Here is a 55,883-nt window from a genome sequence, read left to right as displayed (position 1 = left end):
CGTCCACTACGTCAAGGTCGAGCCGTTCTACCTGGCCCGGTTCACGGGCCGGCCCGAGGTCACGCCGAGCGCACTGACCGAGGAGGAGTCGGGCGCCTACCAGGGCTTCGGCTGGTTCTCCCCCGCTGAGCTGGCGACGCTGCCCGACCTGCTGGAGCCGCCTCACCTTCCGGACGTTCTGGAGCGGTTGACCGCCGGAGCCTGACCGCCCACCGCCTCCGGCTGGGCGGTCCGCGTCCTGCGGGAGCGGTAGTTGGCCACTTTCACGCGGTTGCCGCATTCCTCCATGCCGCACCACTGGCGGTTGCCGCCCCGGGAGCGGTCGACGAAGACACGCGTGCACTCCTCCCGCCCGCATTCCCGTACGCGCGACCCGCCGATCTCACCGATCTCGCCGAGCAGCTCGGCGGCGGAGCGCGCCACGGCGGCGGCGAGGGCGCCCGCGTCGCCCGAGCGGACGAGCCCCGCCGGGGTCAGGCGCATCAGGGGCGGCGCCCCTTCCGCCTCCGCGTTGACGAGGCGCAGGTCGTCGTCCGGCCAGGGACGGCCGTCCATGGCGGAGCTCACGAGCCGGTAGACGGCCTCCCGCAGCGCGCGCAGCCGCCGCAGATCGCCGGCGCCCACGGACGGCCGCTGCGTCGTCACCCCGGCCTCGACCGCCCATCGCCCCAGGTCGGCGGGGGTGACGAGGAGCTCTTCCGGCTCGCCGCGCCGCCATTTGAGCGTGCCCGCGAAATCGAGGGCGAGGTTCCCGCTGACGAAGACGAAGCTCACGACACCATCTTGACCGGTTACAGGAGAATGCCGCAAGCTTGGTGACACCTGCTGAGACGGTTACACGCCGAGGAGCCCCATGTGATCACCGACGACGACTACCTCTACTTCACCGGCCGCGCCCTCGACGGGATGGCAGGCATCGTGGCGGGCCTCGGCGACGACCTGGCCAACGTCCGGCCGCTGCCCGGCGCCAACTCGCCGTACGCGCTGCTCACGCACTGCCTGGGCGTGGTGTCGTACTGGGCGGGGGCGCTCGTGGCGGGGCGGGCGGTCGAGCGTGACCGCGACGCCGAGTTCACCAGCTCCGGCCCTGTCGGCCCGCTGCTGGAGCAGGTGGCGGCCGCACGCGCCCGGCTCGCCGAGGACGTGCGCGCGGCCGTTCCCGCCGGACCGCTGCGGGGGACGCCGGCGGCGGCGTTCGTCGGCCCCGATCGCGAGCTGACCCAGGGGGCGGCGCTGCTGCACGTCTACGAGGAGCTCGCCCAGCACCACGGCCAGATGGAGATCCTGCGCGACGCCATCCTCGCCGGGAAGGACGCGGCCAGGTGAACGCCTTCGAGACCGTCGACGAGGCACGACTGCGCTCCGGCCACGGCGTCAAGTGGGGTTCCCTGCCGCCGGACACCATCGGGGCCTGGGTCGCCGACATGGACTTCGGCGTTCCGCCCGCCGTGCAGGAGGCCGTCATCGGCGTCACCCGGCGCGCGGACTTCGGCTACCCGTACTGGCCGGGCGAGGACCCGGTGGTCGCGGCGTTCGAGGAGCGCATGGCCACGCGCCATGCGTGGCGTCCCGCGCCGGGGCGCACGCGGGTGTTCACCGACCTGTTGCAGATCCTCCAGGTCCTGATCGAGTACGCCACGGAGCCGGGAGACGGCGTGGCGATCCACGTCCCCGCTTATCCGCCGTTCCTGGCCAGCATCGCCCGCGCGGGGCGGCGGATCGTGCCGCTGCCGATGACGTGGGCGCCGGACGGGTGGCGTCCGCCGTCGGAGGACCTGGCCGCCCGGCTGCGGGAGGAGGGTTGCCGCCTGCTCGTCGTCGTCAACCCGCACAATCCGACGGGCCGTGTCCTGACCCGCGGCGAGCTGTCCGCGCTCGCGGCGGCGGCCGAGGAGCTCGACCTGGTGGTGCTGTCCGACGAGATCCACGCCGACCTGGTGTACGCGCCGCACCGGCACGTGCCGTTCGCCTCGCTCGGCGAGGCCGCCGCGGCGCGCACGGTCACGGCGACCTCGGCGACGAAGGCGTTCAACATCGCGGGGCTGCGCTGCGCCGTCGCGCACGTGGGCCACGACCGGGTGCGCGCCTCGCTGGAGAAGGCCCCGCTCGACTTCTTCGGCACGCCGAGCGTGCTCAGCCGGGTCGCCACCGTGGCGGCCTGGCGGGAGGCCGACGACTGGCTGGCCGGTCTGATGCGCACGCTGGAGCACAACCGCGGCCTGGTCGCCGAGTGGGCGGCGGGCCTGCCGTGGGACGCCCGCCATCACGCGCCGCAGGGCACGTACCTGAGCTGGCTGGACTTCTCCGGCGGGCCACTCGCCGACGAGCCCGCGCCCCGCCTGGAACGCCTGGCGAGGGTCAGGCTCAGCGAAGGCGCGGAGTTCACGCAGCACACCGCGGTCGGCTCCGCGTCCTTCGCCCGGCTCAACTTCGCGACCAGCGCCACCACCCTCACCGAGATCCTCGGCCGCCTGTCCACGGCCGTCCGCGCCTGATCAGAGCAACGGGAGGCGGCGCACGCCGGTCATGGTCGGGGTGGGGATGAACTGGACGGGGTCGTCCGGATCGGTGCGCAGCTCCTCGCGCCGGTCGAGCAGGATGTCGAGGGCGACCCGCCCCTCCAGCCGGGCCAGCGGGGCGCCCAGGCAGAAGTGGATGCCGCGGCCGAAGGCCAGGTGCGGGTTGGGGTCGCGGCCGGGGTCGAAGACGGCCGGGTCGGCGAACTGCCGCGGATCGCGGTTGGCCCACGCGAGCCAGACCATGACCATCTGGTCGGCGGGGATCGTCACGCCGCCGAGCTCGACCTCGCGCATGGTGGAGCGGCCGACCGCGGCGAACGGGGTGAAGTAGCGCAGCGACTCCTCGATCACGTCCGGGATCGCGGACCGGTCGGCCCGGACCCGTTCCTGCTGCTCGGGAAAGGCGTCGAGGCAGAGCACCGTGTTGCCGAGCAACATCGTCGTGGTGATGTGACCGGCCAGCAGGAGGATGATCCCGAAGTTGACCACCTGCTCGTCGGGCAGGCGCTCGCCGTCCACCTCGGCCTGCACGAGCAGGCTGAGCAGGTCGGCGGCGGGAGCGCGGCGGCGCTCGGTGACGTGGGCCTGGAGATAGCCGGACATCTCCCGCCACGGCTTCATCGCGGCCTGTACCTCGGCCTCGGCGGCGGCGTCCGGCTCGTTGAGCGAGACCTTGGCCTCGCGCTGGAAGAGCGCGTCGGCCCACCCCTTGAACAGCGCGCGGTCACTGGCCGGGACGCCGAGCAGCTCGGCGATGACGATGACGGGGAGCGGATAGGCCAGGTCGGTCACCAGCTCGAAGCGGCCGCGTTCCCTGGCGGCGTCGAGCAGCTCGCGGGTGATCTCGGCGATCCGCGGTTCGAGGTCGGCGACGACCTTACGGGTGAAGGCGCTGCTGACGAGCTTGCGCAGCTTGCCGTGCTCGGGCGGGTCGATCTGGGTGAGGAAGCCTTCCAGGGAGAAGTCCTCGAAGGAGGCCAGCATCTCCTTGGGGATGACGCGCATGGTGTCGGAGGAGAACGCCCCGGGGTCGCCGAGCACCTCCTGCGCCTCGTGGAAGCCGTACACGTTCCACATGCCGGCGCCGGCGTCGAACTCGACCGGCTTCCCCGTGTGCGGCCCGTGCAGCCAGGTGTGCTGCTTCGGGATGTCGTACCGCTGGACGATGTCAGCCATCGCCCCTCCTTAGTCGTAGATCCACTTGCGGTAGGGCAGGATCAGTTCCTGGAAGATCGAGATGTACTCCTCCGCCGCCGCGGCGAGCACCTCGTCGGGTGGCTCGGCGGCCGGCTCGAAGGCCTGCCGCACGGTGAAGGCGAGCGCCTCGGCCCTGGCCTCGACGTCGAGCTCCGTCTCACCGCTCTCGAGGCCGTCGAAGACGTAGAAGCCGGTCTGCGCGGCGGTCATCGCGTACGAACGGTGGGGGACGTCCGTCCTGAGCAGCCCGAACCGATCGGACACTTCGTAGACGCGCTCGGCGGCCAGCAGGTCGTGGCTGCGCAGCCGGTGGCCGGCCAGCTTGCCGAGCAGGTCGAGGTCGGTGGTGAACATCGCCTTGAGCAGCGGCTTGCGGCTCATGGCGATCAGGGACTCGCGGGCGAAACGGTGCGGCCGCACCAGCGACGGGTCGCGGCGCATCATCTCGATGAACTCCTCCACCAGTTCGATGGACTCCCGCAGCAGGAGCGCCTCGAACACCTCGTCCTTGGTGCGCCAGTGCAGATAGACCGTGCCCTTGCCCACGCCGGCCCGGGCCGCGATGTCCTCGACCGTGACCTTCCGGTAGCCGTGCCGGAGGATCAGCTCTTCGGCGGCGTCGAGGATCCGGTCCGCCCGCTCCACCACTCGTCCCACCTTTTGACTGGATAAGAAATCTGGTCAAAAGTCACAATACGCCGCGGGGCAGCCGCTTTCAAGCGGGGCGGGCGACGCCGAGGACGTGCCCGACGTGGCGGAAGGCGAAGCGGTCGACGCTCTCCACGGCGAACCCGGTGCGCCCCAGCTCGGCGACGACGTCCCTGGCCGGGCGGCAGCCGCCGAAGACGCGGGCCCACAGCGGGGTCAGCAGGCGCTGCGCCAGCGCCACCGGCGGGATGCCGGAGCGCTGGTGCTCGTAGAAACGCAGCTCGCCACCCGGCCGCAGGACGCGGCGCACCTCCGCGAGCGTCGCGCGCGCGTCCGGGGCGTGGCACAGGGTCAGCGAGCAGACGACGGCGTCGTAGGAGGCGTCGGGGACGGGCAGCCGCGCCAGATCGCCGTGGAGGACGCGCACCGCGACCGGCACGTCGGCGGCGACCGCCTTGGCCGCCGCGCGCAGGAACGGGTCGGGATCGACGAGCACGACCTCGTCCACGGCGGGCGGGTAGCAGGCGAGCTTGACGCCGTCGCCCGCGCCGAGCTCCAGCACCCGCCCGGTCAGCCCGGCCATGAGCCGCCCGCGCTGCGGGGTCGGGCACGGCCGCCTCCGATCACCCAGGCAGACGGGACGGGGATGGTGGAACTGCTCCATGCCGAGGCCGCACCGGTTGCCGGTGTCGGGCGGCTCGACGAGGTCTGCGCCGATGGTCATGGTCTCCTCCAGAGCGTGTGTTCTCCACTCTCCGCCGGAGCCACCCCGTGGCAGCGCCTTCTCTACGGAATCCTGACGCGCCGGGCCCCGATCGATACGTCTTCTTGAGAGTTCAGGGCCGGCCGTACGACAGGCGGCGCAGCAGGACCTCCGCCGGCCCGCGGTGGCCGGCCAGGCGCATGAGCTCCGCCAGCAGGATCGACAGCAGCCACACCCCGGCGGCGACGGCGAAGGTGGCGGCGAAGCTCACGTCGTCGCTCAGCCCCAGCGTGAACGGATAGAACAGGACCATCCAGACCACCGCCTGGAAGAGGTAGAACGTCAGCGACCGCTGGCCGAGCGCGGCGAGCGCCGTGGTGAGTCGGCCGCCCCTGGCCCTGGTGGCGGCGAGCCCGACAGCGGCGGCCAGGCCGACGGCGCCGGCCCACCCGGTCAGGTCGTGGGCGATCGCGACCGCCCAGGCGACGCCAGCCGACGGGGGCGTCCACGCGCCGGCCGCGAGCAGGGCCGCCGGGAGCCGCCCGGCCACGGACAGGCCGATCCCGGCCACGGTGACCCGGGCGAGCAGCCTGCCGTGCCGCTCCGGCTCGTCGAGGATCCTGCGTCTGGCGGCCCAGACGCCCACCAGCATGCCGGGTACGACCATGATCGTGGACAGGGCGGCTTCCACCGGCCAGGAGGGAATGTTCGCGACCAAGTGGGCGGCGTACGTCGGCTCCATGTAGGCCGCCATGGTGACCGGCCCGGCCTGGGCGGTCACGCTCTGCCAGGCCATCAGCAGGGTCGCGGGGACGAGTGTCAGGAGTGCCGTCCGCCAGAGGACGGCGTCGCGGGCGCGGACGAGGGGGGCGAGCAGCAGCAGGGTCAGCCCGTAGACGGCGATGACGTCGATCGGCACGAGCAGGACCGTGTTCGCGAAGCCGATGGCGATCAGCCACCATGCCCGGCGGCGTAACAGCTTCCTGGTGGAGACCCAGTCGCCGCCCCTGGCCTGCTGCCGGTGGGCCAGCTGGCCGAGGCCGTAACCGAACAGGAGGACGAACATGTCGCGGGCCTGGTTGTCGGCCAGCAGGGACTTGAGGAACTTCGCGGCGGCGACGAGGGCGGCGGGGCCGGCGTTCCAGTCGGCGGCGAAGGCGGGCGCGTGGGCGACGGCGATCAGCAGCAGCATGCAGCCCCGCGCCAGGTCGGGCGCGAGCGACCGTGCTGTGACGCTGGTGGGCGCCGCTGAAGAGTCACGATAGTACGTGTTCATCACGCCGGAAAAGCTACTTTGCTTTCACAAAATCGTCAACGAAATGCCTGGTTATTTGCAATGAGATGCGCACGAATGCAAGACCGCATGTTGCAATGGGTTGGAGTCGAAAGCAATACTGGTCTCCCCTACGCACCACCGAGGAGACGAACGCCCATGCCGGGAGGCAGGCTCACCCACGAGGACCGCACGCGCATCGCCGAAGGCCTCGCCGAAGGGCTCTCCTACACCGAGATCGCCGCCCGCCTGGACCGGCCGGTCTCCACCGTCACCCGTGAGGTGGCCCGCAACGGCGGCCCTACGGGCTACCTCGCCGACGCGGCCGAGCACGCGACCCGGGGCCGCGCCCGCCGCCGCAGGGCCCGTGGGGACGCCACCGTCGGCGCCGACGGCCGCGATTCCGAAGCCGTACGCGAGCTGGCGGAGCAGTTCACCGAGTCGCTGACGCAGACCGGGCTGTCACGCATGACCGCGCGGGTGCTCACCAGCCTGTTCCTCGCCGACGGCGACGGGCTCACCGCCGCCGAGCTCGTCCGGCGCCTGGGAGTCAGCCCCGCGTCCGTCTCCAAGGCCATCGGGGAGCTCGAACAGCAGGAGCTGGTGCGCCGCGAGCGCGATCCCCGCCGTCGGCGCGACCGCTACGTCATCGACGCCGACGTCTGGTTCCGCGCCTGGCTGGAGAGCGCCCGGCAGAACGCCATGCTGGCCGGCCTCGCCCGCCGGGGAGCCGCGGTGCTCGGCGCCGGCACACCCGCCGGCGCCCGGCTGGAGGACGCCGGCCGGTTCTTCGACCACACCTTCCGCACCATGATCGATGCGGCCGAGCAGTGGCGCGCGACCCAGACCCCACAAGCGGCGAAGCCGGGCTAATGTACACGGATGGATTGGACTCCCCAGATCACCACCCTCTGCTCGCAGCTCCAGGAGCACTACGTCTTCCCCGACGTGGCCGAGCAGATCGCGGACGTCCTCCGCGAGCGGCTGGCCGGCGGCGCGTACGCGGAGATCGAGAACGACGAGGGCTTCGCCGCCGCGGTCACCGCCGACCTGCAGACCGTCAACGGCGACAAGCATCTGCGGCTGCTGCACAGCGTGGACGAGGTGATCGAGCACGACGCCTTCGACCTGGAGGCGTACCGGCAGGAGATGGCGCTGTCCGGCTACGGCGTCGCCCGCGTCGAACGCCTGCCGGGCAACGTCGGCTATCTCGACACGAGGTTGTTCCACGCTCCGGAGATGGCGGGCGAGCGTGCCGCGGCCGCCATGACCCTGGTCGCCGACACCGACGTGCTGCTCTTCGACGTCCGCCGCAACAGGGGCGGCGCGCCCGGCATGGTGAGCCTGATCTGCTCGTACCTGTTCCCCACCGGCTGGCCGCAGACGCATCTCAACTCGATCTACGACCGTCCGAGCGGCGAGACCATGCAGTTCTGGACGCTGCCGTACGTGCCCGGCCCGCGCTTCGGCCCTGACAAGCCGATCTACGTGCTGACCGGCCCGGAGACGTTCTCCGGCGCGGAGGAGCTGGCCTACGACCTGCAGACGCGCGGCCGGGCCACGGTGGTGGGCGAGCGCACCAGGGGCGGCGCCCATCCGGGCGGGCGCCACCGGGTCGGCCCGCACCTGAAGTCGGCGATCCCGACCGGCCGCGCGATCAATCCGGTGACGGGCACCAACTGGGAGGGCGTGGGCGTGCTGCCCGACATCGAGGTGCCGGCCGACAAGGCGTTCGACCACGCGTACACGCTGGCGCTGGAGCATGTGCTGGGGCTCGGCGAGGAGGGCTACCGGCGGGTCGTGGCGGGCGAGGCCCGCCGTGCGCTCGGCGAGCAGGAGCTCAGCCGATGATGACCCGCTCCTCCGGGAGCTGGTAGCGGCGGGTCCGGTCCTTCAGCGCGAGGGCCGAGCCCAGGGTGAGCGGCCCCGTCCGGCCGATGAACATGAGCAGCACGAGCAGGAGGTGACCGGCCACCCCGGTGTCGGCGGTGATGCCGGTGGACAGGCCGACCGTGCCGAAGGCCGACACCACCTCGAAGAGCACCCGGTCCAGGCTGTGGGGGGTGAGCGCCAGCAGCAGATACGTCGAGACCGCCACCAGCGCCACGCTGACGAGGGTGAGCGAGATCGCCTGCCGCTGGGCCGCCTCGGGCAGCCGGCGGTGACCCACGTTCACCTGCGGCTCGCCGCGCATCTCGGCCCAGACCACGAACGCCAGCAGCCCGAACGTGGTGACCTTGATGCCGCCGGCCGTGCCGGCGCTGCCGCCGCCGATGAACATCAGCAGGTCGGTGGCCAGCCAGCTCGTCGGGTACATCTGGGAGACGTCCAGGCTGTTGAAGCCCGCGGTACGCGGCATCACGGCGGCGAAGAAGGCGGCCAGGAACTTGCCGGGGTCGTCGAGCGGGCCGAGGGTCCTGGGGTTGTGCCACTCCGTGCCGAGGAGGACGAAGGTGCCGCCGACCAGCAGCACCGCCGTGACCGCCACGGTGACCTTGGTGAGCACCGACCAGCGGCGCGGGTGGCGCCAGTGCTTGACCAGCTCGAACACGACCGGGAAGCCGAGCCCGCCGACGATCACCGCCGCCGCGATGGTCAGGGAGATCCACGGGTCGACCACGAACCGCATCAGGTTGTCCGGCCACAGCGCGAACCCGGCGTTGTTGAACGACGAGACCGCGTGGAAGAAGCCGAGGTAGAGGGCGCGGCCGAAGGACTCGTCGTACCCGAGCCAGAAACGCCCGGCGAGCACCGTCGCGATGACCGCCTCGCAGCCGAGACTGAACAGCACGACCTTCCTGACGACCACCCGGATGTCGCTCATGCTGGGCGTCTTGGTCTCCGCCTGCGCGAACGTCTTGGCGCGTAATCCGATCCGGCCGGAGATGATCACCGTGAACACGGTGGCCAGCGTCATGATGCCGAGCCCGCCCACCTGGATGAGCCCGGCGATCACCACCTCGCCGAAGGCGGACCAGTGGGACTCGGTGTCGACGACGGCCAGCCCGGTGACGCAGGCGGCCGAGGTGGCGGTGAACAGCGCCACCAGCCAGCCCGCCGACTCCCCCGACGTGGTGGCCGCCGGCAGCGCGAGCAGGACCGTGCCGACCGTCACGGCCACGCCGAACCCGAGCACCACGACTTGTGAGGGATGCCAGAACAGGAATGCGCGCCCCATAACCCCTCCCGGCCGCCCGGACCGGCCCCCATCAGGCCGGCACACCACGGACAGGGGCACACCCTAACAGCGGCCCCTGACGCGGTTCTTACGGGAGGTTCACCACACCGATGACATCGGAGACGGCGATCGTGCCGTCACCGCCGTCGCCCTGGTGGACGCGGGAATCAAGGGCGACGTGCCGGTTGTCGCTCATGACCCAGATCCGGCCCTGCGGCACCCGGATCCGGAACTTCACCTCGGAGGCGGGCGGCTCCGCCAGGTACGGCTCGTCCAGGGGCACACCGTCCACCAGCAGTCGTCCGCTCCAGTGGCAGCACTCCACCTCGGCCCCCGGCACCCCGATGACCCGCGAGACGTGGGACAGCCCGGAGCGGCCGCGATGCCAGTACGCGGGCGCGTCGAAGACGATGACGTCCCCCCGGCGAGGCGGGTAGTCATCGGTGTTGCCGGCCGTGATCACCGCACCCATCTTGATCGTCGGCTGCATGGACTCGCTCGGCACGGTGAACCGGCGGAAGGGAATCAGGGACGAGAGGGAGCAGCCGGCGAGGAGCAGCACCAGAGCCGGGATGACCAGGATTCTGCGGATCACCGGGGAAGTATGGAACGCGAAGATCACGACCCTGTCTCGGGGCTTCTGCTGCGGACGTCCGGTTCGTGAAGATGTCATACCGAGCCCGTGACCAGCTCTCTGGGCTGGGACTTCGCCCGTCGGCAGGCTGGAGGCCAGTCGAGGAGAAGGAGTCATCATGGAGATCCTGCGGCAGCGGCGGGAGCACTGGCACGGGCCGCTCACGGCCTGCGCGGCGGCGATGGCGGTGCTGGCCGCCGTCAGCGTGATCGGCCTCGTGGTCGACGATCGGACCCTCCTGGGTCAGGCGGTGTGGCTGAAACCGTTCAAGTTCGCGGTGTCCTTCGGCCTGTACGCGATCACGCTGGCGTGGATGATCGGCCTGGCCGGGCGGTTCCGGCGGGCGCTGTGGTGGCTGGGCACGGTCGTCGTGGGCGGGTTCGTCGTCCCGGAGATCTCGGCCATCGTCTTCCAGGCCGCGCGCGGCGTGCGCAGCCACTACAACGTCGCCACACCGCTGGACGAGACGGTCTTCATCGTCATGGGCGGGGCCGCGTACCTGGGGTGGGCGCTGACGTTCGCGCTGGGGGTGCTGCTGGTGGCGCAGCGGCGGGTCGATCGGCCGATGGCCTGGGCGATCCCGCTGGGGCTGGCCGTCTCCCTGGCCGGGATGTCCGTCGGCTACCTGATGACGGCCCCGACGCCGGACCAGGCGCAGGCGCTGACGGACGGGATGAGCCTGGACGTGATCGGCGCGCACAGCGTGGGCGCTCCCGACGGCGGCGCGGCCATGCCGGTGACCGGCTGGGAGACGGGCGCGGGCGACCTGCGGGTGGCGCACTTCGTCGGCCTGCACGCCCTCCAGGTGCTGCCGCTGGTCGCGATCGGCCTGCGGCTGCTCTCCCGCCGCTGCACCACCCTGGCGGGCACGGCGACCAGGACGGCGCTGGTGGTCGTCGCCGCGTTCGGCTACGCGGGGCTCACGGGGCTGGTGCTCTGGCAGGCGCAGCGCGGCCAGCCGCTCCTCCAGCCCGACGCCCTGACCCTGACGGCCGCGGCCGCCCTCGCGGGGCTGGTGGCCGCCGCGACGGCGCTGGTCCTGGCCGTCGCGCGTCCTTCGGGCAGGCACGTCACAGCGGCAGCGGGATCCGGTCGATGAACCAGTACAGGCTGACCGCGACGATGGGCGCCGACAGCGCGGCGAGCGCCCATCGGGCCGAGGGCGTCCGGCGCAGCAGCACCAGCGGCGGGAACAGCACCGCGATGAGCGCGAGCTGGGTCAGCTCGATGCCGACGTTGAAGCTCAGCAACGACAGCAGCAGCTCCCACGAGCCGCTCCGGTCGATGTCGAGCGCGCCCGCGAAGCCCAGCCCGTGCACCAGGCCGAACGCGAACACGATCGGCAGCCGCCACCTGCCCAGCCGGTCCTCCTGCCGGCCGAGCAGGTTGGCGACCGCGACGACGGCGATCGACGCCGCGACGACCGGCTCGACCACGGCTCCGGGCACGTCCACGACACCCATCGCCGCCAGCAGGAAGGTGATGCTGTGGGCCGCGGTGAAGGCGGAGGCCGTGACGACGACGTCGCGCAGCCGCCGCGCGCCGATGAGCAGGGCGAGCAGGAAGAGGATGTGGTCCAGCCCGCTCAGCAGGTGCTCGGCGCCGAGCATCAGGAACTCGCCGGCCTGGGCCGTCGCCTCACGCTCGCCGACCCGCAGCGTCGGGCTCTCGGCGACCAGCACCGCGGAGCCCTTCCTGCCGTCGAGGTCGTAGCGGACGAGCGTCTCCGTGCTGTGCACGAAGCTCTCCGCGTCGGGGAAGAGCGCGCTGGAGATCGCGTGGCCGCCCCCGGCCTCGCCGGGGCAGTCGAAGGCGTACGTCAGCACCGCGAAGGCCGCTTCGTCCCGCACGCGCAGGTCAGCGTCGTGGGCCAGGGTGGGCGCGCACGGCCGGTCGTCGTAGGCGAGGGCGAAGCGGCGGGTGACGTACTCGGTCACCGCGTCGCGGTTGACGGCCAGTTGGCGGAGCTGCTCCGTCCGCTCCTTGGCCTCGTAGGCCTCGGCGTAGAGCCAGGCCGACTTCATGAGCAGGTCGTATTCGAGTTCGAGCACGGCGGTGACGTCCGGGCCCGTGCCGGTGACCCGCACGTGGGCCTTCGTCGTGGCGTCGTGCGCCGCCGCCGGGGCGGCCGCCGCACCGCAGAAGAGAACGGCGAGGACGGCGGCGAGCAGGCTGCGGGACATGTCGCTCCTGGGGAGAGGCCGCCGCCCCGGACCGGGATCCGGGACGGCGGTGTGATCGGCTAGCGGGTGAACCAGCGGTACATGGGCGAGCCGGAGTCCCACTTACCGGGGCGCCCGTGCGCGTCCTTCGTGACGAACACGCTCGGCTCGGACGCGGTCACGCCGCCGCCCGCCGAACGCGCCGTGACGAACCAGGCGTAGGCCGTGTCGGGCTTGAGCCGGTCCCAGGTGACGGAGGCGACCTGGCCGGAGGCGACCTTGCTCGTGCCGATGGTCCGCGTGGCGTTGTAGAGCGCCAGCGAGTCGGTCTGGAACGTCGTCGTCCGGGTGGTGAGGTCGACCGGCAGCACCATGGTGTCCTCGCGCCCGTCGTAGCGGTGCAGCGGGTCGTACTCGGTGGCGCCGAACTCGTCGAGCAGCGGCGAGTAGGTGTCCACGCTCATCTCGGACCGCTTGACGTCGAACTGCAGCAGGCGCAGGAAGCTCGCGCCGAACTGGAGCTGGTCGTCCGGGTTGTACCCGCCGATCTCGGTGAGGCCGAGACGGTCGGCCGAGACGGTGTAGAACTGGTAGTCCGCGAGCAGCTCCACGACGCCCTTGCCGACCTGGCCGACCTTCGGCTTCACGTTCGTCCCGACGCCGTGCTCGTGGCCGGCGAGGATGAGGAAGACGTTCGGGTTCTTCTCGACCACGGTCTTGTAGAGCATCGAGCCGTCGGGGGCGGAGAATCCGGCGCCGCGCCCGTCGGGGTTGGTGCTCGGCACGAGGTAGTCGTGCGAGAGCAGGATGCCGTTGCGGTTCGGGAACTTCTTGAAGACGGAGTCGGCCCACTCGGCCTCCTCCCGCGTCACGCCGTACGACAGACCGACCACGACGAAGTCCAGGCCGCCGGCCGAGAACAGGTCGTAGTGGTTCTGGTTGTCGCCCTCCCGCCACGGGCCGCCGTACTCGGCGTGCTGCCAGCCCTGCGAGCCGTCCTGGTAGCGCTCGGGGCCGTAGTACTTGTTGTAGATCGCGTCGGGGCCGTTCTCGGTGCCCGACTGGTTGTCGTGGTTGCCGGCGATGACGCCGTTCGGGATGCCGGCGTCGTCCAGCACCTTCTGCTGCTTCGACGACACCTCCATCTCGCCCACGACCTGCCGCCGCATGGCCTCGTCGGCGGGCTTGCGGATGTTGTTCTCGATGATGTCGCCGGTGTGGGCGACGTAGGAGATCTTCCGCTGGTCCTTGTTGTCCTTGATCCAGTTGACGATGCCGGCGTAGGCCGACTCCCACACCGCGCGCTCCTCGGCCGTCTCCTGCTCCACCGCGCCCTCGGAGAGGTACTGCGTGTCGGTGAAGTGCGCGATCGAGAAGTCGTACGAGGCGGGGTCGTCGAAGCCGTTGCGGTCGCTCGCGTCGATGTCGTCGGCGAACGGGTCCTCACCCGTCACCATGACGTACACCCGCTGCCTGTCGATGTAGTCGGCGTCCACGACCGACGTCAGCACGGTCTCGCCGTCGGCGGCGCCGCGGGCGCTGGTCAGCAGGTCCCACGCCTCGGACCTGGTGTTCCACACCCGTAGCGACACCAGCCGCTCGGGGTCGGCGACGCCCTGCCAGCGCAGCACCGGGGCGTCCACATGGCCCTTCACCTGCACGTCGAACCGCTGGTAGACGATCTCCTGGCCGGAGGGCGCGGCGAGGGTGCGGCCGTCGGCGGGCTCCAGCCCCTCGGCCTTGACCTTCCGCTCCCCCTCGACCTCCAGGGTCGACGGCACGGACGCCGACGTGCCCTGGTAGGCCTGGTTCGGGGTGAGGATCTCGGCCGTCGAGAACGTGGCCGTCACCTCACCGCCGTCCGGCTCGGCCACCTTCGCCGAGAGCGTGACGGAACCCGACACGTCGGTGCTGCCCGAGGCCGGGCTGACCTCGGCGGGCGCGTCCGGGATGCCCGCGGACTCGAACACGACCTCGCGGGCCGTGGTGTTGCCGAGCCCGTCCGCGCCGGACACCGCCAGCGTGTGCCGGCCGGCCTTCAGCCCGGGGCCGATCCGGGCGCCCAGCTCGACCGGCTGCCCGTCGAGCGTGACGTCGGGGCCGGACACGACGCCGGAGGTGTCCTCCAGCGCGACGTCCAGCACGACCGAGGCGGTGATCTTCTCCCCGCCGGCGGGGACGCTCCTCGCCACCTCCGGCGCGGAGTTGTCGGTGATCAGCACGCGGGTGGCGGTCTCGCCCGAGGCCGACGTCGCGGCGATGGTGTGCCTGCCGTCCTTCAGCGCGGCCGTGTCGACGTCGGCGCGCAGGCCGCGGGCCGGGGCCTCCACCAGGAACTGCAGGTCGATCTCGGTCCGCGGGTTCACGTTGTCGCCGCAGTTGCCGTCGCCCATGCTGTAGGAGGACTTGAGCATCTGGCCGGCCGCCGGGCCCGCCGCCGGGGTGAGCGTGATGGTGGAGATCGTGAAGTCGTCGCGGTTGTTCCCGCACGACGTCGGGTAGGTGCCGGCCACGAAGTCGATCGTGTTCCAGCCGGTCACCAGGTACTCGTTCGGGATCGGCAGGTTCACGCGGGTGCTCACGAAGTCGCCGTCGAGCACCACCTTCTGACCGTTGACAAGCACGTGGTTCTGGTAGCGGGCCTCGATCGAGTTGGTGGCCACGTCGAAGCCGAGGGTGGCCTCGCCGGAGCCGAGCGTCCGCGTGACGCGCACGGCCGGGGCCTCGATCGTGTAGCGCAGCTCGGCCTCGCGCAGCGCGGTCTCGCTGCTGCCGCAGGTGCCGTCGCCCATCTCGTACGAGGGCTTGACGTCCTGGCCGGTCACCTCGGCGCCGTCGAGAGCGAGCTCCACGTCGCCGATGGTGAAGTCGTCTCGGCCGTCGCCGCAGGACTCCCGGTAGTCGCCGGTGACGACCTTGATCGTGTTGTCGCCCGGCACGAGGTGGCGGGCCGGGATCGCGACGGTCACCCGCTGGTTCGCGTACGAGCCGCCGAGGTCGATGCGCTTGCCGTTGACCAGCAGGAAGTCGTCGTAGCGGTCGTCGATCGAGTCGGCGCCCACGTCGAAGCCGAATGTCGCGGCGCCGTCGCCGAGGGTGGCCTTCGCGGGCGGCTCCTCCTCGTCGAGGGTGAGGGACTCGACGCCGCCCGTCCCGGTCGCCGGGAGCGAGGCGAAGACCGGCTTGACGCCCGCCACGAGCGTGCCGTCCGTGGGCTCCACGCGCGGCGCGCCCGCGGGGGCGTTGTTCACGGTCACGGTGTGCGTGACGGTGACGCCGGCCGCGGTGGTCGCGGTGATGGCGTGCTCGCCGTTGGACAGCGTGGCGGTGTCCAGGTCAGCGCTGAGGCCGGTGGTGCCCCGCGGGTCGGACTGGGTGAAGAACTTCAGGGTGGCGCGCTTGAGCAGCGTGGTGTTCGTGCCGCAGCTGCCGTCGCCGAAGGAGAGCGTGTACGGGTTCTCCTCACCGTCGGCGACCTCGCCGAGCAGTTCGAGGCCCACGTCGGACAGCACGTAGTCGTCGTAGTTGGAGCCGCACGAGCTGTCGATCGCCCCGACCACGATCTCGACGGCGTTCTCCCCCTTGACCAGGTGCTCGTTGGGGATCTCCATCGTGGCGCGCTCGTTGACGAAGTCGCCGATGTCGCTGCGGTAGGCGCCGTTCACCAGCACGTAGCTGTGGTAGCGGGCCTCGACCGAGTTGGAGCCGACGTCGAAGCTCAGCTTGGAGACGCCCACCGTACGGGTGGCGTCGAGGCTCTTGTCGTCCACCGCGAGCGCGGTGACGCTGTCACCGGCCGTGGACGGGACCGCCGCGATCTTCGCCGTCCCCTCCAGGAACGAGCCGTCGGCGGGGGTCAGCGCGGGGGGAGTCGCCGTACCGGTCGGCGTGGGGGTGGGCCGTCCCCTGCCCTGCTGGACCGGGTCGGCGTGGGCCGCGGTCACGAGGCTGCTGACGAGCAGCGCCGCGATCCCGGCGGCCGTGACCAGGCGTCCCCTGCGGCATAAGCCGCCCAGGAGTCGTGCTGCCATTGGCTGCATCAGATGCAGTCCCTTCACTCACGTTCATGTTGATCAGGCGGCTAGCCACGATGGAGCGCCCGGATGAACGTGATGTGTGGAGGGACTGAAGGAAACGGGAACCGCCGCAGAAAGCGCCCCCGACCGGCTTTCCGCGGCGTTTCCCGTGCGCGCCCGCCCGCACCTGCCCCCGCGGTGCGGGCGAGCGCGCGCTCAGACGGCGCGTAGCGGGGCGAGCGCCCTGCTCCACGCCACGACCTCGTCGAGCATGGCGCTCACCGCGGCGCTCTGGTGCTCGCCGGGCGTGAACACGCTGTAGTTCTGGAAGTCGTCGTGCATCGTCAGGATGACCTGCTCGCTCACGTCGGCCAGCTTGAGCTGACCCGCGACCAGCCGCAGGTGCTCCACGGCCCGCGCGCCGCCCACCTGCCCGTAGCCGACGAACCCGACGGCCTTGTTCGTCCACTCCCTGTACAGGAAGTCGATCGCGTTCTTCAGCGCGCCCGAGGTCGAGTGGTTGTACTCGGGCGTCACGATCACGAACCCGTCGAACGAGTCGATCTTCCGGGCCCACTCGAAGGTGTGGGGCTGCGTGTACTGCCCCATGATCGGCAGGGCGAGCTCGTCCAGGTGCGGCAGCTTGTAGTCGAGCAAGTCGACGAGCTCGTACTCCGCGTCGTCGCGCTTGGAGGCGATCCCGTGGACCCAGCGCGCCACGGCCTCGCCGTTACGCCCCGGGCGGGTGCTCCCGAGAATGATTCCGATCCTGGTCAACGGAGTGGTTCCCCTCTATGCCAACCCCTCAGGCGAGGGGATTATTTGCTACGCGGAGCAAGGAAATCGCGTTGTACTTTCTTTGTCAAGCAAATAGAGTGGGATCATGAGCACTCTGACGCCCGAGCACCTGCGACCGCTCTCCCCCGACGAGGAGTCCTTCATGCGTGCCCTGGCCAGGGCGCTCATCACGCTGCCCCGGGCCATCGACCAGGAGATGGTGCGCCAGCACCAGCTCCCGCTGATCGAGTACCAGACGCTCATGCACCTGTCCGAGGCGCCGAGCCGCCGGCTGCGCATGAGCGCTCTGGCCGAGACCGTCGACATGTCCCTCAGCGGCATGACCCGGATCGTGACCCGGCTGGAGGGCCAGGGGCTGGTCCAGCGGGTCAAGTGCCCGGACGACGGCAGGGGCTGGAACGCCGTGCTCACCGACGCCGGTCTCGCCCGCCTGAAGGAGGCCTGGCCGGCGCATCTGACCGCCGTGCGCCGCCGGCTCTTCGACCACCTTCAGGGCCTCGACCTGCGGGAGTGCACCCGCGTGCTGGAGCGCGTGAACGCGTCGTGCGCGCCGCGCTGAGGATCAGACCCCGAGGGCGCGCTTCAGCGCGTCGAGGCCGTCGGTGTAGATCCGGTTGAACAGGGCGACGACCTCCTCCTCGCCGGCGCCGTCCGGGGTGAAGGTGCCCGACCACTCCACATGGCAGCACTCCCCCTCGTCCGCGGGATGCACCGCGAGGGTGGAGTGGTACGCGCTCACCGGGAAGGGCCCCTCGACGATGGAGTAGCTGTAGGTGCGGGCCTGGTCGTCGAAGGTCTCCAGGCGCTCGACGATGGTGTCGCCCTGCGCCGTGACCAGCCGCCGCACCCGCCCGCCCTCGCCGAGCTCACTGGAGGTGACGAACGGCAGCCAGTCGGGCAGCGAGTCGAAGCCGCCGATGAGCCGCCAGACCCGGTCGGGCGAGACGGGAAGGTCGATGGATGCGAAGGTGCTGGCCATGGCCGTTCTCCTGGAAACCTGGTGGGTTCACGCTCCGGGCACCGGGGCGTCGGGCGCGATGAGCCCGTCCTCGCGCAGCTCGGCCCAGAACGCCGCCGGCACGTTCTCACGCAGGGCGGCGACGTCCTCGGCGATGCGGCTCGGCCGCACGGCCCGCCGACCACGATGTCGACGCCCTGCTCGACGGCCATGGGCAGCATGCGCTGCAGCGCGTGCTCGTGGTCGAGGATCGTGGAGCGGCCGGCGCACAGGAAGGCGTCCGGTTCGGGCTCGTCCAGGCCGAGGGTGAGCTCCAGCGGCTCGACCCGGTTGACGCCGATGCCCCACCCCTTGCTGACGCCCTCGTCGTGCAGCCCCTGCAGCACGCGGAAGGCGCCGGTGCGGGCCGACTCGAAGGCGGCCGACCACGCGTCGCCCCAGAAGTCCTGCGCGATGTCGTGCACCCAGACGATGTCGAGGCGGTCGGTGCGCAGCCGCTTGAGGCTGTCCTCGATGGAGCGGCGGGTGGCGTCGGCGCTGTAGTCGTTGACCAACTTGTCGGGACGGCCGTGCGCGAACAGGCCCCCCTTGTCGCCCAGGTCACGGGCGGTCGGGTCTTCCCGCTCGTCCAGGATCACCCGGCCGATCTTGGTGCTCAGCGCGTACGCGTCGCGCGAGTGCGTGGACAGGACCTCGCCGAGCCTGATCTCGGCCAGGCCGGCGCCGTAGAAGGGGGCCGTGTCGAAGTAGCGGACGCCCTGGTCCCACGCCGCCTCCACGGTGGCGCGGGCCTCGTCCTCGGGGATGGCGCGGTACATGTTGCCGAGTGGCGCGGTGCCGAGCCCGTGGTCGCCGGGCAGCAAGGAGCCGATGCTCATGACGGTGGCCTCTCTCCATGTCGTCAAGGGCGTGGACCGGCGGTCCTCCCGCCGGGCCCGGGTCCACACGACCCACATTACGCACGCCCTCATGCCGCCCGGACGGAGGGCGACGCGCTTTGAGCTGGGGAGATGCCGCTTTCAACCCGGTTCCTGGCTCAGGGGTCGATCGTCGGGATCAGGCCGCCGCCGACGCTCAGTGCCGCCCCGGTGGTGGCCCCGGTGGTGGCGGCGGCCTGGGTCGGAGACCGCGTACGCGATCAGGCTCGCCACCTCGGCGGGCCGGATGAGGCGGCCCAGCGGCGAGCCGGCCGGGCGGCCCTCGGCCACGAACCGGCGCTCCTGCTCCTCCGGGTCGAGCCCCGGATACAGGCTCTCCCCCATCTGCCGGACGCCGTCGCCGAGGGCCGGGCCCGGCAGCACGCTGTTGACCGTGACGCCGGTGCCGGCGACCTCCTGGGCCTGCCCGCGCGACGGGGCCGGCTGAGCCGTCTGTGTCACGCCGTAGTGGACCATGTCGCGAACCACCCGCCCCTTTCACCACATTCCGTGGGTTCGAGGCTTTCCCGGTAGAGATCGACAATGCCTGGCTTTGCGCCATGATGAGGCGCACGTGGCCGTACGCGGGTTACGCGTCCAGGATCGAGCGGAGCGTGGCGGCGAAGGCGTCCGGCTCGCCCTCCATGCCGAAGTCGCCGGACATGAACCCGGCGTGGTGGCTGGGGAAGACCGCGGGCTTCGTGCCGAGCCGCTCGGCGACGGCCACGCCCGCGCGGTGGGCCAGCTCCCCCTCCGACTCGGCGCCGACGCCGACGACGACGCGCGTGGAGGCCGCGCGCAGCGCCGCGAAGTCGTGCTCGTAGTGCGTGCAGGTCATGATGTTCTGGCCGAACATCCCGTCGTCGCGAGAGCCGTCGTCCTCCGCCGGCATCCCCAGCTCGGCCGGGCTCCGCACCGGCAGGTCGGCGAGGTTCGCGGGGATCTCGCCGCGCAGGCTGGTGACCGCGATGAACTTCGCCATCGCCATCCCCCAGCCCTCCTTGTCGTACGTGCCGCGGATGTCCGCCACGGCGGCCAGCGCGTTGTCCCGATCGGGCAGCGCCCGCACGGCCGGCGGCTCGTGGGCGACGAGCGTGCGCACCTGCTCGGGGTGGCGGGCCACCAGGGCCAGGCCGTTGACGGCGCCCCCGCTGCTGGCGAAGACGTCGACCGGCCCGCCGCCGAGCGCAGTGATCAGCCGGTGGAGGTCGTCGGCGTGCAGGTCGGGCGTCGACTCGGCGACGCCGTCGGTCCGCGTGCTGCGCCCGATGCCGCGCGGGTCGTACGTCACCACCGTGCGGTCGGTGAAGCGGGCCACCAGGGCGGTGAACCCGGTCGCGTCCATCGGCGAGCCGATCATCAGCAGGACCGGCGCGGTCGCCGCCGCGGCCTCGCGGACGTCGTAGTGCAGGACGGCGCCGGGCACTTCGATGGTGCGGGTCTTGGCCTGAGTCATGGGGGTCTCTCCTTCTCGATGCTCCGCGAATGTGGACCCACGGGAGCACCGGAACTCATCGCCGCCCACCCTGACACGTCATTAATAGACCGTTTCCAGCGAGCCTGGGACACATCACCACCATGCGGCACGCGTGGGGGTCGCGGACGGCTAAAGCCCGTGGGGCGCGCATTCCCCTGTGGCGCGGACATTCCGTTGCTTCACTGTCGTACGAGTGCGGGCCCGGCTGCGGTCAGCGCGACGGGCCAAAGTCAATGCCGCCGGGAGAACCCTTGAATTCTGTTTCAACAGGCGGGACCGTATCGCCATTGAGACCGAAGCGGAAACCGGCCGTGGCCGCAATCCGCGCCGTCGCCGCGGCGTCCGCAGCCGTCGCGGCGGCGCCCGGCGCCCATCGCGGCGGCGGCCTCGGCGGCGAGGTGGGACGATCTCCATCGCCGCTGGCGAGCACGGTTCTCGCCCTCCTTGTCACGGGCCTATGACCTGGTGGCGACGGCGGTGTGCGGCCCGCGCCGACCGGCTCGCCACGCCGCGTGCACGGGACGTCACCACGGGAATGCCGGGTCGCGGGGCGCGAGAATTGTCACACATGGACGAAGGACTTCGTGGTGCCGGATCAGTTCGCAGACTTGCATTTCGACCGGAGGTAACCCCCCGCGCGATGCATGATGTGCTGAAGGGCGCTACAGTACCTGCATCCTTGACGTTAATTGGAGCACCATCATGGCCAAGCGCATCGTTGAATCCTTTATCGATGACATCGACGGCGGTGAAGCCGAGGGGACCACAACGTTCGCTCTCGATGGCACGACCTACGAGATCGACCTGTCGGGCAAGAACAGGGAGAAGCTGGAGAAGGCGCTCGCGCCGTACATCACCAAGGCTCGCGCCGTCCGTGCCGAGAAGGGGGTGCGCGGCAGGCGCGCCGCCGCCGGGTCGAGCCGCGCCCTGAGCCGCGAGAAGTCCACCGAGATCCGGCGGTGGGCCCGCGCCAACGGCCTGCCGGTGAGCGAACGCGGCCGCATCGCCGCCAGCGTCGTCAAGCAGTACGAAGCCGCCCACTGACCGACCGCCCTCCAGCGGCCCGCCTTCCGTCAGTTCTCTCGCGGCGGGAGGAGGGTGGGGGCACGCGCGACCTGGCAGCGGCTCTTCCGCGCCCCGATCAGTCGTCGTCGAGGGCGAGCAGGCCGCTGCGGAAGGCGGCGGCCACGGCGGCGGCGCGGTCGTTGACGCCGAGCTTGGCGTAGATGTGCAGCACGTGGCTCTTCACGGTGGCCTCGCTGATGAACAGCCGCGCGGCGGCCTCCCGGTTGGTGGCGCCCCCGGCGATGAGACGGAGGATCTCCAGCTCGCGCGCGCTCAGCGGGTCGGCGGGGGCGCGGACCTGGCCGAGCAGCCGGGTGGCGACCGACGGGGAGAGCACCGCCTCGCCGCGCGCCGCCGTACGGACGGCGCGGATGAGCTCGTCGCGGCCGGTGTCCTTGAGCAGGTAACCGGTGGCGCCCGCCTCGATGGCGGGCATGACGTCCCGGTCGGTGTCGTACGTCGTGAGGACGAGGACGCGGGCCGGCACGCCCAGCCGGGCCAGCTCCTTGATCGCGGTGACGCCGTCGGTGCCGGGCATGCGCAGGTCCATGAGGATCACGTCGGGCCGCACCACCCGGGCCAGCTCGACGGCCTGAGCGCCGTCCGCGGCCTCGCCGAGCACCTCGAACCCCGGGTCGCCGGCGAACATGCCGCGCAGCCCGTCGCGCACGATGGGGTGGTCGTCGGCGATGACCAGCCGGATGGGGGCCTCAGCCACGCGCCACCGCCGGGACGCTCGCCGAGATCGCGGTTCCCCCGCCCGGCTCCGACTCGATCTGCAGGCTGCCGGCCAGCCGGCTCACCCGCTTGCGCATCGAGGTCAGCCCGAAGCCGCCGCCGCCGCGGACGCGTTCGGGGTCGAAGCCGGCGCCGTCGTCGCGGACGTCCAGGGTCACCACGTCCTCCATGTACGACAAGGTCAGCCCGACCCGGGAGGCGGCGGCGTGCTTGGCCGCGTTGGCCAGGGCCTCCTGCGCCGTGCGCAGCAGTGTCTCCTCCACCTCCACATGCATGGGACGGACCGTACCAGTGACGGTGAAATCCGCTCGCACGCCGTGCAGCTCGCCCCACTGGGCGGCGACCGCCGCCAGCGCGTCGGGCAGCGGCGCCGCCTCCAGCCGGCCTGGGCCGACCGCGTGCACCGAGCGCCGCGCCTCGGCCAGGCTCTCCTTCGCCAGTCCGATCGCGAGGTCCACGCGCCGCCGCCAGTCCGGGTCCTGCCGGGCCGCCTGGAGCTGGGTGATGATGCCGGTGAGTCCCTGGGCCAGGGTGTCGTGGATCTCGGCGGCCATGCGCTGCCGTTCGTCCAGCACGCCCGCCTCGTGGGCCTGCACCAGCAGCTGGGCGTGCAGCCCCGCGTTCTCCGCCATGGCCGCCTCCAGGCGCGCCACCATGCGCTCGCGCTCGGCGCTCCGCTCGGCCGTGATCTCGCCGACGAAGCTGAACAGGCCCACCGCGGCCACGATCGCCGCCGTGAGGAACACCTGGCCGAGGCCGGCCGACGGTGTCGCGGGGAACCCGCCGTAGTACGTCATGACGCTGATCACGGCCGTGGCGCTCACCCCGGCGAACCGCCAGGCGCCCTTCAGGTAGTGCCACGAGTGCAGGTATCCGACGAAGCCGAAGAAGCTCGCGAACCACACCGCCTGCGTGCACAGCGCCCCGATCAGCAGCACCAGCCCGGTGACGTAGACCGCGCGGGGCACGGCGTCCACGGGCGCGAGCCGCAGCCAGGCCGCCGCGAGCGCGGCGAGGCCCAGCATGCCCCAGGACGGGCCCTCCGTGCCGAGGGTGAGCACGGCGGAGACCGCGAGCAGCGCGTACGGCGCGGCGGCCATCAGGCGCCCGAGGAGCCGTTCCGATCGGTCGAGCCGGCCGCTCATACGCTCACTCCCAGCGGAAGAACCTGGCCGCCGCGACGCTGACGACCAGCGCGTACGCGGCCATCACGCCCAGCGGCAGCGGATCGGGAACGCCGCCCGCCCAGACGTCCTGCATGGACAGCCGGAAAGCTCCCATAGGGGTGTACTCCCCGACAGCGGCCACGATAGCGGGCATCTGGCTCGGGGGCTGCATGAGTCCGGCCAGGTACGCCAGCGGGAAGTACAGCAGCACGCCGATCCCGTTCGCGGACCGGCCGTTCGGCGCCAGGGCGGCGATGAGCAGGCCGATGGCGAACATGGCGGCCGTACCGAGGAGGAAGGTGAGCACGCCGGGCAGCACCCGTGTGGGCAGGTGCGCGCCGAGGACGGCGCCCGCGACGGCGAGCAGCAGGCCGCAGGCGGCCAGCGCGAGCACGAGCTGCAGGAGCACCTGCACCACCAGCAGGTTCACCGGCCGCGCCGGGGTGGTGGACATCCTGCGCAGGATGCCGCGCTCGCGGTAGGTGGCCAAGGTGGTGGGCAGCATGTACAGGCCGACGAGGCCCACGGCGATCGCCAGCGCGATCGGCAGCAGCACGGTGTCGCCGGGCTGGATCGAGCTGCCGAAGACGACCAGGATGAACAGCGGGATGAGCAGCGAGAACACCGCACCGGGTTCCCGGACGAGCAGCTTGAACTCGACGACGGCGAGCTTGGTCATGGTGGTGTCCCCTGTCAGTTGGTGAAGGATCGGCCGGTCAGTGCGGCGAACGCGTCGTCGAGGGTGCGCCGGTCGATGCGCAGGTCGCTGACCGTCACCCGGTGGCGGGCGAGATGGGCGGTCACCGCCGCGGCGAAGTCGCCCCTGCCGGTGACGACCACCCGCTCGCCCGTCCTGGTCACGCCGGTCACGCCGGGCAACCCGTCGAGGCCCGGCAGGGACTCGCCCGCCATCAGCGTGAACCGCATCCGCTGTTCACCGCCGACGAGCCCGGCCGGGGTGTCGACGGCGACGATGCGGCCCTGGTCGAGGACGGCGACGCGATCGCACAACTCCTCCACCTCGTCCATGAAGTGGCTGACCAGCACCACCGTCACGCCGTTGTCGCGGACCCGCTTGACCAGCTCCCAGGTGACGCGGCGGGCCTGCGGGTCGAGGCCCGTGGTGAGCTCGTCGAGGAAGGCCACCCGCGGATCGCCGACCAGTGCCAGCGCGATGAACAGCCGCTGCCGCTGGCCGCCGGAGAGCTTGCCGAAGCGGGCGTCCCGCTTGTCCGCGAGGCCCCACTCCTCCAGGAGGCCGCGCCAGTCGCGCGGCCTGGCGTAGAAGGAGGCGTACAGGTCGAGGGCCTCCCACACCTTGATGTTCTCCGGCAGCTGGGTGTGCTGGAGCTGCACCCCGACCTGCTCGCGCAGCGCGCGGCCGTCGGTGAACGGGTCGAGGCCGAGCACGCGGACCGAGCCGCCGTCGGGTCGGCGCAGGCCCTCGACGCACTCGACGGTGGTGGTCTTGCCGGCGCCGTTGGGGCCGAGGATGCCGAAGATCTCGCCCGCTTCCACGGAGAACGACACCCCGTCGAGGACGGTGCGGCCGGCGTACCCCTTGCGGAGGTCTGTGACGTCGATGACTGCCATGACTCAAGCCTCGTGCCCCCGCGCCCGCCGCGAATCGGCCCGCCGGCCACACTCGGCGGCCGATGTTGCTGGTTCCCGGATCCACCGTTCGGTGGATGCCGCCGCGAGCCGATCCGTGCTGGTTTACGCCGGGTGCGAACCCGTTAGGAGTGGCGTCGTGCGGGGTGGTTGGGTTCGTCCATGGACCTTCTCCTTCTTGGTGGCACGGCGTGGCTGGGCCGTGAGGTGGCTCGGCAGGCGGTCGGGCGCGGTCACGCGGTGACCTGCCTGGCGCGGGGCGAGAGCGGGGCGGTGGCCGACGGCGCGGAGCTGGTCGTCGCCGACCGGCGGGCCGCCGGCGCGTACGAGCGGGTGCGTCACCGGGAGTGGGACGCGGTCGTCGAGGTGTCGTGGCAGCCCGGCATGGTGCGCGGCGCGCTCGCGGCCCTGGCCGGCCGGGCGGGCCACTGGACGTACGTGTCCTCCGGCAACGCGTACGCCTCCCACGGCGTGCCGGGCGCCGACGAGAGCACGCCCCTGCTGGAGCCGACCGACCGCGACGAGGTGGACCGCGAGCTGTACGGCGAGGCGAAGGTCGCCTGCGAGCTCGCCTCCGCCGAGGCGGTGGGCGACCGCCTGGTCATCGCGCGGGCCGGGCTGATCGGCGGGCCCGGCGACCACAGCGGGCGCTCGGGTTACTGGGTGGCGCGGGCCGCCCGTGACCCGCACGGGCCCCTGCTGGTGCCCGACTCGCCCGAGGTGCCCACGCAGGTGATCGACGTCCGCGACCTCGCCGCCTGGCTGCTCGACTGCGCCGAGAACGGCACGACCGGCACGTACAACACGGTCGGGCCCGTGGTGACGTTCGGGGAGTGGGTGGAGCGGTGCCGCGCCGTCGCGGGCCACACCGGCCCCGTCGTGCCGGCCGACCCTGACTGGCTGCTCCGGCAGGGTGTCGCCGAGTACATGGGGCCGGAGTCGTTGCCGATGTGGCAGGTCGATCCCGGCTGGAAGGGCTGGTCGGCCCGCTCGGGCGCGGCGGCGCAGGCGGCGGGGCTGCGCCATCGGCCGCGAGCCGAGCTGCTCGCCGACCTGCTTGCGTGGGAGCGGGAGCAGGGCCTCGACCGGCCCCGCCGCGCCGGCCTCAGCGCCGCCCGCGAAAGCGACCTGCTGGCCGCGCTCGCCGGCCGAGCCTGACCGTCAGGTCGCGCTCGCGAGCCTCACCGTGAGGTCGCGGATCTCGTAGCCGCCGATGTCGTTGGCGAACGTCACCCGCGGCGTCGCCGCCATGCGCACGCCGTCGAGGGCGAACAGCCGGGTGAGGAAGACGTCCGTCTCCAGGACGGCGATGCCGGACCCCGGGCAGCGGTGCGGGCCGTCGCCGAAGGAGAGCGCGGCCCCGTCGGCGGCGCGGCCGGGGCACATCGCCAGCGGCTGCGCGCCGACGCCCGACGGGTCGGTGTTTGCCGCGTCCACGTACACGTCGATCAGCGCGCCCGCCGGCACCGTGACCGGCCCGTCAGCGCCGTCGAGGTCGAGCGGCGCAGTCGTGCGGCGGCGCAGCTTCGCGACGACGGGTTCGAGCCGCAGGATCTCGTGCAGGACGGCCAGGCGGCCGGGCTCGTCGGCGGCGCGGTAGCGCTCCAGGAGGGCCTCGTCGGTGAACAGGTGCCAGGCCGCGACGCAGATGAACTCGCGGGTGGTCACCATGCCGGCCGCGGCGAAGGTCAGGCACTCACCGAGGATCTCGGCGTCCGAGCAGCCCTCGGCGATCAGGTGGGCGATGAGGTCGTCGCGCGGCTCGCGGCGGTGGGCGCGCACCGCCGGGCGCACGTCGGCCAGGTAGAAGCGCAGCCAGTTGACGTTCTGCCTGACCAGCCAGTAGAGCCCGTGGACGCTGGTCAGGCCGGGCCGGCCGAACTTCTCGGGGAAGAACCGTTCCAGCCTGCCGCGGATGCCCGGCCTGCTGGAGGTGAGGCCGATGATCGCGCTCGCCACCTCGATCGCCATGCCGAAGCTCAGCTCCGGCAGCGGGGCCTCGCCCACCGCCCGCAGCTTCGCGAGCTGGCGTTCGGCGACCTCGGCCATCAGGTCGCGGTAGTGCTCGTCCACGCGGCGCGGCGTGAAGTACTTCGCCGTCTGCCGGCGGTGCTCGCGGTGTTCGGGCCCGTCGCGGTAGAGGACGGGGCGCCGCACCCGGGCGGGCAGCTTCTCGACCGTCTCGACGCCGAGCCCGGCCTGGACGGTGCCGTCGCCGCGCAGCACCGCGCGGGCCTGGGCGTACCCGGTGACCTGCCACGTGCCGTCGTCGGCCTGCCGCACCGGGCAGCCGTCGTGGGGGGCGGGCCGGCGGATCTTGCGCGCGTCATCGTCCACGCCGCCCATGCTGAGCCCCGTACGGCGGCAGATCAAGGGCCTTCAGGACCGCGGGCGGCGCCGCGTTACGACGGACCCGTGACCTCCACATGGGCACCACGCCGGTGCTGGACGTCTGCCACGGCCTGTTCTCCCGGGCCGTGACGCTCGGGCATGGTGCGATGGATAGGGTCGCCGTGGCCGTGGAGGCCGCGACCGAGCGCCTGACGCGAGGAGTGCAAGCGTGATCGTGATCGTCACCGGTGGTTCCCGGGGAATCGGCAGGAGCATCGTCGAACGGCTGTGCGCCGACGGGGTGGGCGTGCTGTTCAGCCATTCCAGCTCCGACGAGGAGGCCGGCGAGCTCGCCGAACGCCTCGGCCCGCTCGCCCACGCCGTACGCCTGGACGTCACCGACGACGACGGTCCTGGCCGCCTGTTCGACGTCGCCGAGTCGCTGGGCGAGGTGACGGGCCTGGTGAACAACGCCGGGGTCACCAGCCGGATCGGCCCGCTGACCGCGCTCGGGGACGAGGAGCTGCGGCGGGTCGTGGACGTCAACCTGGTGGCGCCGCTGCGGCTGTGCCGCGAGGCCGCCCGGCGGTGGGCGAGCACGCCTGGCAAGTCCCGCAGGTCGATCGTCACGGTGTCGTCGGTCGCGGCCCGCACGGGCTCGCCGGGCGAGTACGTCGCCTACGCGGCCACCAAGGCGGCCGTGGACACCATGACGGTCGGCCTGGCCAAGGAGCTGGCCCCCGGCGTACGCGTCAACGCGGTCTCCCCCGGGACCATCGAGACGTCGATCCACGCGCGGTCCGGCGAGCCCGGCCGGGCCTGGCGGGTGGCCGAGCGCATCCCCATGGGCCGTCCCGGTAAGCCGGAGGAGATCGCCGAGGCGGTCGCGTGGCTGCTGTCGGACAAGGCGTCGTACGTCACGGGAACCGTCCTGGACGTCGCGGGCGGGCTGTGATCAACGACCGCCGCACCCGGCGTCCCTGATCGACGCGGGCGGCGGCATCCCCATCCGCGGCGCGCGGCGGGTGGGACCGCGCCGGCGCTCCAGCGGCTCGTCCAGGTGCCGCCGGCATGTATCCGGCACGCCGGCGATCATTTTCATCATGCTGTGATCTTGGGGACATCACCCCGACACACGACGCTCGGAATGTGGCGGTTAATCCCCCTTTGCTCTGGAGGAACCGTGACCCCAGCACCCCCCTCCGACGCCGAACTCAACACCATGATCAGGGCCCGCCTGGCGGCTCTGGGCATCGACCTCGACCAGTTTCCCCCCGGCACCGCGCCGGACCCGGAGACGGGCGCGCCGGGCCGCGACACCGTCCTCGCCTCGCTGCGTTCGTTCATGCGCGGCACGGTCACGTCGCTGGCGGCGTACCAGCTGCCGGCGCCGGACGGCGGCGCCGGCCCCGCGCTGTCGCAGCAGCGCGCGCCGATGATGTACCCGTCGGTCAGTGTGGAGTGGCGCCGATGAGCGGGCCGGCCGACCGCGCGGTGGACCGGCGGGCGTTCCTCGCCAGGACGGCGGCGATGGGAGCCGCCGGGCTCGCCGCGACCGCCTGGCCGTCGCCCGCGCACGCCTCCGGCGGGGAACGGCCCGGCCTGGACGTCTCCGGCGCCTACGTCAAACCGCGCCCCGAGGCCATGTCCGATCCCACGGAGCTCACCGTCGCCGAGGCCGCGTGGATGATCCGCGAGCGCCGGCTCAGCCCGCTGGAGCTCGTGGACGCCTATCTGGCCAGGATCGACGCGTACGAGGCGACGTACCTGGCCTTCAACACGGTGCTCGCCGACGCCGCGCGGGAGGCGGCGCGGTCGGCGGGACGCCGGCGGGCGCACGGCCCGCTGCACGGCATCCCGCTGGCGATCAAGGACAACTACTACACGCGCGGCGTGCCGACCACGGCCAACTCGTTCCTGTTCCGGGATTTCGTGCCGGGCTTCGACGCGACGGCCGTGGCGTCGCTCAAGGCCGCGGGGGCGATCGTGCTCGGCAAGACCCAGATGGGCCCGCTGGCCACCACCCGTGCCACCACCCCGTCGGGCGAGATCACCACGGTCAACGCGTGGACGCCGGACGACCCGGGCGTCAACCCCGGCGGCTCGTCCACCGGCACGGCGACCGCCGTGGCGGGGCGGCTGGCCTCCTCCGGAACGGGCACGCAGACCGGCGGCTCCATCACGGCGCCGTCCAACGCGCAGAACCTCACCGGGCTCAAGCCGACCATGGGACGGGTGTCGCTGTACGGGATCATCCCGCTCAGCTACACGCGCGACCATCCGGGGCCGCTCGCCCGCGACGCCAAGGACGCGGCGATCATGCTCGCCGCGATGGCCGGCGAGGACCCGGCCGACCCGCGTACGCAGGGCCTGCCCAAGGTGCCCGCGCTCATCGACGCCGCCACCCCCGTACGGTCGGGCGGACGGGTGCGGCTGCGCTGGAACAGCCGCGTCGGGGTGCTGCCCGGCTACGCCGACGGCTCGTCCGAGACCGCCGCCGCGCGCCGGGCGTTCCTGTCGGAGCTGGCCGCGATCCGCGGGGTGACGCTGGTCGAGGTGCCCTACCCCGACGACTGGGACATGCTCATCGGCAACGACCTCAACAACGTGCGGCTGCCGGAGCGCAGCGAGCCGTTCATGCCGTACCTCCGCTCTGACCTGCGCGGGTTCGGGGTGTCGGTGATCGGCTGGCTGCAGGGCGCGCTCATGGGCGCGAACGAGTACGTCACCGGCCAGCGCGCCAAGCTGCTCCTGCTGGAACGCGTCCTGGACCAGGTCTTCGAACGGTGCGACGTGGTGGTGCAGACCTCACCGACGCCGTTCGACGCGATCGGCCTGCCGGAGATCGGCTTCCCGATCGGGTTCACGGCCTCGGGGCTGCCGATCGGCACGATCCTCGGCGGGCTGCCGTACGGCGAGGACCGGCTGCTGTCGGTCGTGGCCGCCTACCAGGCGGTCACCGACTGGCACTGGCGCCGCCCGGCCGACCCGCCGGCCGCCCGCCTGCGCACCCCGGTCTCCCGGGGCCGCATCACGGCGGAGGAGGCCGCCGAACAGTCGCAGTAGCTCAGCCGGGAATGCGCAGGGCCAGCAGGGCCACGTCGTCGTCGTTGTCCTCAGGACGGGTACGGCCGAGCAGCGCGTCGCACATGCCGTCCAGCGGGTGGCGAGCCAGCGAGGCGGCGTATCGGCTCAGGTCGGCCATGCCCTCGTCGAGGGATCGGGTCCGGGACTCGATCAGCCCGTCGGTGTAGAGCAGCAGGGTGGACTGCGGCGGCAGGGCGACGGCGGCGTCCTCGCGGGCGGCCATGATGTCCGTGCCGAGCAGCAGGCCGCCGGCGTCCTCCAGGTAGCGGGTCCGTCCGTCGTGCTCGACCAGCAGCGGCGGCGGGTGGCCCGCGTTGGTCCAGCGCAGCAGCCAGCGTCCGTCGGCGCGCTCGACGCGGGCGAAGACGACGGTGGCCATCGCGGCCTCGACCATGCGGGTCACCGCCTGATCGAGCCGTTCCACGATCTTGCTGGGCGGCTCGTCCAGCTCTCCGGCGTACGCGCGCAGCATGTTGCAGATCTGGGCCATGCCGGAGGCGGCCTCGAGGTCGTGGCCGACGACGTCGCCGATCACCAGGCCGGTCGCGCCGCCGGGCAGCGGGAAGGCGTCGTACCAGTCGCCGCCCACCTGGGAGGCGTCCGGCGCGGGCAGGTAGCGCGCGGTCATCCGCAACCCCGGGACGTGGGGCAGTTGCGGCAGCAGGTGGCGCTGCATGGTCTCGGCGACGCGGCGCTGCCGCTCGTACAGGCGCGCGTTGTCGAGCGCGAGGCCGGCGCGGCGGGCGATGTCCTCGACCAGCAGCAGGTCGGAGGTGGTGAACGCGCCCGGCCGTTCGGCGCGGCCGAGCGTCAGCGCGCCGACCACCTCGCGCACCCCGCGGATCGGCGCGATGCTCGCCGAGTGCATGCCGGTGGCCCGGAACAGTTTGCGCTGCTCGACCGCGACGGCGGAGTCGGGCTCCACTTCGTACGTCTCCTGCGAGGCGATGGTCGCGGTGACCCCGCGCAGCGCCCGCGACAGGGGCATCGTCGACCCCTGCGGCACCGGCGGCATCGGGCCCTCCAGATCCTTCCGGTGGACCAGGCCGCCGTTCTCCTGGTGCACCACGGCGGCGCGCGAGACCCCTCCCTCCTCGGTGAGCAGGTCGATCACCACCCAGTCGGCGAGCAGCGGCACCACGAGCCGGACGAGCTGGCGCAGCGTCTCTTCGACGTCGAGGCTGGAGGTGAGCGTCGTGGTGGTCTCGGCGAGCAGGGCCAGCCGGTCGAGCTCCGTCATCGATCCCGTCAGGCACGTCGGCCCCCGGCCGGCCGAGACCGCCGGCCCGCTCTCGTGGAAGAGCATCAGGATGCCCGGCCGGCCGTCGCCGAGCCGGCAGGCGGTGACCAGCCAGGAGACCGGCAGCACGCTGCCGTCACCGCGCGCCAGCCACTCGCGCTCGCCCTGCGAGGTGCTGCGGGTGAGGAGGGGCTCGCGCAACACGCAGCGGCTGCGGGGCACCGGCTCGCCGTGCTCGCCGCGGTGCAGGGCGTCGTGGGCGTCATGGCCGAGCAGGTCGCCGGGGGGCCGGCCGAGCAGGACCCCGGCCCGGGCGTTGACCTCGACGATGCGCCCGCGGTCGTCCACCACGCACGCGCCCGCGTCGGAGAGGTCTCCCAGCCGCCACAGGCGGTGATCCTGCGACGTGAAGGAGCGCGCGCCCTCACCCGCCGAAACGTCCACGGCCGCTCCTTTCTCCCTTCCTTCTGGTCATTCGACCCAGTCTTCCAGCAGCCTGGACCGGTTGGCCGCGCGAAATCGAGCACGAGAGGTGCAGAAGATCTCCATGGCAGGATGGAGCCGGTGACCGTCATCTCCGCCGTCCGTGCGCTCTGCGTCGTGCTCTGCCTCGCCGGATGCGGCGTGGAGGCGGCCACCGCGCCAAGCCCCACCGTACGCGACCCCCGTCACCCCCTGGCCTCGCCGCCGCCGACGGTCTGGTCGCCTTCCCCGGCGCCGACCTGTTCCGGCCCGGGGACGATCGTGGCCGCCGGGCTCGTGGACGCCGCCATGGGCCTGCGCGCCCAGACCGTGACCCTCACCAACTGCGGCGACGAGGTGCGCACCGTCCGCGGCTATCCCCGCGTCCGCCTCCTGGACGCCGACGGGGAGCCGCTGGACATCGAGATCGACGAGGGCGCGCAGCAGGTCACGACCGCGGTCAAGGACCCAGGACCGCGGACGGTGACGCTCCGCCCTGGCCGCTCGGCCATGTTCGCGGTGGTGTGGCGTAACACCTACACCGACCTCAGCCGCCCGCCCGCGCTCGGCACCACCCTCGTCGTGCGCGGTCACCGCGTCCCGGGCAACGTCGACCTGGGCTCCACGGGCGTGCTGGGCGTCACCGCCTGGGAACCGGTCAAAGAGTCCGGTACATGACGTGCAGCCCGACGTAGCCCTTCGCCGGATGCCGGAACCCCTCCGGCAGCGTGCCCATCACCTCGAACCCCAGTGACCGGTACAGCCCCACGGCGCGTTCGTTCGTCTCGGCCACCGCGTTGAACTGCATCACCCGGTAGCCCTCCGCCCGCGCCCACTCCAGCGTGTACGCGCACAACGCCCGGCCCACGCCCCGCCCGGCATACGCCGGGTCGACCATGTAGCTGGCGCTCGCGACGTGCGACGCGTTGCCCATGTGGTTACGGTTCATCTTCGCCGTCCCCAGCACCGCGCCCGAGTCGTCCACCGCGACGACCGTACGGCTGGGAGGGGACAGCAGCCACCAGTCGCGGGCCTCGTCGCGCCCGAGATCCGTCGGGTAGGTGAAGGTCTCCCCCGCGGCGACGATCTCGTGGAAGAACGGCCAGATGGCGGACCAGTCCCCAGTGGTGGCTTCCCTGATCAGCATCCGGACAGCATCCCACGGCCAGGTCTCCCCCCGGTCACGCCAGGTGGTGCACCTGGGTGAGCGGCAGCGCGCTCGCCGGCGGCAGCCCCACCGGCCTGCCGTCCACCAGCACGGGGCCGCCGTCACGAGGCACGTGGACGTGCGGGACGCGGGTGTTGCGGACCATGGCCGCGCGGGTGAGCCCGCGCGCCCCGCTGATCGGCAGGTAGCTCGGCCCCTGCGGCAGCGCCCGGCGGGCGGCGGCGTCCTCCAGCGCCTCCGCCGCCACGAAGACGTGCGCCAGCCGGCGCGGCGCGTCCCCCATGGCGCCGAAGAACCTCCGGTACGCCCGCGGCTGCCCCGCCCGCGTGGACGCGGCCCCTGACGCGCTCACTCCCCACGCCACGAACCCCGACTTCACGACCAGCTCCGGCTTCGCGCCGAACCACGCCGGATGCCACACCACGAGGTCGGCGACCTTGCCCGGCGCGATGCTGCCGATCTGACCGGCCATCCCGTGCGCGATCGCGGGGTTGATGGTGATCTTCGCGAGGTACCGCAGGACCCGCTCGTTGTCGTGGCCGCCGTCCTCCCGCGTGGCCGCCTTGGCGTGCGCCGCGAGCTGCCAGGTGCGGCGGGCCGTCTCCCCGACGCGGCCCATGCCCATCGAGTCGGAGTTGACGATGCTCACCGCGCCGGCGTCGTGCAGCGCGTTCTCGGCCGCGATCGCGCTCGCCCGCACCCGGCTCGCGGTCACGTCCACGTCGCCGGGCAGCAGCGCGTTCTGCCGGTGCACGGTCATAGTCATCGGGAACAGCTCGGCCACGGTGTTGACCGTGTACGGCAGCGTGGGCGTGGTCGAGGACGCCAGCACGTGCGGGTGGGCGAGGATCTCCAGCAGGTCGGGATGCCCGCCGCCGCCCTCGACGTGGTAGGCGTGCACGGTGCGCCCACGTGTCGCGTCGAGGGTGTCGGCCAGCAGGCCCGACTCGTTGAGCGAGTCGGTGTGCAGCGCGACCGGCAGGCCGGCGGCGTCGGCCACCGCCAGGCAGGTGTCCACGACCGCGGGCTGCGCGCCGAAGTCCTCGTGCACCTTGAACCCGCCCGCCCCGGCGAGCACGGCCGCCTCCAGGGGCGCGCGGCGCACCGACGAGCCGCGGGCGAGGAACGCCACGTTCACCGGCACCTCCCGCCACGCCTCGATCATCAGGTCGAGGTTGCGCTTGGGGTTGACGCCGATGTCCCACACGCCTCCGAGGCCCATGCCGACCACCGTCGTGACCCCGGCGGACAGCGCCACGTCGAGCAGCGCCGGGCTGGACAGGTGGACGTGCGAGTCGACCACGCCCGGCGTCACGATCAGGCCCTCGGCGGGGATCATCGCGGTGTGCGGGCCGACCACGAGCTCGACGTCGTCCACCGCGTCGGGCGAGCCGGCCCTGCCGATGCCGGCGATCCTGCCGTCCTTGATCCCGATGTTCGTCTTGACCACGCCGAGCAGCGGGTCGAGGACGAGCGCGTTCGTGACGATCATGTCGAGCTCGGACGAACGGGCGCCGCTGGTGAGCAGCAGCCCCTCGCGCACGGTCTTGCCGCAGCCGCCGAGCAGCTCGTCGCCGGCCTCGGTGTCGTCGCGTTCCACCTCGACCACGAGCCCGGTGTCGGCCAGGCGCACCCGGTCGCCGGTGGTCGGGCCGTACACGGCCGCGTACGTCGCCCTGTCGAAGCTCATCGTCCGTCCTCCAGCGTGAGCCGGGGCGCGGTGGCCGCGCCGCCCAGCCTGACCAGCCTCACCGTGATCGTCGCCCCCGGCGGGAAGCACAGGCTGCTGCCCGCGGGCACGTCCAGCCGGTGACCGCGCGCCGCCTCCCGGTCGAACGACAACGCCGCGTTGGCCTGCCAGAACGGGTAGTGCGACGAGACGTGCACGTCCACGTCCGCGGTGTTCGTCACCTCGATCTCCAGCCGTGCGCGGCCGGGCGCCAGGGCCGCGTCGGCCCGCGCCGCCGGCATCACCGCGCCGGGGTCACCGGGCCCCGGCTGCCGGCCCAGCGGGTCGTCGACGGCCACGAGCGCCGTCCCCGCGGGGAAGAGCGCGTCCACCTCGACCCGGCGGACCAGCGCCGCGACGCCGGGTTTGGCCTCCTCGGCGCGCACCGCGCCGCGGCCCGCCGCGATCACCTCCTCCATCGGCAGCCCGTCCCAGGCCGCCTCGAACACCGCGTCGGCGACCAGCGCGATCACCTCGGGCGCGGACAGCCTCGCGCCCCGCGCGCGGCGGCGGCGGGCCAGCTCGGCCACGGTGAACACGGTCAGCCGGTCGTGCTCCGCCGGAGTCAGATGCATCGGGCGCCCCTACCAGTCGCGGACGAGTTCCATGGTGGAGCAGTGGATGCCGCCGCCGTTCTTCAGGATCTCGTCGTACGGCACCGGCACGATCTCCACGCCCTCGGCGGCCAGCCGGTCGGCGGTGCGGACACAGTGCGCCGGGAACAGCAGCCGGCGCGGCCGGACGGTGAGCGAGTTGCAGGCGTACTGCTCGTCGGGGTGCGGCGAGACGACCTTGATCCCGAGGTCGTCCAGCCGGGCCAGGAACTCGTACGGCAGGCGGTGGGTGTTGGCCAGCGCGAGGTCGTCGTCCACCATGTGGAACTGCCCGTCCACGTGGATCGTGTATCCCGGCAGCGGCACGGTCACCAGCTCGATGCCGAGCGGCTCCAGGATCGCGGCGAGTTGCCGCGCCCCCTCCGGGTTGCAGCGGATCGACAGGCCGAAGACCGCCAGGTCGCGCCGGAGCTTGACGAACGTGCCGCCCTCGGCGAGCCCCGTGCCGGTGATCGTGCCGAGGATCGGCATGCCGAGCGCGGCCACCGTCCGGGTGATCGACGCCTCCTCGCCGCGCCGCATGCGCGGGGCCAGCCGGGTGATGACGGCTCCGCCGGGCACGGTCAGCATCGGGTCGCGGGTGAACACCGACTTGGTGTGCTCCGGCATCTCGGGCGCCTCGACGACCTCGACGTCCTCGGCCCGCAGCGCGGACAGCAGGGCCGCGTGCTGCTCCATCACCAGCTGCATGTTCGGCGCCTTGCTGCCGCGCCAGTACCAGCGCCGCCGCGGATCGACGAGCGCGCCGGCGCGCGGGTCCCACGCCTCCTCGGTGATGGCGGCCAGGCCGCTCGCGGGGCGGCGCACCAGCACCGTGCGCAGCGGGCTCACCTCGTCGGCGGCTCCCCACCGGCGGCCCCAGTAGCGCTCCAGCTCGGCCGGGTCGTGGAAGGCCGGCTCCGGCTCGGGGCCCACCAGCTTGTGGTAGTAGTGCTCGGGCTGAACGCCGTCGTCGGCGATCGCGTTCATGGTCGGTCCTTTCCGTACGTCACAGTTCCGCGACCCGGAGCCGCTGCGCGGCCACGGCGGCGAACAGGGTGATCAGCGAGAATACGCAGAGCATCGCCGCGAGCGACCACAGGCTGCCGCCGGTGGCGGCCAGCAGAGCGGTCGCGGCCAGCGGCACGAACCCGCTGATCGCCCCGGAGACGTTGTACGACAGCCCCACCCCGGAGTACCGCACCTCGCTGCTGAACATCTCACTGAGCAACTGCCCGCAGGCGGCGTAACTGACCGACACCAGCACCAGGCCGGCCACCATCGCGGTCGCGATGCTCCACGCGGTGCCCAGGCCGACCAGCCAGAAGATCGGGAACGCCGCCACGGCCGACGCCGCCGCCCCCCAGACCGCCACCGGTCCGGGCCCGACGCGGTCGGCGATCCGGCCGAACAGCGGATAGAGGCACAGGTTGAGGAAGGAACCGCAGACCGCGGCGTTGAGCAGCACCGTACGGTCGATGCCGACGGTGTCGGCGCCGTAGTTGGTCAGGTACGTGCCGGCCAGGTAGTAGCCGCCGATCCCGACGAACGACACGGCGATGCCCACGACCAGCCGCCCGCCGCCGGTGCGGAACAGCTCGACGAGCGGCCGCTTGGCGGCGCGCTGCTGGACCAGCATCTCCTGGAACACCGGCGACTCGTCCACCCTGCTGCGCACCCAGAGCGCGATCAGCAGCAGCGGGAAGCCCAGCAGGAACGGGATGCGCCAGCCCCACGACTCGAACTGCGCGTCCGGCAGCAGGCTGACCAGCGCGAACACGCCCGTCGCCGTCAGCGAGCCCACCGGCGAGCCCATCTGCGGCATCACGCCGTAGATGCCGCGCTTCTCCTTCGGCGCGTGCTCGACCGCCAGCGTGGCCGCGCCGCTCCACTCGCCGCCGACCGACAGGCCCTGCAGCAGGCGCAACGTGGCCAGCAGGATCGGCGCCGCCACGCCGATCTGCGCGTACGTCGGCAGCAGGCCGATGCAGCCGGTGACGACGCCGATGAGCACGACGGTCACCATCAGGATGCGGCGCCTGCCGTACCGGTCGCCGAGGTGACCGAACACGGCCGCGCCGACAGGCCGGGCGACGAAGCCGACACCGAACGTGGCGAACGAGGCCATCGTGCCGGCGACCGGGCTCAGCTCGGGGAAGAACTGGGTGTTGAAGACCAGCGCCGCCGCCGTGCCGTAGACGTAGTAGTCGTACCATTCCAGCGCGGTGCCCGCGAAGGCGCCCAGCGCGACCGTCCTCGGATTGCTCTGCGCGGCTCGTGCCGTGGTTTGCATGATGACACCCTGCCGTGCGCTTGACCTGCGCTTCAAGCGCAGATCGACACCCGCGTACCGTCGCTAGACTGTGCACTTGCACAACGAGGGAGGCATCAGCGGATGACGTCCGAGGTGGTCGAGCGACTCTCCCGCCGGCTCCTGCGCGACGTCGGCCCGCTCGCCGACCGGTTCCTCGCCGAGCTCGCCGCGACCAGGGCCTACGACGGCGCCGCCGTTCCCGACGGTGTCCTGCTGGCCGACGCCCGCCGCAGCCTGGAGCTGATCCTGCGGCGCGTCGGCGGGCTGCCGCTGCCGGAGCACATCGCGGGCGCCTCCGCCGAGATCGGCGCGGCGCGGGCCGAGGCGGGCGTGCCGCTGGACACGCTGCTGCAGGCGGTACGCCTCGACGCCCGGGTCGTCTGGCAGGAGCTGCGCCTGCACGCCGACCTCTGCGACCTGGACAGCCTGGTGGCCGGGGCGCCTCAGGTCTGGGAGGCGGTGGAGCACCACTCCATGGGCATCATGGCCGCCTACCAGCAGCGGGTGCTGGAGATGGCCCAGGAACGGCAGGACGAGCGGGCGCGGTGGTTCGCGCGGCTGCTGGAGTGCGACGGCCGCCATCCCGACATCCGGCGGCAGGTGGCCACCGTGCTGGGGCTCGACGAGGGCGCGGCGTTCGCCGTCGTCGCCTTCCCGCCCGGCCCCCTTCCTCGTTCCGTACGCGAGCAGCTCGACGTGCTGGGCGTCCGCCGGCACACCCAGGACCGCCCGGCCGGCTCCATCGCCGTGCTGCAACTGCCCGCCCGCTCCAACAGCGCGGCCGAGGGCTGGTTCCGCGGTGTCCGCTGCGCCGTGAGCCCCGTCGTGGACGGTCTCGCCGAGGTGCCCCGGGCCGTACGCCTGGCCGAGCTCAGCGTGTACGCCCTGCCGCCCGACGCCTCGGGGCCGCGCGCCACCCGCGACCTGTGGCCGGCGATCGCGGCGGGCGCGCTCGGCGAGTTCCGCGCCGACCTCGTCCGCGACGCGCTCGGCGGGCTCGCCGACCTGCCCGCCCGCGACATCGCCCGGCTGCTGGAAACCGTCGAACGCTACCTGTCGACGGGGTCGGTCGCGGAGACGGCGCGGCAGCTCTACTGCCACCGCAACACGATCCTGAACCGGCTGCGCCAGTTCACCGCGGCCACCGGCCGCGACATCATGACCTCGACCGACGCCACCGTCATCACCCTGGCCCTGCACGCCCGCGCCTACGAGTGACCATGCCGCCGGCGCACGCGGACTTGTCCGTACCTCCGGATCCGCGTCCAGGGCCTTGGCGATGCGTTCGAGCACCGGCGGCGTCGGAACGCCGCCTCCGGCCTCGAACCGCACCGCGAGGTTCCTTCGTCGGCCCAGCCTGACCGTGGTGAAGGGACGCGTGCGCGCCTCTTCACCACGTGGGTGGGTCAGGTGCCGGTCGGGGCGGTGGGGCGGGCGGAGGGTTGGGCGGGCGGGGGGATGTCGGCGCCGGGGTTGCCGCCGCAGGGGCCGTACGTGCTCCAGTCCGGGTCGATGTCGCGGCAGGCGCCCGCTTCCTTCTGCGCCTTCACCATGTCCGCCACGTCGGCGAGGAGCTTCTTGGCGTCGTAGACGACGCCGTTGCGGATCGTCCACTGGACGCCGCCGATGCGTTTGATGTCGCCGGATTCGGCGTCCAGGCGGGCGGTTCCCGTGCCGTAGAGGGTTTTGAGGTCGTCCAGCGGGTTGTAGGGGACTATGGCGAGGTCGGCGGACTTGCCGACCTCGACGGTGCCGTAGTCGGGTTTGCCGCCGCGCGGGTCCGCGATGGTCTGGGCGACATTTCCGGACATGGCCTCGATGGCTTCCAGCGCGCTCAGCCCCGCCTCCCTGAGCATCTCCAGCTCGGTGATGTTGGCGAAGCCGTAGAGGTTGTAGATGAAGCCCGGGTCGGTGCCGCCCGCGATGCGCCCGCCCAGCTCCTTGTAGTCGTGGATGAGCTGGAGGTACTGCTGGTAGAAGCGCTTCCAGCTGGCCTCGTCCTCGCTGGTCCAGTCGTAGTAGAACGAGCCGTGCGCCTGCGGGCTCGGCTCCCAGAAGTCCCAGATGGACGGCAGGGCGAAGCGCGGGTGCCACTCCAGGCCGCGTACCCGGTGCAGGTCGCGTCCGGCCAGGTAGACGCCGAAGGTCGGGCCGAACGTGACGTTGTTCGACAGTTGCTCCTCCAGGTACGCCTTCCACCGCGGCGACCCCGGCTGGTGCGTGTACTCGATCACCGTGGCCACCCCGCGCCAGCGGGCGGCTTCGTTGCGGTAGTCGTAGCCCGGCGGCTTGGGGTGCTCGCGGCCCTCCTTGAGCAGTGACTCGAAGTGGCCGTAGAAGTGGGTGACCGTGCCGAGGCCGAGCCGGCCCGACTCGACGGCGTTGAGCTGCGGGTAGATGGGCGGCGAGTGGTGCATCGTGGTGCCCAGGCCGCGCTTGCCGGCCTCGGCGATCATGACCTCGATCTCCGCCCGGCCGTACACGCGGTCGCCGAAGAACTTGATGCCGTCCACGCCGTTCGCGGCCGCCCAGGCGACCCAGGCGGCGGCCTTGTCCGGGGAGTCGACCTGGCCGTCCTCCCAGCCGTTGCCGGGGGTCTGGTAGTTCACGATGCGCGGGGCGACGATCTCGTTGCGCTCGCTGGCCTCCCGGTCGCGAACGGCGTCGGCGTTCGCGGCCAGGGTCACGCCGCGGACCGTGGTGACGCCGTGGGCCAGCCATAACTTGTAGGCGTAGGTGCGCGGGGTGTTGCCGGTTCCGGTGTGGACGTGTTCGTCGACCAGGCCCGGCATCACCCACATGCCGGTGGCGTCGATCTCGTGGTCGGCGTCGCGCGGGTGGCGCTTCTTGGGGGCGTTCGGGTCGATGGGGATGATCTCGGCGATGCGGTTGCGCTTGACGACGATGTCGACCGGGCCGACGACCTTGCCGCCGGTGCCGACGATCACGTTGACGCCGCGGATCACCAGCTTCTTGAACGGGCCCGCGCCCTCTTTGGCGCCCCGGGCGGGGGTGGGGTCGGCGGCGGTCAGGACTTCGGCGTTGGCGGCCGAGGGGGTGAGAGCGACGAGGCCGGCCGTGAGGCCGACGGACTGCAGCAGGGTGCGCCTGTCGAGGGACAAGCCTTGCTCCTCCCGTTATGGACGGGTTTTTCCCCTGCAATATTCTTCTTTACGGAGAGTCCTGACAAGATCGGATAGGTACTGGATCGCGCGGGCGGGCTCATGATCCAGCCGGCGGACGCCCGACGGCGGCCGGACGGTCGGTCCGGCCGCCGTGAGCTCCGTGCTCACCGATCCTTGGGCGGCGTCGGCGAGCACGTGGCGCGCCTCACGAAATGCTCTTCCCTTCCACCGCGTCGAGCACCAGAGCGCTGGGCCCGGCGTCGCCGCGTACGCCGAATCCGTAGCGGTATCCGGCCCGCACCTCCGGATCCGACAACTCCGGCAGGTGCTCCAGCGTGGCGGCGGTGACGAGTTCCCAGCCGGAGCCGGTGTCGGCGTACATGGCGGCCCGGTCGCCCACCAGCGAGAGCGCGAACCGGCCTCCGTCGGGGACGGTCACGCCCTGCTTGACGCCGAAGACGGCCAGGCCGCCCGGCACCTGCGGCCCGCGCACCTCGAAGCCGGCGAACTTCTGGCTGTTGACGTAGAACGCCGCCACGTCCGCCTTGCCGTCCTTGACGAGGCCGGTGTAGACGGTGTCCATGTCGGTGGAGTCGCCCTGGAACTTCCTGATGGTGATCGCCGTGCTGAACGCCGGATTGCGTGGCGACACACCCGACGACATCAGCCCGAACCAGCCCGCCGACGGATGAGCGGCCGACAGGGCGCCGTCGGCGTAGCCGACCTGCGGCAGTTCCTTGTTCTCCGGCTCCACCCGGTGCATCTGGTAGTCGCCGGCGCTGTCGAAGCCGTCGGCCAGCTCCTGGTTGGCGAAGGCGTCGGGGGCCGGCGGTACGTACGCGGCCTCCGGCGGCAGCCGGAACGTCACCCGGTGATTCTGCCGCAGGTAGGACACGCACACGACCGGATACTCCTGGTTCGCGGGCCCGTACGCCGTCAGCGCGGTGTCGAACGTGCGGCTCGCGCCCGTGCGCAGGCCGCTCACCCCGAGCGACGCCGGATCGACGGCCACGCCGTCGCAGGACGTGAGCGTGACCTTGCCGGCCGTCGGCAGCACGTCCCGGTTGGTCACGGTGAAGGTGACCGTGGAGCCGATCCGGCCACGCTCGGCGGTGGACGCGGTCACCTCGATGTTGCGCCGGTCCAGGTCGGGCAGCGCCGCCATCGCCAGGCTCAGCCGGTCGATCTCGTACGAGCCCGCCCAGTCGGAGCCCACCGAGCCGCGCACCCACACCTTGACCCGGGAGATCGCCTCGCGCGGCGCCCAGCGGGACAGGTCGAGCGTGAGCCGGTTCCAGCCAAGCGCCGGGTCGATCGCGCCGACGCCCTCCGCGACCGCGCCGTCACGGCCGTACACGCGGATCTTGGCGATGAAGGCGTTGCCCGGCTTGAAGGCGTCGTCGGCGTTCTCGGGCACCCGGATCGACAGCGAGAGCTGCGACGTGCGCGAGGCATCGAGCGGCCGGTCGAACAGCACGTCGGCGCCCTTGTACGACTTGGCGTACTGGGACCAGCCGGGCAGGTCGCGGTCGAAGCGCACGCGGAGCGCGTGCCCGCCGTCGACGGCCACCCGCTCGACCGCGTTGGCGTTGTCCGACGGCCGCCAGCCGCCGGTGCCGGTCTCGAAGCCGGAGATCACCCGCTCGGCCACCGGCTTGGCGCCGAGCTGCGTCCCGACCCGCGCCGGGGGCTTGCTCACGGCCAGCCGGGCCGGGTCGAAGCCGGGGATGACGTCCTTCCAGTCGGAGATCCCGATGATCTCCTTGGCGAACTCGGTCACCTCCAGCGACCGCGCGGTGTCGATGCCGGCGAACACGTCGTACACCGGCTTGCGCTCGCCGGGGTTGGACGCCGCGCTGTGCTCGTCGTCCCACGTCCACAGGCCGAGCCGGAGCCCGCCCTCCTGCTTGTGGTCGACGTGCCGGTGCAGGATGAAGGAGTCGATGCCGTCCGCGAAGGCGACCTTGTAGTACGCGTAGGCGTAGGCCGCGGCCTGCAGCCTCAGCTCCTCGTCGGAGTAGTCCTGGGAGTTCACCCCCTGCTCGGAGAGGATCACCCGCCGCCGTTCACCGCCATACGTCAGATGCTCCTGGGCGAGGTAGCGGGGCAGCACTTCCATGTTCTTGAACGTGATCCGCATCGTGTCGAAGTCGTCCGTGGCGGTCTTGTCGTTCCAGAACGCCGGGTTGAACAGATTCTCCGGATACGGGTGCTGGGCGATGTGCCAGTCGAAGTCGCCTTGCCTCTTGGTGAGCGCGTTGAGCCCGTCGACCACGTCGCGGCCCGTGTAGGTGTACCTCGGGTCGTCGTTGGCCGCGATCGTCCAGTGGTGGGTCAGCGAGGTGTAGACGCGCGCGGCGGCGTCGGCCTTGCGCACGGCCTGCCAGGTCAGCCGCATCGCCCGGGTGTAGTGCTCCAGGAACACGTCCCGCTCCTGCGGGCCCATGTTGTACCAGAACTGCTGGGCGTCGACCTCGTTGCCGACGATCCAGCCCCACGCCCGGCCGTACCGGCCGTCGGCCTGGCTGTAGCGCTGGGCGAAGAACTCCATCGCGGCCGTGAAGTGCGCCTCGCCCTCGGCGGTCTTGGTGTTGAACGCGTACACCGTGCCCTTGCCCAGCTCGGCCTCGGGGTGGATGAGCGTGCGGGCGGCGGAGTTCGGCGCGGTGCTGTTGTAGACCAGCACGATCAGGTTGACCAGCACGCCGTTGTCCGACAGCGGCTTGACCTGGGCGTCCAGGCCGGCGACGGCGCCCCGGTCGAAGTAGAAGGTCCTGCCCTGGGAGACGAACTCGATGGTGTTGCCGGGGGCGCCGGGCCCGGCCATCATGACCGAGTCCAGGGCCAGGTTGATGCCCGCGTGCTGGACGCCGATCTCCTCGGCGTCGTCGGTCATCTGAACCTGCAACCCCTTTTTGCCCGACATTTCGGGATAAGGGGTCTGGCTGGCCGACGCGAAGGTCAGCTTGTCGGCGTAGTGCACCTCGCCCAGCGGCCCGTCCGCGCCCACGGCGAGAAACTTGTCATGGAGCCGGTCCTGGTCCCCTTCCATGCGTGGCACCTCGACGCGGAACTCGCCCGCCTCGACGGTCGCGACCGGAGTCTCTCCGGCGTGCGTGTCCTGCCAGGTGTCCAGCGCGTACAACTCGGCGGGCGCCGGCGCGGTGCCGGTGACGACGACCGTGCCCTCACCGACTTCGACGCCGGTCACTCCACCGGTCGCCGCGTGCGCGGGCACGCTCACGAACAGCCCTGGTACGGCCAGCGCCAGGGCGATCAATAACCGCATGTCATCTCCTCTACTTGGCCCAGTCCTCGTCGCCCCAGGCGTTCTTCTTGATGCCGGCCTCGATGCCGCGCTCCCACCATTTCTCCAGGTCGGCCAGCTCCTCCACCAGTGTGCGCTCCTCCAGCAGGTAGCCGTCGAACACGTCACGGAACGACGTCCCCTCGGGGCCGCCCGGCAGCGCCGTCACGCGGTACGGCTTGCCCCACTCGCCTTCCAGGAGCCCCGCGGTCTCGGGCGACGGCTCGACGCCCTCGATGGCGGGCAGGCCGCCGGTCGCGTCCAGCCACGGTTTGATCGCCGGGGAGCTCATGTACTGCAGGAACTTGATGGTGGCGGCGTACTTCTCGTCCTTGACCGTCGACGGGATCATGTAGCTGGTGCCGCCGATCGACGCGCCGTAGCGGGCCGGGGCGTCGGTCGACAACGGCGTGGTCGCCTTGGTGATCGTCGGGAACGGCATCGTGCCGAGCGCAAACTTCGCGTCCGCCTTCAGCGCCTCGACGGCGAAGTCGGTGCCCCACGACATGGCGGCCTTGCCGGAGACGAAGTCGCGGTAGCCGACCGTGGCGCCGCCGTCGGCCACGCCCGTCCAGTTGGGGGTGCCGCAGTCGAAGAACTCCTTGTAGATCCTGAGCGACTCGGCCACCTCCGGTGTCCTGGTGGTGAGCGTGCCCTCCTTGATCACCTTGCTCATCGACTTCTCGGTCACGCTCGGCGCCTTCCCGGGCTTGCCGGTGGCGTCGAACTGGTTCCATTCGTCGTAGTACTTGTCGATGAGCTGGGTGCTGACCGACTCCCACGTCCAGCCGGCCGCCAGGCCGCCCTTGTCGAGGGCGACGGGGTCGAAGCCGGCGTCCTTCAGCTTCGTGCAGGCGGTCCTGAAGTCCTCCCAGGTGGCCGGAGGCTCGTCGATGCCCGCCTTGGCGAAGGCGTCCTTGTTGTAGAACAGGCCGATCGCGACCAGGTTGAACGGGATGTACTCCAGCTTGCCGCTCTCCTTGCTGAGCGCCTTGGAGACGCCGGGGCCGAAGTAGTCCTTCTTGAACACGTCGATCCAGCGCTGGTTGCCCGGCACGTACGGATTGGGCTTCTGCAGCTCGGCGTCGAGCGCGTGCACCTCGTGCGCCTTGTGCGGCGGCTGGTTGAAGACCAGCTCGGGCGCGGTGCCGGCGGCGAGCTGGGTGGTGATCGTCTGGGAGAAGCCGTCGAGAGGCAGCACCTGGGTCTTGACCTCGATGCCGGGCTCGCGCTTCTCGAAGGAGTCGACGAGCGACTCCCAGGCGGGGCCGAAGCTGCTGCCGCTGGCGTTCCACTGGTTGGGGCCGGCCAGGGTGATCGTGACCTTGCCGTCGGTCCCTGATCCCTGGTCGCCGGTGCCCAGCAGGCCGCAGCCTGTCAGTGCGAGCAGCACGACCGAGGCCGCCAGCCCGCTCTTGGGGGGTGTTCTCATGGGAGCCGGTTCCTTTCGAGAGTTGATACGTTTCAACCAACGCCCTCACTTGCCGGAGACGATGCCGCCCTGGATCCCCGCCAGGAACCACTTGGACAGGAACGTGAACAGCACCACCAGCGGAAGACTGGCCAGAACGTAGCCCGCGAACAGCGGCCCCCACTGCTGCACGTTCTGGTTGGCGAAGAAGGCCAGCCCGGCGGGGATGGTCCGGTACGCGTCGGTCTGCACCGTCAGTAAGGGCCAGAAGTAGTCGTTCCACACGCCGAGCACCGTCATCAGCGCCACGGTGCCGATGACCGGCCGGGCCAGCGGGAGCATGAAGGCCAGGAACACGCGGATCCCGCCCGCCCCGTCCACGCGCGCCGCCTCGAAGATCTCCTCCGGGAGCTGCGCCATGTACGTGCGCATGACGACGATCCCGAAGACCGTGTTCGCGGTGATGTGCGGGACGATCAGCACCAGCCGGCTGTCCAGGATGCCGAGGTCCCGCATCAGCACGAAGAGCGGGATCAGGCTGGTGATCGAGGGCACCATCAGCAGCGCCGCGATCAGGCCGAACAGCGCGTTGCGCCCGGGGAAGCGGTAGCGGGCGAACACGAACGCCGCGGCCGGGGCCAGCGCCAGCGTGCCGGCGATGGCCAGCCCCGCCACCACGAACGAGGTGAACAGGTACGGGCTGACCTGCTCCCAGGCCGCCGCGTAGTTCTCCAGGTGCAGCGGCCAGGCGGGAGACCAGTAGCTGGCGAAGAACTGCTCGTTGTCCTTGACCGAGGCCACGACCATGAACAGGTACGGGAACAGCCCGGCGAAGGCCAGCACCGACAGCGCGGCGCCCGCCACCAGGTTCGTCCTGCGGGTGCGGCTCATGCCTTCACCTTCCTGCCGAGTGCCAGCGCGACGAGGCTCACCGCGAGCGTCAGCGCGAACAGCACGGTGCCGAGCGTCGCCGCGTAGCCCCAGCTCGTGTCCAGGAAGGCCGCGTCCAGCATGCGGAGCACCGGCACCTGCGTGGCGTTGTCGGGCCCGCCCTTGGTCATGATGTGCGCCTGCATGCCGTACTGGAGCACCGAGATCACCGCCAGGACGAACAGCAGCTTGACGTCACGGACCATCATCGGCAGGTCGATGCTCCAGAAGCGGCGCAGCCGCCCGGCGCCGTCGACCTCGGCGGCCTGGTAGATCTCCGCCGGCACGTTCTGCAGCGCCGACAGGAAGACCAGGAACGGCAGGCTCGCCACCCACGGGAAGCCGATCGTCATCAGCGCGACGAGCGCGGTGTCGGGGTCGCCGATCCAGTTGCCCGCCAGCCCGTCGAGGCCCACCGCGCGCAGCAGACTGTTGATGACGCCGTCGCGCGGGTCGTACATGAACTGCCACAGCAGCACGTTGACCACCGCGGGGAAGGCCAGCGGGAGGATGAGCAGCGTGCGGAACACGAAGCGCAGCCGCTCGCTCGACAGCGACATCACCAGCTCCGCGGCCAGCAGCGGCAACACCCACATCAGCGTGACGGCCCAGACGAAGATGATCCCGATGTTGCGGAACGAGGCCCACCACAGATCGTCCCCGAGCATCGTGAGGTAGTTCTCGAAGCCGACGAAGGGCGACTCGAAGCCGGGCCGCCACTCGAAGAGCGAGTGGACCATGCCGTTCAGTGCGGGGTAGTACGCGAACGCCGCAAGCAGGGCGAACGTGGGGAGGAGGACGAGGTAAACGCCCCACGGGAGCCGGCGGCGCACCTTTGTACTGGTCACGATGGAACCGCCTCTCAGCCCTGCCGTGTCCTGCACCGATTTGAACGTTTCAGACACCTTCCGAGTCTTGCGAGGACCCTTATTGGTGTCAATAGCCTGGGATAACGGTTTGTTCACCGCGCTGTCGTGGAGGTGACATCGGAGGAGAAGTGCTCCGCTCGCTAAAACGTTAAAACGCGCGGAACGCATAGGAGCCCGAGCCGACCCGGTAGACCGCGCTCCCGTCGTCGAGCCGGTCGAAGAGCACTCCCTCCGCCTCCGCCGCCGGTGCGCCGCCCTCGGTCACCCGCTCCGGCGACGCGGGCACGTGCACCTCGGCTCTGGTGTTGGGCGGCACGACGACGTCCAGGGCGAAGCCGCCGTCCTCCAGCCTCCAGGAGATCTCCACCCGGCCGTGCCTGGTGCGGTGCGCGGTCCTCGCCCAGGTGATCCCACCGCCGGGACGAGGGCGCACGATGATGTCGGCGTACCCTGGCGAACCCGGGACCAGCCCGCCGACCGTCCGGTACATCCAGTCGCCGACGGCCCCGTAGGCGTAGTGGTTGAAGGAGTTCATGCCCGGGTCCTGCAGCCCTCGGTGGTGACTCCAGGAGTCCCAGCGTTCCCACATGGTGGTGGCGTCCCCGTGCACGACCGGGTAGAGCCAGGACGGGAAGGTGTCCCGCGTCAGCAGCCGGTAGGCCACGTCCAGCCGCCCTGTCGAGGTGAGCGCGTCCAGCAGGTACGGCGTGCCGAGAAACCCGGTCGACAGGTGGCCGCCGCGCGCCTCGATGTCGCCGGCCAGCCGGGCGGCGGCCCTCGGCAGCTCGTGCTCCTCCAGCAGCCCGGCCGTGATGGCCAGCACGTACGCGGTCTGCGTGCCACCGGCCAGCACGCCCGGCCCCTCGACGAACGCCGCGCGGAACGCCTGCCGTACCCGCCCGTACAGCTCCAGGCAGGCCCGCTCGTCCGCGTCGCGGCCGAGTGCGGCGGCGAGCCCGGCGAGCTGCCGGGCGGACAGTGCGAAGATCGCGGTGCCGACGAGCCGCTTGGAGGTCTCGGCCCCGATCGAGAGCCAGTCGCCGAACCCCTCGTCCGGGAAGATCCCGCCCTCGGAGCGTCGGTCCAGGTACGCCAGCCAGCGCACCATCGGCTCGAAGCAGGCCGCGACCACCCCTGCGTCGCCGCGCAGCCGGTGCAGCGCCCACGGCAGCATCACCAGCGCGTCACCCCAGCCGGGCGAGCCCGCCTCCTTGGCGTTGGGCGACAGGCCCCGGCCGGACAGCACGTCGGGCACGACGTGCGTGACCGCGCCGTCGGCTCCCTGGGCGTCCACCACGTCCGTCAGCCAGCTCCGCAGGAACCCGGCGGCGTCGTAGTTGAACAGCGCCGTGGGCGCGAACGCCCAGATGTCGCCGGTCCAGCCGAGCCGCTCGTCGCGCTGCGGGCAGTCGGTGGGGACGGCCAGGAAGTTGCCCCGCTGTCCCCACACGATGTTGCGCTGCAGCCGATCGATGCGCTCGTCGGAGCAGGTGAACTCGCCCGCGGGCTCCATCGCGGCGTAGGCCGCCCTGGCCGTGATCCGCTCGGGGGCCGCGCGCAAACCCGACACCTCGACGTACCGGAACCCGTGGAAGGTGAACCGCGGCTCGAAGGTCTCGACCTCGTCTCCGCGTGGCAGGAACTCGTCCGTCGCCCGGGCCGAGCGCAGGTTGGCCAGGTGCGGCCCGCCCTCGTGGTCGAGGACCTCGGCGTGGCGCAGCACCACCGGGCGGTCGCGGCCGGCGCGGCCGGTGAGCCGGACCCAGCCGACCAGGTTCTGCCCGAAGTCGGCGATCCACACGCCGGGCCGCCGCTCCCACACCGCGACCGCCTCCAGCTCATGGTGCACCCGGATCGGCGGCGCGACCGCGGCGGTCAACCGGCCGGCGGGCGGTGTCACTGGCACCGCGGGCGCCCAGCCGGAGTCGTCGAACCCGGCCTCCGTCCAGCCGAGCGGCTCGGCCGCCAGATCGTGCCGCTCTCCGTTCTGCAGGTCGGCGTAGCGGATCGCGCCCGACCCGGCCCGCCACCCGGGGCCGGTGCGCAGCCGGGTGACGCCGCCGTCGTCGTGCAGGATCTCCAGCTCGGCGCGGAAGGCGAGCCGCCTGCCGTACTGGAAGGAGCCGAACCAGCTGATGTTGCCCGCGTACCAGCCGTCGGCCAGGATCGCGCCGAGCACGTTCCGCCCCTCCGACACCAGCTCCGTGACGTCGTAGGTCTGGTACGTGACACGGTGGCGGTAGTCGGTCCAGCCGGGGGCCAGGTGGTCGGTGCCCACCCGGGTGCCGTTCAGGTGCATCTCGTAGACCCCGAGCGCGGTGGCGTACAGCCTGGCCCGGCGCACCGGCGAGGGCACGTCGAACTCGCGCCGCAGGTAAGGGCTGGGCCGGTCGCCGACCGGCTCGCGGCCGTTCGGCGGATCACCGTGCAGCCCCACCTCCTCGGCCAACGGCCACGCCCCATCGTCGAACCCGGGCTGCTCGAACCCGTCGCCGGGCGTGTCGCTGGCCCGCCACCGGCCGCCGGAGATGACGGTCACCGCGCTCTCCCCGGGCACCGGCACGAGCTGCGGCAGCGCCGGCCGCCCCTCGACCGCGACCTCCAGCCGCACGCACAGCCCTGACCCGGCGGCCCTGATCGCGAGCACGTTCTCGCCCGTCGCCACCAGGTCGCCCGCATCGGCCACGAACGCCCCGTCCCGCGTCTCCCCCGCGACCGGGACGCCGTTCAGGTACGCCTCCATCTCGGAGCCGCCGCCGATCACCAGCCACGCCGACAGCGGCCTGGCCCCGCCCGGCACGGCGAACCGCGTACGGAACGCCCCGGTCGCCGACGGCGAGGGCCCGAGCCGGTCGGCGACCCAGACGCGGGGCACGTTCTCCAGCGACGGCAGCCGCTCCGACCCGGGCACCACGGGCGTGCCGATCCATCCAGCCGCCCACCCGGTGGCATCGCCGAGCCCGGTCTCGAACCAGTGCGCCGGGCTCCAGTCCGACCACGCGCCGCTCTCGTCGGCCACCTTGACCCGCCACTGGTAGCGGGTCCTGGGCCGCAGCTCCGTCCCGCCGTACGGGAGGTCGTACGTCGCGGCCGAGGCCACGACGCCGCTGTCCCAGACCGGCTCGGCCCCCTCGGCGGCCGGATCGCACTCCAGCCCCACGATCAGCCGGTACGCGCTCTGGGCCCGCCCGCGCCCGGGCCCGGTGATCCGCCAGGAGAACTCCGGCGCGCTCACGTCCAGGCCAAGAGGCTCGGTCAGTCCTTCCACCCGCAGATCGGTCACGGCGAGATGCATCACGAAGGGCTCCGTTCTTGAAACATTTCAATTCGCCGCACCGTAACGAGGCCGAAGTGTGTGCGTCAATGCCCGTCCACCAGTGCGGCGCTTGGCAGCAACCCGACTGAAACATTTCAACGGGTAGAATGGGACTCCCTGCCAGGTGACCAGAGAGGCTGTCCGCCGGTGACCGACATCCACAAGCCAGCCGAGCGCCGCCGACTCAGCATGGTCGACGTCGCCGCCCATGCCGGCGTCTCCGTGGGAACGGTCTCCAACGTGCTCAACCGGCCCGAGCTCGTCGCCGGGCCGACGTTGCGCCGGGTGCGCGCCTCCATCAAGGCGCTCGGGTTCGTGCCCAGCGCGCCCGCACGGCAACTGCGCGCCGGCTCCAGCCGGTCGGTGGGCGTCATGGTCCGCGACATCGGCAACCCGTTCTTCACCGAGGTGCTGCCCGGCATCGAGACCAGGCTGTCGCAGGAGGAGCTGCTGCTGGTGCTCTGCAGCTCCAGCGATTCGGTCGAGAAAGAGGCCTACTACCTGCAGATCCTGGAGCAGCACCGGGTGCCCGGCATCCTCATCACGCCCGCGGGGCAGGACATCTCCCACCTGGTGGAGCTGCGCCGGCGCGGCATCGGCATGGTGCTGCTCGACCGGCCGGGCGCCGACTCCCAGCTCTGCGCGGTCGCGGTCGACAACGTCAGGGGCGGCGAAATGGCCGGCGCCCATCTGCTGTCGCTCGGCCACCGGCGCATCGCGTTCCTCAACGGACCGTCGATCGTGCGGCAGTGCGCCGACCGGCGCAAAGGGCTGGACAACGCGGTGCGCGCCGCCGGGTTCGACCCGGACGAGGTGGTCACCGAGATCACCCTGCCCGCGCTCACCCCGCGCGAGGGCGAGGCCGCGCTGGAGCGGCTGCCCCTGCGCGAGGGGCCGACGGCGCTGTTCTGCGTCAACGACACGGTGGCGCTGGGCGTGCTGCGCGGGCTCGAGCAGCGGGGCATCAGCGTCCCGCACGACATGGCGGTCATGGGCTACGACGACGTGGAGTTCGCGGCGCTGCTGTCGCCGTCGCTGACCTCGGTCCGCCAGCCGAAGCACCAGCTCGGTCAGGCGGCCGCGGACCTGCTGCTCACCGACGCCCGCGGCGACTCGGGCCACTGGCACCAGGAGATCGTCTTCCAGCCGGAGCTCATGGTCAGGGCGTCGACGCGCGCCTAGTCAGGTTCCGCGACTCCTGCCGCAACGTCCCCTCGGCACGCGGGGCGTCGAAGGCTCCCATGACCGCTCCCGGCGGCTGCCGCGGGGTCGACCGGGCCGACGAGACCTGGTTCTGGCCGGTTGCGTGGCAGTGGGGGTTGGGCTGAACTTGGGGCGAGAGCCGTACGTCGAAGGAAGGCCGATGGCGACCGGCCGTGTCGATATCGTCGAGATCGGCGACCAGGGACCGCACCGGCCGCGGCGGACCGGGTCGGCGATCAGTGCCGTGTTCCTCCTGGTCGTGGCACTCGGGCTGACCGAGCGCCTCTCCGACCGCGAGCTGCCCCGCCCGGCTCCGGTGGTCACGCCGGCGCCCGTACACCATCCGGCCGGGGTGACGACCAACGCCGTCCACCCGGTTCCCGAGGGGACGGGTGACACGAGGAGGCTGCGGGTCACGTTCCCCGACGGATCACGGGCCGAGATCACTTACCCCACCGACCTCAACCTCGCCGCGCTCGGCGCCCGCCCGTACGCCGCCGGGTTCCTCGACGGCGACGACGGCTTCCGCCCGCTCACCGCGCCCCTCTACGGCGAGGCCGAGATCTCCGCCGGCCGCCCGATGATCCGCCGCCTCACGGACGACGCCTCGCTGTGGCCGGGGCCGCCCGGCGTGGACGACGCGGGCCCGGTGATCCTCTTCGAGTTCGGCGACCGGCGCCTCGCACTGCAGGACGGGCGGGCCGGGATGACGTTCGACCAGCGGATGGCGTGGGCCGAGCACCTGCACGGCACGCTCACCCCTGACGGCTTCCTCACCCTGTCGGCCGGCGGCCCGCTGCGGCTCTCACGTCCCGGCGAGGTGCGGGACGGCGTGCTCGTGGGGCCGCAACTGTGGTTCGGCGGGCTGAGCCGCCGCATGCTCGTGGTGGCCCCGGTCGCCGGCTGCGGGCGGCGGGGCGCCGTCGTCCTCGACCCACGCCACGCCATCCGGGGGAGCACCTGCCGAGACGGCTTCCACCTGGCAGCCTCGGGTGACGAGAGGTTCGTCCGGACTGCGCTCCGACACGTCGGCGTCCGGGCCCCATGAGCCCGGACGCTCGCTCCGAGGTTCCCGGCGCCGTCACCTCCGGGCGGGCGCGCCCCGGCGGACCGGGCGGGAGCGCTCGGCCCTCTGCCGCTCGCGCGGAGCCTCCTCGGGTTCCTCTTCCTCCTCGTACTCCTCGTACTCGTCCTCCTCGGGCTCCTCCTCGCGCTCGGCCCGCTGCCGGCCGCGCGGAGCCACCTCCGGCTCTTCTTCTTCCTCGTACTCCTCGTACTCGCCCTCTTCGGGCTCCTCCTCGCGCTCGGCCCGCTCGCGTGGAGCCTCCTCTTCGGGCTCCTCCTCGGCCTCTTCGTACTCCGGCGCCTCTTCGCCTTCCTCGGCTTGCGCTCGCACTTCTTCCCTGCCCTCTTCGGGCTCTTCCTCGGGTGCGCCCTCTTCGCCGCGTTCCTCGGCGACGGCCGTCTCGTGGTCCTTGACCACCTCGCCGTCGCGGATCTCGCCGCGCCAGCCGCTCTCGGCCATCTCGTCGGGATTGAGCATGACCTGCCGCATGACGTGCCGCGCGAAGTGCTTGAGCTCCAGCCGCGCGCGGCGGCCCTGGGCGCGCCAGATGTTGCCGGTGCGCTCGAAGAACCCCTGCGGGTGGTACTCCAGCACCACCATCACACGCGTGAAGTCGGGGGTGAGGGCGTGGAAGCTCACCGCGCCGTCGACGTACCCCTTCGCCCCCTCCGAACGCCAGATGATCCGCTCGTCGGGCACCTGCTCCAGGATCTTCGACTTCCAGATACGGTGCGACCAGAAGACCTGGGCCTTCCAGGAGAGCGTGTCGTCCTCTTCCTGGTTGACGTTCTCGACCTTCTTCATGAACGTCGGGAAGTCCTGGAACTCGGTCCACTGGTTGTAGACGATCCGGCGCGGGGCTCCGATGTCTATCGTCTCGACGATGTTGGTCAGCTTGAGCTTCTTGCTGCCCTTTCCCTTGCCTTTGCCCTTGAAGATCTTGCCGAAGATCCCCTTGACGGCTCCCTTCGCCGCTCCGGCGATGGTCGAACCGCCGATCGACTTGTCCGATCCGGTGACCGCGCTCAGCAGATTCTTCGCGCCCCCGCCGCCACCTCCTTCGGCGAAGTCACCAAGCCGTCCGCTCAGGCCTTCGATCTTGCCGGTCACCGACATCAGTGCCCGCTCCGCCAGGGCCATCGACAGATCCTGCAGGGCGGAGGTGAGCTGGCCGGTCGGCAGTTCCGGCACCGCCTTGCCCACCGGTGTCTCGCGGACGGCCTGCTGACCCTTGTCCACGGTCTCCCGTCCTTGGCGGACCGCCTTGCCCGCCAGTTTCGTGGCCTCGGTCATCGCACTTCACTCCCCCGTCGACTGGGACGGCCGCCTACGAGCCGTGCCGGCCATCCGCCTGCGTGTCTCGTCCGCGACCTCCCGGCCGGGGACCTTCGACATGCGCGGCTTGGGCACGCGGGCTCTGGGCTCCTCTTCCTCCTCCTCGTACTCGGCCCGTTCCGCCTCTTCCGGTGCCTCTTCCGGCGCCTCTTCCGGTGCCTCCGCCGGCTCCCCGGCCTGCGGTTGCCGCAGTGACTCGGTCCGTTCGTGCAGCCGCGTGGTGATGGACTCGATCTGCTTGGACGCCGCCGCCACGGCCGCCGCCTTCGCGACCTCCAGCACTTCGCCCTTCAGCCGGTCGGTCATGTCGGCGATTTCCGGGGAGGAGCCGAGGAGCTTGGTCCCCTGCTGCAGCAGCCCACCCTGCTCCTTGCGGAGTTTGCGCACCGCGCCGCCGATCGCCAGAGCCAGGGCCGTACGCAATTTGTGGCGCCTGCCCAAGTAGTAGCCCGCGATGACGGCCAGCGCCACCTTGCCCGCGTCCTTCATGGCACGCTCCTTGTCTCGGACCTTCGATCGCCTCTAACCGGCCCGTTCGCCCATGCCCTCAGGGGTCATACCGAAACACCCACATCCCCATAAACGCGACATATCCCCTATTTCGGATGCAGTGAGGTGGCCGTACGCCCTTGGCCTTGTGGAGCAGCTGGACCTCGGGGGCGAGCCGGCGGAAGCCGTCGTCCGTGACGGTCAGCCCGGCGAGCGGGCGGCGGATGCGGGGGCGCGCCGGCAGACCCACTGCTCGCCGTCGGTCTCGTCCAGCATGAGCTGGAAGCGCCACGGCCCGCCGGGGTGTTCGCGCACCCAGATGTCGTGCGTCTGCGCGGGCAGCGTCTCGCCCGCTTCCCAGGGCCGCAGTGTCCCGTCCAGCGCGACGTGCGCGTCCCAGCCGTCCAGCAGCCGCCGGACCGCGAGCTGGTCGCGGCGCGGCAGCGTGCTGCCGGTACGCGCGCCCGACGGCCCGCTCGATCGCGTACCCGCCGGCCACCCACCACGGCGCCCTGAGCTCCCGCAGCAGGGCGACGACCTCGTGCCGCGGCGCGTGCTCCCAGGTCCCCCAGGGCGTCTCGATCCTCGCCCCGCCATGATTCAGGGGGCCAGGCGCGCCGTCCATCGGCCGGGGAGGTCGTGCTCGGGCCAGTCGGCGACGTAGTCGGGCGGCGTCACGTCGGCGTGGATCACCGCCAGGCGGTCGCCCCGCTCCATCGCCTCGCGGATGCGGGCGGGCGCCCGCTCGGCGAACCGCTGCATGATGCCCTGCGACTCGCATCCGAGCATGTAGCCGATCTGCACGCCCGACTCGCCGTAGATCATGCACGGCGGACGCACGCCCAACC

Annotated in this window: 51 protein-coding genes and 1 pseudogene (2 of these 52 cut by a window edge); 16 read left to right on the top strand and 36 right to left on the bottom strand. The window is 71.9% G+C overall.

Translation table 11 applies throughout. The annotated features are described in order from the left end of the window. Window positions 1-205, top strand: partial view of an NUDIX hydrolase gene (locus ACIBP6_RS05290; protein ID WP_397048954.1) — the final stretch only. The gene continues 242 nt to the left of window position 1, outside the view; 205 of the gene's 447 nt are visible here — the last part of the coding sequence; its start codon lies off the left edge, out of view; it ends in the stop codon at window positions 203-205. On the opposite strand, the gene ACIBP6_RS05285 is transcribed toward ACIBP6_RS05290, so the two are convergent. Beyond that, window positions 163-774 carry a CGNR zinc finger domain-containing protein gene (locus tag ACIBP6_RS05285; RefSeq protein WP_397048952.1) on the bottom strand — a complete coding sequence of 204 codons (612 nt, stop codon included), beginning with the start codon at window positions 772-774 and terminating at the stop codon, window positions 163-165. The two genes, ACIBP6_RS05290 and ACIBP6_RS05285, sit on opposite strands and share 43 nt — an antisense overlap. Before the next feature lie 81 nt (window positions 775-855). On the opposite strand from ACIBP6_RS05285, the gene ACIBP6_RS05280 reads away from it, so the two are divergent. Both ACIBP6_RS05280 and ACIBP6_RS05275 read left to right on the top strand, forming a co-directional pair. Further along, window positions 856-1,326, top strand: a complete 471-nt coding sequence (locus tag ACIBP6_RS05280) for a mycothiol transferase (protein ID WP_397048951.1) — start codon at window positions 856-858, stop codon at window positions 1,324-1,326. Beyond that, a complete protein-coding gene (locus ACIBP6_RS05275; RefSeq protein WP_397048949.1) occupies window positions 1,323-2,495 on the top strand; it encodes a MalY/PatB family protein in 1,173 nt (390 codons plus the stop codon). The genes ACIBP6_RS05280 and ACIBP6_RS05275 overlap by 4 nt, the downstream gene beginning before the upstream one ends. Here ACIBP6_RS05275 and ACIBP6_RS05270 read toward each other — a convergent pair whose 3' ends face one another. The 4 genes from ACIBP6_RS05270 to ACIBP6_RS05255 all read right to left on the bottom strand — a co-directional run bounded on the left by ACIBP6_RS05270 (window position 2,496) and on the right by ACIBP6_RS05255 (window position 6,343). Continuing rightward, complete coding sequence (locus ACIBP6_RS05270) at window positions 2,496-3,695, bottom strand: cytochrome P450 (protein ID WP_397048947.1); 1,200 nt, start codon at window positions 3,693-3,695, stop codon at window positions 2,496-2,498. It lies immediately after the preceding gene. Between the two features lie 9 nt (window positions 3,696-3,704). Beyond that, entirely contained in the window at window positions 3,705-4,364 is a 660-nt protein-coding gene (locus tag ACIBP6_RS05265; protein ID WP_397048946.1) for a TetR/AcrR family transcriptional regulator, read from the bottom strand. 67 nt (window positions 4,365-4,431) lie between these two features. Then, window positions 4,432-5,088 (bottom strand): class I SAM-dependent methyltransferase, encoded by a 657-nt coding sequence (locus ACIBP6_RS05260; RefSeq protein WP_397048944.1) that lies wholly within the window; start codon window positions 5,086-5,088, stop codon window positions 4,432-4,434. Between the two features lie 112 nt (window positions 5,089-5,200). After that, window positions 5,201-6,343, bottom strand: coding sequence for a DUF418 domain-containing protein (locus tag ACIBP6_RS05255; protein WP_397048942.1), 1,143 nt, complete (start codon window positions 6,341-6,343; stop codon window positions 5,201-5,203). A gap of 156 nt (window positions 6,344-6,499) precedes the next feature. Here ACIBP6_RS05255 and ACIBP6_RS05250 point away from each other — a divergent pair, with 156 nt between their 5' ends. After that, on the top strand, window positions 6,500-7,213 hold the full coding sequence (locus ACIBP6_RS05250; RefSeq protein WP_397048940.1) for a GbsR/MarR family transcriptional regulator: 714 nt from the start codon (window positions 6,500-6,502) through the stop codon (window positions 7,211-7,213). A gap of 9 nt (window positions 7,214-7,222) precedes the next feature. Next, window positions 7,223-8,191, top strand: coding sequence for a S41 family peptidase (locus tag ACIBP6_RS05245; RefSeq protein WP_397048938.1), 969 nt, complete (start codon window positions 7,223-7,225; stop codon window positions 8,189-8,191). Here ACIBP6_RS05245 and ACIBP6_RS05240 read toward each other — a convergent pair. Both ACIBP6_RS05240 and lepB read right to left on the bottom strand, forming a co-directional pair. Continuing rightward, entirely contained in the window at window positions 8,181-9,518 is a 1,338-nt protein-coding gene (locus ACIBP6_RS05240; RefSeq protein WP_397048937.1) for a TrkH family potassium uptake protein, read from the bottom strand. The two genes, ACIBP6_RS05245 and ACIBP6_RS05240, sit on opposite strands and share 11 nt — an antisense overlap. A gap of 88 nt (window positions 9,519-9,606) precedes the next feature. After that, window positions 9,607-10,113, bottom strand: a complete 507-nt coding sequence (gene lepB / locus ACIBP6_RS05235) for a signal peptidase I (protein ID WP_397048935.1) — start codon at window positions 10,111-10,113, stop codon at window positions 9,607-9,609. Window positions 10,114-10,270: 157 nt separating this feature from the next. Here lepB and ACIBP6_RS05230 point away from each other — a divergent pair, with 157 nt between their 5' ends. Continuing rightward, window positions 10,271-11,251, top strand: a complete 981-nt coding sequence (locus tag ACIBP6_RS05230) for a hypothetical protein (protein ID WP_397048933.1) — start codon at window positions 10,271-10,273, stop codon at window positions 11,249-11,251. Here the strand turns inward: ACIBP6_RS05230 and ACIBP6_RS05225 are convergent. From ACIBP6_RS05225 to ACIBP6_RS05215, 3 genes are all read right to left on the bottom strand, one after another. Continuing rightward, entirely contained in the window at window positions 11,223-12,335 is a 1,113-nt protein-coding gene (locus tag ACIBP6_RS05225; RefSeq protein ID WP_397048932.1) for a HupE/UreJ family protein, read from the bottom strand. The two genes, ACIBP6_RS05230 and ACIBP6_RS05225, sit on opposite strands and share 29 nt — an antisense overlap. Before the next feature lie 59 nt (window positions 12,336-12,394). Next, the gene (locus ACIBP6_RS05220; RefSeq protein WP_397048930.1) at window positions 12,395-16,345 is read right to left on the bottom strand and encodes a metallophosphoesterase; all 3,951 of its coding nucleotides are present in this window, start codon (window positions 16,343-16,345) and stop codon (window positions 12,395-12,397) included. A gap of 201 nt (window positions 16,346-16,546) precedes the next feature. Beyond that, window positions 16,547-17,107, bottom strand: coding sequence for an NADPH-dependent FMN reductase (locus tag ACIBP6_RS05215; protein ID WP_397048928.1), 561 nt, complete (start codon window positions 17,105-17,107; stop codon window positions 16,547-16,549). A 106-nt stretch (window positions 17,108-17,213) separates the two neighbouring features. Here ACIBP6_RS05215 and ACIBP6_RS05210 point away from each other — a divergent pair, with 106 nt between their 5' ends. Then, window positions 17,214-17,687, top strand: a complete 474-nt coding sequence (locus ACIBP6_RS05210; RefSeq protein WP_397048926.1) for a MarR family winged helix-turn-helix transcriptional regulator — start codon at window positions 17,214-17,216, stop codon at window positions 17,685-17,687. A 3-nt stretch (window positions 17,688-17,690) separates the two neighbouring features. Here the strand turns inward: ACIBP6_RS05210 and ACIBP6_RS05205 are convergent, their stop codons facing one another. The 5 genes and pseudogenes from ACIBP6_RS05205 to ACIBP6_RS05185 form a co-directional block, all read right to left on the bottom strand. After that, entirely contained in the window at window positions 17,691-18,107 is a 417-nt protein-coding gene (locus ACIBP6_RS05205; RefSeq protein WP_397048924.1) for an SRPBCC family protein, read from the bottom strand. 27 nt (window positions 18,108-18,134) lie between these two features. Further along, the gene (locus tag ACIBP6_RS05200) at window positions 18,135-18,257 is read right to left on the bottom strand and encodes a hypothetical protein (protein WP_397049329.1); all 123 of its coding nucleotides are present in this window, start codon (window positions 18,255-18,257) and stop codon (window positions 18,135-18,137) included. A gap of 53 nt (window positions 18,258-18,310) precedes the next feature. Next, window positions 18,311-18,904, bottom strand: a pseudogene (locus tag ACIBP6_RS05195) (aldo/keto reductase); the annotation flags it as partial. A gap of 201 nt (window positions 18,905-19,105) precedes the next feature. Then, window positions 19,106-19,492, bottom strand: a complete 387-nt coding sequence (locus ACIBP6_RS05190) for a hypothetical protein (protein ID WP_397048923.1) — start codon at window positions 19,490-19,492, stop codon at window positions 19,106-19,108. A gap of 100 nt (window positions 19,493-19,592) precedes the next feature. After that, a complete protein-coding gene (locus ACIBP6_RS05185; RefSeq protein ID WP_397048921.1) occupies window positions 19,593-20,459 on the bottom strand; it encodes an alpha/beta fold hydrolase in 867 nt (288 codons plus the stop codon). Between the two features lie 723 nt (window positions 20,460-21,182). Between ACIBP6_RS05185 and ACIBP6_RS05180 the strand changes: the two genes are divergently transcribed. Beyond that, a complete protein-coding gene (locus ACIBP6_RS05180; protein ID WP_132615385.1) occupies window positions 21,183-21,524 on the top strand; it encodes a histone-like nucleoid-structuring protein Lsr2 in 342 nt (113 codons plus the stop codon). A 97-nt stretch (window positions 21,525-21,621) separates the two neighbouring features. Here ACIBP6_RS05180 and ACIBP6_RS05175 read toward each other — a convergent pair whose 3' ends face one another. Genes ACIBP6_RS05175 through ACIBP6_RS05160 form a run of 4 tightly spaced genes read right to left on the bottom strand, consistent with a single transcriptional unit; the run spans window position 21,622 to window position 25,042 of the window. After that, window positions 21,622-22,263: a response regulator gene (locus ACIBP6_RS05175; RefSeq protein WP_397048919.1), complete on the bottom strand. Its 642-nt coding sequence runs from the start codon at window positions 22,261-22,263 to the stop codon at window positions 21,622-21,624. Further along, window positions 22,256-23,428 carry a sensor histidine kinase gene (locus ACIBP6_RS05170; RefSeq protein WP_397048917.1) on the bottom strand — a complete coding sequence of 391 codons (1,173 nt, stop codon included), beginning with the start codon at window positions 23,426-23,428 and terminating at the stop codon, window positions 22,256-22,258. Before ACIBP6_RS05170 ends, ACIBP6_RS05175 begins: the two co-directional genes overlap by 8 nt. Window positions 23,429-23,432: 4 nt before the next feature. Next, window positions 23,433-24,128 (bottom strand): ABC transporter permease, encoded by a 696-nt coding sequence (locus ACIBP6_RS05165; protein WP_132615388.1) that lies wholly within the window; start codon window positions 24,126-24,128, stop codon window positions 23,433-23,435. A 14-nt stretch (window positions 24,129-24,142) separates the two neighbouring features. After that, entirely contained in the window at window positions 24,143-25,042 is a 900-nt protein-coding gene (locus tag ACIBP6_RS05160; protein WP_397048915.1) for an ABC transporter ATP-binding protein, read from the bottom strand. A 180-nt stretch (window positions 25,043-25,222) separates the two neighbouring features. Here ACIBP6_RS05160 and ACIBP6_RS05155 point away from each other — a divergent pair, with 180 nt between their 5' ends. Then, the gene (locus tag ACIBP6_RS05155) at window positions 25,223-26,218 is read left to right on the top strand and encodes an NAD-dependent epimerase/dehydratase family protein (protein WP_397048913.1); all 996 of its coding nucleotides are present in this window, start codon (window positions 25,223-25,225) and stop codon (window positions 26,216-26,218) included. 3 nt (window positions 26,219-26,221) lie between these two features. On the opposite strand, the gene ACIBP6_RS05150 is transcribed toward ACIBP6_RS05155, so the two are convergent. Beyond that, a complete protein-coding gene (locus ACIBP6_RS05150) occupies window positions 26,222-27,397 on the bottom strand; it encodes a cytochrome P450 (RefSeq protein WP_397048911.1) in 1,176 nt (391 codons plus the stop codon). Window positions 27,398-27,620: 223 nt separating this feature from the next. Here ACIBP6_RS05150 and ACIBP6_RS05145 point away from each other — a divergent pair, with 223 nt between their 5' ends. The 3 genes from ACIBP6_RS05145 to ACIBP6_RS05135 all read left to right on the top strand — a co-directional run bounded on the left by ACIBP6_RS05145 (window position 27,621) and on the right by ACIBP6_RS05135 (window position 30,457). Next, complete coding sequence (locus ACIBP6_RS05145) at window positions 27,621-28,346, top strand: SDR family NAD(P)-dependent oxidoreductase (protein WP_397048910.1); 726 nt, start codon at window positions 27,621-27,623, stop codon at window positions 28,344-28,346. 228 nt (window positions 28,347-28,574) lie between these two features. Then, entirely contained in the window at window positions 28,575-28,865 is a 291-nt protein-coding gene (locus ACIBP6_RS05140) for a hypothetical protein (protein WP_397048908.1), read from the top strand. Continuing rightward, window positions 28,862-30,457, top strand: a complete 1,596-nt coding sequence (locus tag ACIBP6_RS05135; protein WP_397048906.1) for an amidase — start codon at window positions 28,862-28,864, stop codon at window positions 30,455-30,457. Before ACIBP6_RS05140 ends, ACIBP6_RS05135 begins: the two co-directional genes overlap by 4 nt. Before the next feature lies 1 nt (window position 30,458). On the opposite strand, the gene ACIBP6_RS05130 is transcribed toward ACIBP6_RS05135, so the two are convergent. Then, window positions 30,459-32,162: a SpoIIE family protein phosphatase gene (locus tag ACIBP6_RS05130; RefSeq protein WP_397048904.1), complete on the bottom strand. Its 1,704-nt coding sequence runs from the start codon at window positions 32,160-32,162 to the stop codon at window positions 30,459-30,461. Between the two features lie 120 nt (window positions 32,163-32,282). On the opposite strand from ACIBP6_RS05130, the gene ACIBP6_RS05125 reads away from it, so the two are divergent. Beyond that, window positions 32,283-32,858, top strand: coding sequence for a DUF4232 domain-containing protein (locus ACIBP6_RS05125; protein ID WP_397048902.1), 576 nt, complete (start codon window positions 32,283-32,285; stop codon window positions 32,856-32,858). Here ACIBP6_RS05125 and ACIBP6_RS05120 read toward each other — a convergent pair. Genes ACIBP6_RS05120 through ACIBP6_RS05100 form a run of 5 tightly spaced genes read right to left on the bottom strand, consistent with a single transcriptional unit; the run spans window position 32,839 to window position 37,963 of the window. Beyond that, on the bottom strand, window positions 32,839-33,327 hold the full coding sequence (locus tag ACIBP6_RS05120; RefSeq protein WP_397048901.1) for a GNAT family N-acetyltransferase: 489 nt from the start codon (window positions 33,325-33,327) through the stop codon (window positions 32,839-32,841). The genes ACIBP6_RS05125 and ACIBP6_RS05120 overlap by 20 nt on opposite strands. Before the next feature lie 34 nt (window positions 33,328-33,361). Beyond that, complete coding sequence (locus ACIBP6_RS05115) at window positions 33,362-35,038, bottom strand: urease subunit alpha (protein WP_397048899.1); 1,677 nt, start codon at window positions 35,036-35,038, stop codon at window positions 33,362-33,364. Next, window positions 35,035-35,652 carry an urease subunit gamma gene (locus ACIBP6_RS05110; RefSeq protein WP_132615397.1) on the bottom strand — a complete coding sequence of 206 codons (618 nt, stop codon included), beginning with the start codon at window positions 35,650-35,652 and terminating at the stop codon, window positions 35,035-35,037. Before ACIBP6_RS05110 ends, ACIBP6_RS05115 begins: the two co-directional genes overlap by 4 nt. Window positions 35,653-35,661: 9 nt before the next feature. Then, window positions 35,662-36,660, bottom strand: a complete 999-nt coding sequence (locus ACIBP6_RS05105; RefSeq protein ID WP_397048897.1) for a dimethylarginine dimethylaminohydrolase family protein — start codon at window positions 36,658-36,660, stop codon at window positions 35,662-35,664. A gap of 19 nt (window positions 36,661-36,679) precedes the next feature. Beyond that, the gene (locus tag ACIBP6_RS05100; RefSeq protein ID WP_397048895.1) at window positions 36,680-37,963 is read right to left on the bottom strand and encodes an MFS transporter; all 1,284 of its coding nucleotides are present in this window, start codon (window positions 37,961-37,963) and stop codon (window positions 36,680-36,682) included. A gap of 102 nt (window positions 37,964-38,065) precedes the next feature. On the opposite strand from ACIBP6_RS05100, the gene ACIBP6_RS05095 reads away from it, so the two are divergent. Continuing rightward, window positions 38,066-39,202 carry a PucR family transcriptional regulator gene (locus ACIBP6_RS05095; protein WP_397048893.1) on the top strand — a complete coding sequence of 379 codons (1,137 nt, stop codon included), beginning with the start codon at window positions 38,066-38,068 and terminating at the stop codon, window positions 39,200-39,202. 188 nt (window positions 39,203-39,390) lie between these two features. On the opposite strand, the gene ACIBP6_RS05090 is transcribed toward ACIBP6_RS05095, so the two are convergent. The 6 genes from ACIBP6_RS05090 to ACIBP6_RS05065 all read right to left on the bottom strand — a co-directional run bounded on the left by ACIBP6_RS05090 (window position 39,391) and on the right by ACIBP6_RS05065 (window position 50,921). Next, window positions 39,391-41,106, bottom strand: coding sequence for a hypothetical protein (locus ACIBP6_RS05090; RefSeq protein ID WP_397048891.1), 1,716 nt, complete (start codon window positions 41,104-41,106; stop codon window positions 39,391-39,393). 208 nt (window positions 41,107-41,314) lie between these two features. Next, window positions 41,315-44,398, bottom strand: a complete 3,084-nt coding sequence (locus ACIBP6_RS05085) for a DUF5722 domain-containing protein (RefSeq protein ID WP_397048890.1) — start codon at window positions 44,396-44,398, stop codon at window positions 41,315-41,317. Between the two features lie 10 nt (window positions 44,399-44,408). Next, window positions 44,409-45,848 (bottom strand): ABC transporter substrate-binding protein, encoded by a 1,440-nt coding sequence (locus ACIBP6_RS05080; protein ID WP_397048888.1) that lies wholly within the window; start codon window positions 45,846-45,848, stop codon window positions 44,409-44,411. Window positions 45,849-45,893: 45 nt separating this feature from the next. Next, window positions 45,894-46,718 (bottom strand): carbohydrate ABC transporter permease, encoded by an 825-nt coding sequence (locus ACIBP6_RS05075; protein ID WP_397048886.1) that lies wholly within the window; start codon window positions 46,716-46,718, stop codon window positions 45,894-45,896. Further along, window positions 46,715-47,605, bottom strand: coding sequence for a carbohydrate ABC transporter permease (locus ACIBP6_RS05070; protein WP_397048884.1), 891 nt, complete (start codon window positions 47,603-47,605; stop codon window positions 46,715-46,717). Before ACIBP6_RS05070 ends, ACIBP6_RS05075 begins: the two co-directional genes overlap by 4 nt. A 169-nt stretch (window positions 47,606-47,774) precedes the next feature. Then, window positions 47,775-50,921, bottom strand: a complete 3,147-nt coding sequence (locus tag ACIBP6_RS05065) for a family 78 glycoside hydrolase catalytic domain (protein WP_397049314.1) — start codon at window positions 50,919-50,921, stop codon at window positions 47,775-47,777. A 168-nt stretch (window positions 50,922-51,089) separates the two neighbouring features. Here ACIBP6_RS05065 and ACIBP6_RS05060 point away from each other — a divergent pair, with 168 nt between their 5' ends. Together ACIBP6_RS05060 and ACIBP6_RS05055 are read left to right on the top strand one after the other, a co-directional pair. Continuing rightward, a complete protein-coding gene (locus tag ACIBP6_RS05060; RefSeq protein WP_397048882.1) occupies window positions 51,090-52,124 on the top strand; it encodes a LacI family DNA-binding transcriptional regulator in 1,035 nt (344 codons plus the stop codon). A gap of 181 nt (window positions 52,125-52,305) precedes the next feature. Then, complete coding sequence (locus tag ACIBP6_RS05055; protein ID WP_397048881.1) at window positions 52,306-53,193, top strand: hypothetical protein; 888 nt, start codon at window positions 52,306-52,308, stop codon at window positions 53,191-53,193. Window positions 53,194-53,226: 33 nt separating this feature from the next. On the opposite strand, the gene ACIBP6_RS05050 is transcribed toward ACIBP6_RS05055, so the two are convergent. The 4 genes from ACIBP6_RS05050 to ACIBP6_RS05035 all read right to left on the bottom strand — a co-directional run. Next, complete coding sequence (locus tag ACIBP6_RS05050; RefSeq protein ID WP_397048879.1) at window positions 53,227-54,504, bottom strand: SRPBCC family protein; 1,278 nt, start codon at window positions 54,502-54,504, stop codon at window positions 53,227-53,229. A gap of 6 nt (window positions 54,505-54,510) precedes the next feature. Further along, on the bottom strand, window positions 54,511-55,035 hold the full coding sequence (locus ACIBP6_RS05045; protein ID WP_397048877.1) for a hypothetical protein: 525 nt from the start codon (window positions 55,033-55,035) through the stop codon (window positions 54,511-54,513). Window positions 55,036-55,236: 201 nt separating this feature from the next. Beyond that, complete coding sequence (locus tag ACIBP6_RS05040) at window positions 55,237-55,632, bottom strand: hypothetical protein (protein ID WP_397048875.1); 396 nt, start codon at window positions 55,630-55,632, stop codon at window positions 55,237-55,239. A gap of 3 nt (window positions 55,633-55,635) precedes the next feature. Then, window positions 55,636-55,883, bottom strand: the final stretch of a protein-coding gene (locus ACIBP6_RS05035) for a hypothetical protein (protein ID WP_397048874.1). 1,192 nt of this gene lie beyond the right edge of the window; 248 of the gene's 1,440 nt are visible here — the last part of the coding sequence; its start codon lies off the right edge, out of view — the gene reads right to left on this strand; the stop codon is at window positions 55,636-55,638.

The sequence above is a fragment of the Nonomuraea terrae genome (assembly GCF_044465245.1).
Classification (GTDB): domain Bacteria; phylum Actinomycetota; class Actinomycetes; order Streptosporangiales; family Streptosporangiaceae; genus Nonomuraea; species Nonomuraea terrae.
This window is presented reverse-complemented; position numbering and strand designations above follow the sequence as displayed.

Bases quoted from the DNA above. Each gene is read 5' to 3' on its own strand.
- ACIBP6_RS05270 (WP_397048947.1), bottom strand. From the start codon at position 3,695: ATGGCTGACATCGTCCAGCGGTACGACATCCCGAAGCAGCACACCTGG.
- ACIBP6_RS05260 (WP_397048944.1), bottom strand. From the start codon at position 5,088: ATGACCATCGGCGCAGACCTCGTCGAGCCGCCCGACACCGGCAACCGG.
- ACIBP6_RS05255 (WP_397048942.1), bottom strand. From the start codon at position 6,343: ATGAACACGTACTATCGTGACTCTTCAGCGGCGCCCACCAGCGTCACA.
- ACIBP6_RS05250 (WP_397048940.1), top strand. From the start codon at position 6,500: ATGCCGGGAGGCAGGCTCACCCACGAGGACCGCACGCGCATCGCCGAA.
- ACIBP6_RS05245 (WP_397048938.1), top strand. From the start codon at position 7,223: ATGGATTGGACTCCCCAGATCACCACCCTCTGCTCGCAGCTCCAGGAG.
- ACIBP6_RS05240 (WP_397048937.1), bottom strand. From the start codon at position 9,518: ATGGGGCGCGCATTCCTGTTCTGGCATCCCTCACAAGTCGTGGTGCTC.
- ACIBP6_RS05230 (WP_397048933.1), top strand. From the start codon at position 10,271: ATGGAGATCCTGCGGCAGCGGCGGGAGCACTGGCACGGGCCGCTCACG.
- ACIBP6_RS05225 (WP_397048932.1), bottom strand. From the start codon at position 12,335: ATGTCCCGCAGCCTGCTCGCCGCCGTCCTCGCCGTTCTCTTCTGCGGT.
- ACIBP6_RS05220 (WP_397048930.1), bottom strand. From the start codon at position 16,345: ATGGCAGCACGACTCCTGGGCGGCTTATGCCGCAGGGGACGCCTGGTC.
- ACIBP6_RS05210 (WP_397048926.1), top strand. From the start codon at position 17,214: ATGAGCACTCTGACGCCCGAGCACCTGCGACCGCTCTCCCCCGACGAG.
- ACIBP6_RS05205 (WP_397048924.1), bottom strand. From the start codon at position 18,107: ATGGCCAGCACCTTCGCATCCATCGACCTTCCCGTCTCGCCCGACCGG.
- ACIBP6_RS05185 (WP_397048921.1), bottom strand. From the start codon at position 20,459: ATGACTCAGGCCAAGACCCGCACCATCGAAGTGCCCGGCGCCGTCCTG.
- ACIBP6_RS05180 (WP_132615385.1), top strand. From the start codon at position 21,183: ATGGCCAAGCGCATCGTTGAATCCTTTATCGATGACATCGACGGCGGT.
- ACIBP6_RS05170 (WP_397048917.1), bottom strand. From the start codon at position 23,428: ATGAGCGGCCGGCTCGACCGATCGGAACGGCTCCTCGGGCGCCTGATG.
- ACIBP6_RS05165 (WP_132615388.1), bottom strand. From the start codon at position 24,128: ATGACCAAGCTCGCCGTCGTCGAGTTCAAGCTGCTCGTCCGGGAACCC.
- ACIBP6_RS05160 (WP_397048915.1), bottom strand. From the start codon at position 25,042: ATGGCAGTCATCGACGTCACAGACCTCCGCAAGGGGTACGCCGGCCGC.
- ACIBP6_RS05155 (WP_397048913.1), top strand. From the start codon at position 25,223: ATGGACCTTCTCCTTCTTGGTGGCACGGCGTGGCTGGGCCGTGAGGTG.
- ACIBP6_RS05135 (WP_397048906.1), top strand. From the start codon at position 28,862: ATGAGCGGGCCGGCCGACCGCGCGGTGGACCGGCGGGCGTTCCTCGCC.
- ACIBP6_RS05120 (WP_397048901.1), bottom strand. From the start codon at position 33,327: ATGCTGATCAGGGAAGCCACCACTGGGGACTGGTCCGCCATCTGGCCG.
- ACIBP6_RS05115 (WP_397048899.1), bottom strand. From the start codon at position 35,038: ATGAGCTTCGACAGGGCGACGTACGCGGCCGTGTACGGCCCGACCACC.
- ACIBP6_RS05110 (WP_132615397.1), bottom strand. From the start codon at position 35,652: ATGCATCTGACTCCGGCGGAGCACGACCGGCTGACCGTGTTCACCGTG.
- ACIBP6_RS05105 (WP_397048897.1), bottom strand. From the start codon at position 36,660: ATGAACGCGATCGCCGACGACGGCGTTCAGCCCGAGCACTACTACCAC.
- ACIBP6_RS05100 (WP_397048895.1), bottom strand. From the start codon at position 37,963: ATGCAAACCACGGCACGAGCCGCGCAGAGCAATCCGAGGACGGTCGCG.
- ACIBP6_RS05095 (WP_397048893.1), top strand. From the start codon at position 38,066: ATGACGTCCGAGGTGGTCGAGCGACTCTCCCGCCGGCTCCTGCGCGAC.
- ACIBP6_RS05085 (WP_397048890.1), bottom strand. From the start codon at position 44,398: ATGCGGTTATTGATCGCCCTGGCGCTGGCCGTACCAGGGCTGTTCGTG.
- ACIBP6_RS05080 (WP_397048888.1), bottom strand. From the start codon at position 45,848: ATGAGAACACCCCCCAAGAGCGGGCTGGCGGCCTCGGTCGTGCTGCTC.
- ACIBP6_RS05075 (WP_397048886.1), bottom strand. From the start codon at position 46,718: ATGAGCCGCACCCGCAGGACGAACCTGGTGGCGGGCGCCGCGCTGTCG.
- ACIBP6_RS05065 (WP_397049314.1), bottom strand. From the start codon at position 50,921: ATGCATCTCGCCGTGACCGATCTGCGGGTGGAAGGACTGACCGAGCCT.
- ACIBP6_RS05055 (WP_397048881.1), top strand. From the start codon at position 52,306: ATGGCGACCGGCCGTGTCGATATCGTCGAGATCGGCGACCAGGGACCG.
- ACIBP6_RS05050 (WP_397048879.1), bottom strand. From the start codon at position 54,504: ATGACCGAGGCCACGAAACTGGCGGGCAAGGCGGTCCGCCAAGGACGG.
- ACIBP6_RS05045 (WP_397048877.1), bottom strand. From the start codon at position 55,035: ATGAAGGACGCGGGCAAGGTGGCGCTGGCCGTCATCGCGGGCTACTAC.
- ACIBP6_RS05040 (WP_397048875.1), bottom strand. From the start codon at position 55,632: ATGGCGGGGCGAGGATCGAGACGCCCTGGGGGACCTGGGAGCACGCGC.